This window comes from Lutimonas vermicola, from assembly GCF_038433205.1.
GTDB lineage: Bacteria > Bacteroidota > Bacteroidia > Flavobacteriales > Flavobacteriaceae > Lutimonas > Lutimonas vermicola.
Map to the genome: position 1 here is coordinate 409,605 of NZ_JBCDNA010000002.1, position 57,671 is coordinate 467,275.

Annotated in this window: 50 protein-coding genes (2 of these 50 cut by a window edge); 32 read left to right on the plus strand and 18 right to left on the minus strand. The window is 38.4% G+C overall.

The genetic code is table 11. The features are described 5' to 3' along the window. The 3 genes from nrfD to AABB81_RS09245 all read right to left on the minus strand — a co-directional run. Positions 1–243 carry the start of an NrfD/PsrC family molybdoenzyme membrane anchor subunit gene (nrfD, locus tag AABB81_RS09235; protein ID WP_342160104.1) on the minus strand. The gene continues 1,146 nt to the left of window position 1, outside the view, so 243 of the gene's 1,389 nt are visible here — the first part of the coding sequence; it begins with the start codon at positions 241–243; its stop codon lies beyond the left edge, outside the window. 53 nt (positions 244–296) lie between these two features. Next, on the minus strand, positions 297–3,335 hold the full coding sequence (locus tag AABB81_RS09240; RefSeq protein ID WP_342160106.1) for a TAT-variant-translocated molybdopterin oxidoreductase: 3,039 nt from the start codon (positions 3,333–3,335) through the stop codon (positions 297–299). A 61-nt stretch (positions 3,336–3,396) separates the two neighbouring features. Continuing rightward, positions 3,397–4,899 (minus strand): c-type cytochrome, encoded by a 1,503-nt coding sequence (locus AABB81_RS09245; RefSeq protein WP_342160107.1) that lies wholly within the window; start codon positions 4,897–4,899, stop codon positions 3,397–3,399. 228 nt (positions 4,900–5,127) lie between these two features. Between AABB81_RS09245 and AABB81_RS09250 the strand changes: the two genes are divergently transcribed. From AABB81_RS09250 to AABB81_RS09325, 16 genes are all read left to right on the plus strand, one after another. Further along, on the plus strand, positions 5,128–5,532 hold the full coding sequence (locus AABB81_RS09250; RefSeq protein ID WP_342160108.1) for an SPOR domain-containing protein: 405 nt from the start codon (positions 5,128–5,130) through the stop codon (positions 5,530–5,532). A gap of 29 nt (positions 5,533–5,561) precedes the next feature. Beyond that, positions 5,562–6,584, plus strand: a complete 1,023-nt coding sequence (gene ruvB / locus AABB81_RS09255) for a Holliday junction branch migration DNA helicase RuvB (protein ID WP_342160110.1) — start codon at positions 5,562–5,564, stop codon at positions 6,582–6,584. A gap of 136 nt (positions 6,585–6,720) precedes the next feature. Then, on the plus strand, positions 6,721–7,812 hold the full coding sequence (locus tag AABB81_RS09260) for a nickel-binding protein (protein ID WP_342160111.1): 1,092 nt from the start codon (positions 6,721–6,723) through the stop codon (positions 7,810–7,812). A gap of 260 nt (positions 7,813–8,072) precedes the next feature. After that, the gene (gene queG / locus AABB81_RS09265; RefSeq protein ID WP_342160112.1) at positions 8,073–8,999 is read left to right on the plus strand and encodes a tRNA epoxyqueuosine(34) reductase QueG; all 927 of its coding nucleotides are present in this window, start codon (positions 8,073–8,075) and stop codon (positions 8,997–8,999) included. A gap of 63 nt (positions 9,000–9,062) precedes the next feature. Beyond that, a complete protein-coding gene (locus tag AABB81_RS09270; protein ID WP_342160113.1) occupies positions 9,063–11,333 on the plus strand; it encodes an NADP-dependent malic enzyme in 2,271 nt (756 codons plus the stop codon). A 159-nt stretch (positions 11,334–11,492) separates the two neighbouring features. Continuing rightward, complete coding sequence (ruvA, locus tag AABB81_RS09275; protein WP_342160114.1) at positions 11,493–12,074, plus strand: Holliday junction branch migration protein RuvA; 582 nt, start codon at positions 11,493–11,495, stop codon at positions 12,072–12,074. Between the two features lie 3 nt (positions 12,075–12,077). Next, entirely contained in the window at positions 12,078–19,145 is a 7,068-nt protein-coding gene (gene sov / locus AABB81_RS09280; RefSeq protein ID WP_342160115.1) for a T9SS outer membrane translocon Sov/SprA, read from the plus strand. A 15-nt stretch (positions 19,146–19,160) separates the two neighbouring features. After that, a complete protein-coding gene (gene gcvH, locus AABB81_RS09285) occupies positions 19,161–19,541 on the plus strand; it encodes a glycine cleavage system protein GcvH (protein WP_342160116.1) in 381 nt (126 codons plus the stop codon). Then, a complete protein-coding gene (locus AABB81_RS09290) occupies positions 19,507–19,899 on the plus strand; it encodes a VanZ family protein (protein WP_342160117.1) in 393 nt (130 codons plus the stop codon). Before gcvH ends, AABB81_RS09290 begins: the two co-directional genes overlap by 35 nt. Before the next feature lie 65 nt (positions 19,900–19,964). Next, positions 19,965–20,684: an energy transducer TonB gene (locus AABB81_RS09295; protein WP_342160119.1), complete on the plus strand. Its 720-nt coding sequence runs from the start codon at positions 19,965–19,967 to the stop codon at positions 20,682–20,684. Positions 20,685–20,878: 194 nt separating this feature from the next. Continuing rightward, positions 20,879–21,610, plus strand: coding sequence for an energy transducer TonB (locus AABB81_RS09300; RefSeq protein ID WP_342160120.1), 732 nt, complete (start codon positions 20,879–20,881; stop codon positions 21,608–21,610). Between the two features lie 208 nt (positions 21,611–21,818). Then, positions 21,819–22,715: a deoxyribose-phosphate aldolase gene (gene deoC, locus AABB81_RS09305; RefSeq protein WP_342160121.1), complete on the plus strand. Its 897-nt coding sequence runs from the start codon at positions 21,819–21,821 to the stop codon at positions 22,713–22,715. A 2-nt stretch (positions 22,716–22,717) separates the two neighbouring features. After that, positions 22,718–24,184, plus strand: coding sequence for an aldehyde dehydrogenase family protein (locus AABB81_RS09310; protein ID WP_342160122.1), 1,467 nt, complete (start codon positions 22,718–22,720; stop codon positions 24,182–24,184). 2 nt (positions 24,185–24,186) lie between these two features. Further along, positions 24,187–25,047 (plus strand): aldehyde dehydrogenase family protein, encoded by an 861-nt coding sequence (locus AABB81_RS09315; protein ID WP_342160123.1) that lies wholly within the window; start codon positions 24,187–24,189, stop codon positions 25,045–25,047. Positions 25,048–25,085: 38 nt separating this feature from the next. Beyond that, positions 25,086–25,667 carry an acyltransferase gene (locus AABB81_RS09320; RefSeq protein ID WP_342160125.1) on the plus strand — a complete coding sequence of 194 codons (582 nt, stop codon included), beginning with the start codon at positions 25,086–25,088 and terminating at the stop codon, positions 25,665–25,667. A gap of 59 nt (positions 25,668–25,726) precedes the next feature. Then, the gene (locus tag AABB81_RS09325; protein WP_342160126.1) at positions 25,727–27,781 is read left to right on the plus strand and encodes a gliding motility protein RemB; all 2,055 of its coding nucleotides are present in this window, start codon (positions 25,727–25,729) and stop codon (positions 27,779–27,781) included. Here AABB81_RS09325 and AABB81_RS09330 read toward each other — a convergent pair. From AABB81_RS09330 to AABB81_RS09340, 3 genes are all read right to left on the minus strand, one after another. Then, positions 27,778–30,258 (minus strand): DUF5686 family protein, encoded by a 2,481-nt coding sequence (locus tag AABB81_RS09330; RefSeq protein WP_342160128.1) that lies wholly within the window; start codon positions 30,256–30,258, stop codon positions 27,778–27,780. The two genes, AABB81_RS09325 and AABB81_RS09330, sit on opposite strands and share 4 nt — an antisense overlap. A 113-nt stretch (positions 30,259–30,371) precedes the next feature. After that, on the minus strand, positions 30,372–31,256 hold the full coding sequence (locus AABB81_RS09335; protein WP_342160129.1) for a helix-turn-helix transcriptional regulator: 885 nt from the start codon (positions 31,254–31,256) through the stop codon (positions 30,372–30,374). Between the two features lie 181 nt (positions 31,257–31,437). Next, positions 31,438–32,415, minus strand: coding sequence for a pyruvate dehydrogenase complex E1 component subunit beta (locus tag AABB81_RS09340; protein ID WP_342160131.1), 978 nt, complete (start codon positions 32,413–32,415; stop codon positions 31,438–31,440). A 212-nt stretch (positions 32,416–32,627) separates the two neighbouring features. Between AABB81_RS09340 and AABB81_RS09345 the strand changes: the two genes are divergently transcribed. The 8 genes from AABB81_RS09345 to AABB81_RS09380 all read left to right on the plus strand — a co-directional run bounded on the left by AABB81_RS09345 (position 32,628) and on the right by AABB81_RS09380 (position 38,663). Continuing rightward, on the plus strand, positions 32,628–33,374 hold the full coding sequence (locus AABB81_RS09345; RefSeq protein ID WP_342160132.1) for an electron transfer flavoprotein subunit beta/FixA family protein: 747 nt from the start codon (positions 32,628–32,630) through the stop codon (positions 33,372–33,374). A 63-nt stretch (positions 33,375–33,437) separates the two neighbouring features. Beyond that, complete coding sequence (locus tag AABB81_RS09350; RefSeq protein ID WP_342160133.1) at positions 33,438–34,403, plus strand: electron transfer flavoprotein subunit alpha/FixB family protein; 966 nt, start codon at positions 33,438–33,440, stop codon at positions 34,401–34,403. 166 nt (positions 34,404–34,569) lie between these two features. After that, on the plus strand, positions 34,570–35,178 hold the full coding sequence (locus AABB81_RS09355; protein ID WP_342160134.1) for a bifunctional nuclease family protein: 609 nt from the start codon (positions 34,570–34,572) through the stop codon (positions 35,176–35,178). Between the two features lie 6 nt (positions 35,179–35,184). Next, entirely contained in the window at positions 35,185–36,576 is a 1,392-nt protein-coding gene (locus AABB81_RS09360) for a NupC/NupG family nucleoside CNT transporter (protein ID WP_342160135.1), read from the plus strand. A 154-nt stretch (positions 36,577–36,730) separates the two neighbouring features. Next, a complete protein-coding gene (locus tag AABB81_RS09365; RefSeq protein WP_342160137.1) occupies positions 36,731–37,555 on the plus strand; it encodes a thymidylate synthase in 825 nt (274 codons plus the stop codon). Positions 37,556–37,576: 21 nt separating this feature from the next. Continuing rightward, the gene (locus tag AABB81_RS09370; protein ID WP_342160139.1) at positions 37,577–37,795 is read left to right on the plus strand and encodes a hypothetical protein; all 219 of its coding nucleotides are present in this window, start codon (positions 37,577–37,579) and stop codon (positions 37,793–37,795) included. 13 nt (positions 37,796–37,808) lie between these two features. After that, positions 37,809–38,165, plus strand: a complete 357-nt coding sequence (locus AABB81_RS09375; protein ID WP_342160141.1) for a 2TM domain-containing protein — start codon at positions 37,809–37,811, stop codon at positions 38,163–38,165. A gap of 12 nt (positions 38,166–38,177) precedes the next feature. Continuing rightward, positions 38,178–38,663, plus strand: coding sequence for a dihydrofolate reductase (locus AABB81_RS09380; RefSeq protein ID WP_342160143.1), 486 nt, complete (start codon positions 38,178–38,180; stop codon positions 38,661–38,663). 58 nt (positions 38,664–38,721) lie between these two features. Here the strand turns inward: AABB81_RS09380 and AABB81_RS09385 are convergent, their stop codons facing one another. Both AABB81_RS09385 and AABB81_RS09390 read right to left on the minus strand, forming a co-directional pair. Then, positions 38,722–39,312, minus strand: a complete 591-nt coding sequence (locus AABB81_RS09385) for a hypothetical protein (protein ID WP_342160145.1) — start codon at positions 39,310–39,312, stop codon at positions 38,722–38,724. A gap of 292 nt (positions 39,313–39,604) precedes the next feature. After that, on the minus strand, positions 39,605–40,195 hold the full coding sequence (locus AABB81_RS09390; protein WP_342160146.1) for a hypothetical protein: 591 nt from the start codon (positions 40,193–40,195) through the stop codon (positions 39,605–39,607). A gap of 206 nt (positions 40,196–40,401) precedes the next feature. Between AABB81_RS09390 and AABB81_RS09395 the strand changes: the two genes are divergently transcribed. After that, the gene (locus AABB81_RS09395; RefSeq protein ID WP_342160147.1) at positions 40,402–41,274 is read left to right on the plus strand and encodes an AraC family transcriptional regulator; all 873 of its coding nucleotides are present in this window, start codon (positions 40,402–40,404) and stop codon (positions 41,272–41,274) included. Positions 41,275–41,276: 2 nt separating this feature from the next. Here the strand turns inward: AABB81_RS09395 and sppA are convergent, their stop codons facing one another. Beyond that, entirely contained in the window at positions 41,277–43,043 is a 1,767-nt protein-coding gene (gene sppA / locus AABB81_RS09400) for a signal peptide peptidase SppA (RefSeq protein WP_342160149.1), read from the minus strand. Positions 43,044–43,231: 188 nt separating this feature from the next. Between sppA and folK the strand changes: the two genes are divergently transcribed. Continuing rightward, positions 43,232–44,371, plus strand: a complete 1,140-nt coding sequence (gene folK, locus AABB81_RS09405; protein ID WP_342160151.1) for a 2-amino-4-hydroxy-6-hydroxymethyldihydropteridine diphosphokinase — start codon at positions 43,232–43,234, stop codon at positions 44,369–44,371. 31 nt (positions 44,372–44,402) lie between these two features. Here the strand turns inward: folK and gldC are convergent, their stop codons facing one another. Both gldC and gldB read right to left on the minus strand, forming a co-directional pair. After that, positions 44,403–44,741, minus strand: a complete 339-nt coding sequence (gene gldC, locus AABB81_RS09410) for a gliding motility protein GldC (protein WP_342160153.1) — start codon at positions 44,739–44,741, stop codon at positions 44,403–44,405. 74 nt (positions 44,742–44,815) lie between these two features. Then, the gene (gene gldB / locus AABB81_RS09415) at positions 44,816–45,784 is read right to left on the minus strand and encodes a gliding motility lipoprotein GldB (RefSeq protein ID WP_342160155.1); all 969 of its coding nucleotides are present in this window, start codon (positions 45,782–45,784) and stop codon (positions 44,816–44,818) included. A gap of 66 nt (positions 45,785–45,850) precedes the next feature. Between gldB and nadE the strand changes: the two genes are divergently transcribed. Then, complete coding sequence (nadE, locus tag AABB81_RS09420) at positions 45,851–46,648, plus strand: NAD(+) synthase (protein WP_342160156.1); 798 nt, start codon at positions 45,851–45,853, stop codon at positions 46,646–46,648. Here the strand turns inward: nadE and dnaG are convergent. The 7 genes from dnaG to AABB81_RS09455 form a co-directional block, all read right to left on the minus strand. Then, positions 46,645–48,618 carry a DNA primase gene (gene dnaG / locus AABB81_RS09425; protein ID WP_342160157.1) on the minus strand — a complete coding sequence of 658 codons (1,974 nt, stop codon included), beginning with the start codon at positions 48,616–48,618 and terminating at the stop codon, positions 46,645–46,647. The genes nadE and dnaG overlap by 4 nt on opposite strands. A gap of 83 nt (positions 48,619–48,701) precedes the next feature. After that, a complete protein-coding gene (gene clpX / locus AABB81_RS09430; RefSeq protein WP_342160158.1) occupies positions 48,702–49,940 on the minus strand; it encodes an ATP-dependent Clp protease ATP-binding subunit ClpX in 1,239 nt (412 codons plus the stop codon). Between the two features lie 43 nt (positions 49,941–49,983). Next, positions 49,984–50,646, minus strand: a complete 663-nt coding sequence (clpP, locus tag AABB81_RS09435) for an ATP-dependent Clp endopeptidase proteolytic subunit ClpP (protein ID WP_342160159.1) — start codon at positions 50,644–50,646, stop codon at positions 49,984–49,986. 174 nt (positions 50,647–50,820) lie between these two features. Next, positions 50,821–52,143 (minus strand): trigger factor, encoded by a 1,323-nt coding sequence (gene tig, locus AABB81_RS09440; protein WP_342160160.1) that lies wholly within the window; start codon positions 52,141–52,143, stop codon positions 50,821–50,823. 153 nt (positions 52,144–52,296) lie between these two features. Next, entirely contained in the window at positions 52,297–52,635 is a 339-nt protein-coding gene (locus AABB81_RS09445; protein WP_342160162.1) for a phage holin family protein, read from the minus strand. Between the two features lie 29 nt (positions 52,636–52,664). Continuing rightward, complete coding sequence (locus tag AABB81_RS09450) at positions 52,665–53,435, minus strand: alpha/beta fold hydrolase (RefSeq protein WP_342160163.1); 771 nt, start codon at positions 53,433–53,435, stop codon at positions 52,665–52,667. After that, on the minus strand, positions 53,435–54,148 hold the full coding sequence (locus tag AABB81_RS09455; RefSeq protein ID WP_342160164.1) for a pyridoxine 5'-phosphate synthase: 714 nt from the start codon (positions 54,146–54,148) through the stop codon (positions 53,435–53,437). The genes AABB81_RS09450 and AABB81_RS09455 overlap by 1 nt, the downstream gene beginning before the upstream one ends. A gap of 109 nt (positions 54,149–54,257) precedes the next feature. Here AABB81_RS09455 and AABB81_RS09460 point away from each other — a divergent pair, with 109 nt between their 5' ends. From AABB81_RS09460 to bamA, 5 genes are all read left to right on the plus strand, one after another. After that, positions 54,258–54,917 carry a CBS domain-containing protein gene (locus AABB81_RS09460; protein ID WP_342160165.1) on the plus strand — a complete coding sequence of 220 codons (660 nt, stop codon included), beginning with the start codon at positions 54,258–54,260 and terminating at the stop codon, positions 54,915–54,917. A 13-nt stretch (positions 54,918–54,930) separates the two neighbouring features. Further along, positions 54,931–55,812 (plus strand): NAD kinase, encoded by an 882-nt coding sequence (locus AABB81_RS09465; protein WP_342160166.1) that lies wholly within the window; start codon positions 54,931–54,933, stop codon positions 55,810–55,812. Between the two features lie 107 nt (positions 55,813–55,919). Next, a complete protein-coding gene (gene porG, locus AABB81_RS09470) occupies positions 55,920–56,579 on the plus strand; it encodes a type IX secretion system protein PorG (protein ID WP_342160167.1) in 660 nt (219 codons plus the stop codon). 7 nt (positions 56,580–56,586) lie between these two features. Next, entirely contained in the window at positions 56,587–57,339 is a 753-nt protein-coding gene (locus AABB81_RS09475; protein ID WP_342160168.1) for an undecaprenyl pyrophosphate synthase, read from the plus strand. Further along, positions 57,320–57,671, plus strand: the 5' portion of a protein-coding gene (gene bamA / locus AABB81_RS09480) for an outer membrane protein assembly factor BamA (protein WP_342160170.1). 2,342 nt of this gene lie beyond the right edge of the window; 352 of the gene's 2,694 nt are visible here — the first part of the coding sequence; its start codon is at positions 57,320–57,322; its stop codon lies beyond the right edge, outside the window. Before AABB81_RS09475 ends, bamA begins: the two co-directional genes overlap by 20 nt.

Sequence of the window (57,671 nt, forward strand, 5' to 3'; positions counted from 1 at the left end):
GTTTGTAATGTCCCAGGCCCAGTTGATTTTATTGTTAAGACCCCAAACACCAATACCTGTACCAATGGTATAAGCTATGGCTCCAATACCCCATAAAAAGGCGATCAAAGCCAAACTGAATACTGCCCACCACCACTTGTTGGCCTTGCCCTCAATGGGTGCTGCAATATCATTAGAAATGTCGTGATAACTCTTATCTCCTATGATTAATGGTTCTCTAATAGGTGCTTCGTAATGAGACATAGTATATTGTAATATTAATTTATTTCTCTTTTTTTATTCTGTATCCAACCGGCTTAAGCCTCTGTGGTATTTCTAACCTTCAATTGATAAAAGACGTTAGGTTTTGTGCCAACAAAATCAAGCAGCTTAAAGCTTCTGTCATCTTCGCTCAAGTGAGCCACTTCACTCACTGAATCATTCACATCCCCAAACACCAAAGAATCATTAGGACAAGCGCTGGAACAAGCAGTTGAAAACTCCCCGTCAGCAACGACCCTGCCTTCTTTTTTGGCATTTAAAATCGTCAACTGAGTCTTTTGGATACAGAAAGAACATTTTTCCATAACCCCTCTTGACCTCACCGTAACATCCGGATTCAATACCATTCTTCCAAGTTCGTTGTTCATGTTGAAGTCGAACTCGTTATTATTGGCATACTTGAACCAGTTAAATCTTCTCACCCTGTAAGGACAGTTGTTAGCACAATAACGGGTTCCGATACAACGGTTATAAGCCATTTGATTCTGACCCTGGCGTCCGTGTGAAGTTGCCGCTACCGGGCATACCGTTTCACAAGGTGCATGGTTACAATGCTGACACATGACAGGCTGGAAAGACACTTCTGGAGCATCCGAAGGCTCACCCTGAGCCTTAAAGAAGTCACCTGATCCGAAAGATCCGTCTTCTTTACCCTGAGCAACCGTCATATCACTTGAATAATATCTGTCAATCCTCAGCCAGTGCATATCTCTACTCACCCTGATTTCATGTTTACCCACAACGGGAACATTGTTTTCAGCGTGACAGGCAACTACACAGGCAGCACATCCTGTACACGTGGCAAGATCAATGGAAAGGTTAAATCTGGTTCCCAAACTGTCATCAAATTTTTCCCATAAATCCACTTTATCCTGAGTCACTTCCTGATGATCAAGAGAAAACACCGGTGCATGGTTCCAGTCTTCTTTAGGCTTCGAGACAAAATCAGCCAGGGTTGTTTCCTTGGTGATTTCTTCTTCTCTGCCCATGATCGTATGGTGTAGCTGTACACAGGCAAACTTGTGCTCTCCTTCAATTTTTTCTATGCTTACACTTTGAAAAGCACCCTCTGAAAGCGGATAGGCATTTACTCCGACTTTCATGTCTTTTTTGAGGTCGGTTCTACCGTATCCCACTGCAATGGCCACTGATCCGGGAGCCTGACCCGGCTGTATATACACCGGAACGTTACTCAAGGTTACTCCATTGGCAGTTATATTGACCAGGTCTCCATTCAAAGCTCCGTTGTCAACAGTTCTATTGGTTAAATCAAACTTTTCGGCATCTATTCTGGAGATCAATAAATAATTGTCCCAGGATGTTCTGGTAATCGGATCCGGAAGTTCCTGCAACCAAGGGTTGTTCGCCTGCTGACCATCACCCAGGCCTGTTTTTGAATAAACAGTGAGTTCCATATCAGCGCTTGCTGCTTTTGACAACGAAGCACTGGCCGCAGCCATGTCTAATTCATTAGCGACAACAAGATCTTCACTAACAACTGAAAAAGTCCCTTCCTGAAGCGTTTTATTCCATGATTTTCCGGCAAGCAAATTGGTCTGCCAGTTATCCTTTACATAATCGTAGTAAGCACTTTCACTACCCATCCATTGCAAAAGACTGTCTTCTAATTGACGTGTATTGAACAAGGGCTTAATGGTAGGCTGAATTAAACTGTAACTTCCTTTTACAATCTCAACGTCACCCCAGGATTCAAGATAATGTGGGCTGGCAACTACGTATTGGGATACTTCGGCAGTTTGATCAGCCGACATACTGAAAGAAACAGAAAGCGATACCTTCTGTAAGGCCTCAGCAAACGCTGCGCCATTTGCCAATGAATAAACCGGGTTGCTGTTTGCAATCAATACCGCACCAACACTTCCTGATGCCATTTCTTTTATCAGCTGGTTTACTTTTTTCGTATCCCCCTGACGCACATTTTTAGTCATGACAACATCAATGACCTCACTTTTCAATGCATTATTGATAGCCAGGGCCAGCAATTGAGCATTTTCGTCCTGGATACCCGTTACCACAACAGCCTTTTTTCCGGCCTTTCTGATTTGAGCAACGGCCTTATTGACAGCATCGTCTACAGGAGTTGAGCCTCCGGTTTCCTTACCATTAACAATTGCCTCATATAGCTTACTCATCACCTGAAGTTGTTCAGATGGTCTAACGATAACTCTTTTATCTGCATTACCTCCGGTTAGGGTCATGTTTGACTCAAACTGGATATGACGAGACATTTTTCCATTTTTAGGCTTTCTTCCTTTAGCATAATCAGGTCCGAAATTGCCTCCCTGCCAATCGCCAAGAAAATCGGCTCCAACTGAAACGATTACCTCTGCCTTACCAAAATTATAATCAGGTAAAGACCTTGTTCCATACATTTTTTCAAAGGCATTCAAGGCAGCATCTTCTGAAACAGCATCGTAAATAACGTGCTCTACATTGCCATAAGCTTCATTGAATTGAGCCACCAGTTTGTGAAGAGAAGGGCTTGCCGTGGTAGCAGTTAGCAATACTATCTTCTCACCCTTTTCCTTGATTTCATTTAACTTGGACTGCACTTCCTTATCGAGTGTTGCATAATCAGTTTCAGTGCCTTTGGCCAATGGTCCGTTAAGCCTGTTATTATCATAAAGGGATAAAACAGAGGCCTGAACCCTGGCGTTGGTACTTCCATTTTTAGAATCCTTGTTAGGTTCTATCTTAATGGGCCTGCCCTCTCTCACTTTAACCAATATATTCGCAAAATCGAAGCCATCGGCCATAGTGGATGCGTAATAGTCGGCAATGCCCGGAATCAGGTCATCAGGTTTTACTACATAAGGAATGGAATTTACCACAGGTCCTTCACAGGCAGCTAAAGATGCAACCGCAGTGGAAAATCCTACATATTTTAAAAAGTCTCTTCTTGAAGTATCACTTGCTTCCAGGGTTTCCTTATCACCCAAGAATTCACTAGTAGGGAGATCTTCAACAAATTCACTTTTCTGCAGCTTTTCAACAATAGAACTATTTTCTTTTAGTTCTTCAACACTTTTCCAGTATTTCTTGTTAGATGCCATATTTAATCTTGTTGTTTATTTTTTAAACTGAACAGGGCTCAGCCATTATAATTTCTTTACTCTAGTAGTGGCACTTGCCACATTCTTTACCACCTAACTGAGCGATTGTAACACTCTCCACACCATACTTATCTGCAAGTTCTTCATGGATTTTGGCGTAATAATCATTTCCTTTAAGGTCAACTGCTGTTTGTTTGTGACAATCAAGACACCAACCCATAGTCAAAGGAGAGAACTGATACATCTCTTCCATTTCTTCGACAGGTCCGTGACATTTTTGACAGGCCACGCCTCCTGCAGTGACATGCTGCGCATGATTGAAGTAAGCAAAATCAGGAAGGCTGTGAATCCTTACCCATTTGATGGGTTTTTGCTCATAGTTTTCTTTGTATTGCAATGTTTCAGGATCCCAACCTATTGCATCATAAATCTTTTGGATTTCTGCATCATAAAAGGCTTTATCTTTTTCAGAAGTTGTTGGTCCCGTATACTCAGATATACTCTTATGACAGTTCATACATACGTTGACCGAAGGGATTCCCGACATTTTACTGTGCTTCGCAGAAGAGTGACAGTACTGACAATCTACCTTGTTGTCACCTGCGTGGATTTTATGAGAAAAAGCGATGGGCTGTATGGGCTGGTAATCCTGATCGATACCGATATCCATAAGCGAATCAAAGAGAATATACCCTGTGAGAATCAACACAAAGATTGTTGCCGCGATTTTAAGGAATCCATTATTACTGGCTACAAAAATCCAAACAATCAACCCCAGAAGCACAAGCACAACAATATAGCTCATCCATGCAGTTGAAGATTTTGGTGTTGCGAGCACTTCTTCACCCGTCGCCACTGCAACCTGCTGCACGTCCCCAGCGGTTGTATAGGCAATGATCGCTTCAATATCTTCGTCTGACAACTGCGGAAATGCTGTCATTGGCATTCCATTATACTCATTAAAAATATCGATGGCATCCTGATCACCACTAGCCCTTAAGGCATTATTGTCTTTGATCCAGGCTTTCAACCATTCCATACTTCTTCTGTCTGCCACTCCACCAAGAGCAGGACCAATAAGTTTTTTATCAAGCTTATGACATGATGCACAATTTGTCTGGTATAATTTTTTTCCTGTAGCCACCTTTGGGTCAACCTCCTGGGTTGCTGCCACAGCTGTCTTAGCCTCTTCGGGCTCCCCATCTGTGTAAGCCAATATATCGTTGATGTCTTGTTCAGACAATTGCGGATAAGGCGTCATTGGCATACCGTTATATTCGTTGAAAATATCAATAGCATCCTGATCTCCTGTTGCTCTAAAAGCATTGTTGTCTTTGATCCATGCCTGTAACCATTCATTTGTCCTTCTCTCGGTAACTCCTCCAAGGGCAGGCCCGATGAGTTTTTTATCCATTTTATGACATGCTGCACAATTGGCATTGAATAATTTCTTCCCGTTTGCGGGATCACCTTGTTGTGCAGTAAGACTTAATGTGAGTAAAAAAAGGAAAGAAAGGCTGGCTAAGATTTTCTTAAATGTACTGCTGGGCATTACAATTTTCATTTGCATTGTATACGTTATATTAAATATCACTTTTTAGAGCGCAAAATATTCCAAAATTAATATATTTATGATTTTTATCATGAAATATAAAAACATTGTGCAAAAATACATTTTCTTACGTATAGACAAAGTATTAATAATCTGATCATATTAATTTATAATCATTCTAAATAACTAAAAAAAGACCTTTCTAAAAATATTCTTTTAGATTTGCAAAAAATTAAATTTATGCGGTATTTATCCAAATACAAATTGTTGATTTCACTTGCCTTTTTTGCTTTTTGGCAGTTTCATACCGAAGCTCAAAGTAAGCAAGGAACAGTTCGCATTGAAACAAGTGCACACATAGATCAAATGGTAGCTCAGAAAAAAGCATATAATAAGACGCTGGAAACGACACCCGGATATAAAGTACAAATCTATTACGGAAGCGAAAAAAGGTGTTATGAAGTAAAGGATGAGTTTAATGCTTTGTTCCCTGATATCACCACTTCTATTATATTCAGTACCCCACAGTGGAAACTTCAGGTAGGGAATTTCCGCACCCGTCTGGAAGCAGATCATGCAATGGTGCAAATAAAGAAGGAATATCCTGCGGCCATAGTTCTTGCCACCGATATAGAAATACAATAAACTGATCATTTTAATTTACAAATCTCAATATGAACGAATATTTAGATGCATCCAATAAGAATTTGCCTCCGGAGGAATTCGACCTGGAAAAAAAACTTCGCCCCTTATCCTTTGATGATTTTGCGGGTCAGGACCAGGTATTGGAGAATTTAAAAATATTTGTGGAAGCAGCCAATCAAAGGGAGGAAGCTTTGGATCATACACTTTTTCATGGCCCACCAGGACTTGGTAAGACGACCTTGGCGCATATTATTGCAAACGAATTAAAAACCAATATAAAGGTTACATCAGGGCCTGTACTTGATAAACCAGGCGATCTTGCCGGCCTGCTAACAAACCTGGGTGAAAGAGATGTGTTGTTTATTGATGAAATTCATCGACTTAGTCCTGTTATTGAGGAATATCTCTATTCTGCCATGGAAGATTATAAAATTGATATTATGATCGAATCGGGTCCAAATGCGAGAAGTGTTCAAATCAATCTGGAACCTTTTACACTTATCGGCGCCACCACCCGTTCAGGGCTTTTGACCGCTCCTATGAGGGCACGATTTGGCATCAGTAGCCGGCTAAACTATTACAGTACAGAATTGCTTACCCATATTGTTCAAAGAAGTTCAGGTATCCTCAGTGTACAAAATTCTATGGAGGCTGCCATAGAAATTGCGGGGAGAAGCAGAGGTACGCCAAGAATAGCGAATGCTTTGCTCCGACGCGTACGAGATTTTGCCCAAATCAAGGGAGATGGCAATATTGATATCGCCATAGCCAAATATGCTTTGAAGGCATTGAATGTTGACCAGCATGGGCTGGATGAAATGGACAATAAGATCCTGACAACCATTATTGATAAATTTAAGGGAGGTCCGGTAGGTATAAGTACTTTAGCAACTGCAGTAGGAGAAAATGCTGAAACAATCGAAGAGGTATATGAACCGTTTTTAATTCAGGAAGGTTTTATAATGAGAACACCTCGAGGCCGGGAAGTCACTGAATTGGCATTCAAGCATCTTGGCAGGATCAAAGGGCCTTCACAAGAAGAACTGTTTTAGATTGAGCTCATATTTTGATATCACATAATTTTAATACCAATACATCTTAAAGTATACTGATAAACATTTCTTTGTGGTTTTTTTAATCTCGAAAAATTAAGTTTTTTGTATATTTAGTTCACCAAACCGGATCAGCATGCCAATTTACATGGACTTTCACGACCTGCCTGAAATCAATATCAAAGATTCCAAAAAGGCTCATTTAAATGATCTATCCGTTCAGGAAAAGTACAGTGTAAAATATCTTCAATACTGGATTAATGAGCAGGAGGGAAAAGCCTATTGCCTTGTTGAAGGGCCCAGCAAAGAAGCATGTGAAGCCACTCATAGAGAGGCAAATGGCATTACGGCCTGTAATCTTGTTGAAGTAAAAGACGGGATGTATGACCTGTTCCTTGGAGATAATCAAAAGCTTGATCACGGCCTTGTAAGGCATTTTAACGGTGAAATTGATAATGGTTATCGGTTCATTCTATCCCTGGAACTTAAAAACTCACAGCTCCTTTCGCGCCAAAAAGGGAAAAAACACCCTCCTTATGACCAGTTAAAACTTGAATGTATTGCCCTGGTTGAAAAATACCATGGGAGAGATTTGATTCCGACAGGTCAAAAAGAGATTCTGGGTATATTTCGCACTGCGGAAGCTGCACTTAAATGCAGTCTTGAGCTTCGATCACTAATCCTTAAGAGAATAGGGACAAGAATGTTTAAGTCTTATCGATTTAAAATGGGCCTATGTGTTGGCCAACCCGTCACAGCTCAGTCGGGATTTTTTGAAGAAGCCATGAATTTTGCCCTGATCCTGTCTAACATATCTAAAGATTCCCAGATCACAACTTCACGGTTCTTTTGCCAATTATCAGGCCTAAGGGAGGACTCATCAGAAAAAAACGGAATCAGAATCATTGATGGTCCTGACGGAGAATTCCTGATTGCCCTTAATGGAATCATTCAAAAAAACCTGGAAGAAGAACAACTCAACGTAGATTTTCTGGGAAGGGAACTTGGCGTTTCAAGGGCCCAATTATACAGAAAGATCAAATTGTTGACAGGGCTTTCCCCAAATCACTATATAAGAGATCAAAGGCTTTCAAAATCCTTGAACCTTTTGTCGAAAAGAATGATGACTATTTCTGAAATAGCCCTGGAATCAGGTTTTAACAATCCTTCATATTTTTCCAAATGCTTTCAAAAACGTTATGGCGTCAGTCCTTCAAAAATCAAATAGCCTATTCCTTCTCATAAATCATTTAGTGTATGTACAACATCAAATTAAGTTGATATAAACCGATGTGTTAGGCTGGCTTTATCTCAACAACTGTTAGTGATAAAAAGTACATACTAAAACAATTAGTACAATTTTAAATCAAACATGACCCGCCATTTTATCAAAGTTTGTTTTTTATCGAGTTATGACAAACTGTTGAGCCGGGCTGTGAAAAGCAAGTTTCAAAGTTGTAATTTAGTCACGAGAATCATAAAAAAATATTGACGAAAAAAGAATCACATACAATTTGGATCAAAAGGGAAGCGCAAAGACTTGGTTTTGACGCTTGTGGCGTATCAAAAGCAGTTTTTCTTGAAGAGGAAGCACCTCGTTTGGAGCAATGGTTACAGTCTGGTTTTCAAGGAGAGATGCACTATATGGAAAATCATTTTGACAAGCGTCTTGATCCTGCTTTACTTGTACCGGGGGCTAAAAGTGTTATTTCACTTCTTTACAACTATTTTCCTTCTGACATTCAAAATCAGGATAGTTTTCATATTTCCAAATACGCTTATGGTGAAGATTATCATCATGTGATCAAAAAAAAGCTGCATGAATTGGTCGGCTCCATGCAGGAAGTTTTGGGAAGTTTTCATGCAAGGGTATTCACCGACTCCGCACCTGTCATGGAAAGAGCCTGGGCTCAAAAGAGTGGATTGGGATGGCGTGGCAAACATTCATTGCTCATCAGCAAGCAACGGGGATCCTTTTTTTTTCTTGCGGAGATCATCCTTGATGTTGAACTCAACTACGATCTCCCGTTTGCAACTGACCACTGCGGGTCCTGCACCCGTTGTGTCGATGCATGCCCAACAAAGGCTATTTTACCAAACAATACAGTTGATGGAAGTAAATGTATTTCCTATTTTACAATAGAACTAAAAGACGAAATCCCTGCCCATTTTAAAGATCATTTTGAAGACTGGGTTTTTGGCTGTGATATATGCCAGGATGTCTGCCCATGGAATCGATTCTCCACACCTCATAAGGAGCCTAAATTTGATCCTGATAATCGATTACTTAACTTCAAAAAAAATGAATGGGAAGAAATCACGGAAGAAATTTTTAAAGATATCTTTAAAAAATCGGCTGTAAAGAGAACGAAATTCGCAGGATTTGAACGTAACATCAGTTTCTTAAAAAAATAGAATTCACCCCTCTTCTTCTGGTAAAAAAATTAACTTTGTGTCCTTAGTCCAAAAATTCAAATAATGGGATCCAAAATCAAAAAATCAGACGCCTTAGCCTATCATCAGTTTCCAAAGCCCGGAAAGATCCAGGTAGTTCCCACGAAAAAGCATTCAAGCCAAAGAGATCTTTCTCTGGCCTACTCTCCCGGAGTGGCTGAACCTTGTCTGGAAATTGAAAAAGACGAACTTCAGGTGTATAATTACACTTCAAAGGGCAATCTTGTCGCTGTAATCTCAAATGGAACAGCAGTTTTGGGCCTTGGAGACATCGGACCCCTGGCTTCAAAACCAGTTATGGAAGGAAAGGCTTTACTATTTAAGATCTTTGCAGATATTGATGTGTTTGACATTGAAGTTGATGCTAAAGATGTGGATAAATTTGTTGAGACCGTCAAAGCCATTGCCCCGACCTTTGGAGGTATAAATCTTGAAGACATCAAAGCTCCCGAAGCTTTTGAAATTGAAAAGAGGCTAAAAGAAGATTTGGATATTCCGGTCATGCATGATGACCAGCACGGAACTGCCATAATTTCTGCGGCAGCTCTTAAAAATGCCCTGGAAATTGCAGGTAAAAAAGCTTCAGAAGTCAATGTCTTAATCAATGGTGCAGGGGCCGCGGCTATATCATGCACGCTCTTGTATAAAAAATTGGGAATTCTGGCCGAAAATATTGTTATGTGCGACAGCAAAGGGGTATTGCGAACCGATCGTACAGACCTCAACGAACAAAAAAGGGAATTTGCTACTGACAAAGACCTCTATTCACTAGAAGACGCTATAAAAAACGCAGATGTTTTTATCGGGCTTTCCATTGGTAATATCGTAAGCCCGGAAATGCTGCTGTCTATGGCTGATAATCCTATCGTTTTCGCTTTGGCAAATCCTGATCCCGAAATATCATATGAGGTGGCTGTAGCTACAAGAGATGACATCATTATGGCTACTGGAAGGTCTGATCATCCGAATCAGGTCAACAATGTGCTTGGATTTCCTTTTATTTTCAGAGGAGCCCTGGATGTGCGAGCTACAAAAATTAATGAAGAGATGAAAATGGCTGCAGTTCATGCGCTGGCTGATCTGACCAAGGAAAGCGTACCCGAACAGGTCAATATCACGTATCACAAAAAGAACATCACATTTGGCAAGGACTATATCATACCTAAACCCTTCGATATGAGATTGATTAGTGAAATCCCTCCTGCGGTTGCTAAAGCAGCCATGGAATCTGGTGTGGCACAGCAACCCATAAAAGACTGGGACGCATACCGGGAAGACCTTATTGAACGATTGGGTACAGGTAATAAATTGATGAGGCTGATTACCAACCGTGCGAAATCTGAACCCAAAACAGTGATTTTTGCCGAAGCAGACCAGTTAAGTGTTTTAAAAGCGGCACAAATCATTTATGACGAAGGTATTGGTATCCCAATACTTCTTGGTGACCAATCAGCTATTGAAAGTTTGATGAAAGAAATACAGTTTGAAGCTGATATCACTATCATAGACCCAAAATCAAAAGCTGAAGAAAAACGGAGAAATACCTTCGCAGAGATCTATTGGAAAAAAAATCAACGGAAAGGTATGACCCTGCTTGAAGCCCAAAAATGGATGAGGGAACGCAATTATTTTGCTGCCATGATGGTAAACGAAAATCAGGCAGATGCCCTTGTTACAGGGTATACGCGAAGTTATCCGACAGTTGCCAAACCAATGATTGAGCTTATTGGCAAGATAAAAGGGATTAGAAAGATTGCGGCAACCAATCTAATGCTCACCGAAAAAGGACCCTTGTTTTTGTCTGATACGGCTATGAACATCAATCCAAATGCCAAGGAACTAAGTGAAATTGCCCGAATGACGCATAAAACAATGAAAATGTTTGGATTGGTTCCAAATCTGGCAATGGTCTCTTTTTCTAATTTTGGCTCATCAAAATCTGAATCTGCAAAAAAAATGTCGGAAGCAGTCAGCTACTTGCATAAATATTTTCCTAAAATCAATATCGATGGTGAGCTTCAGGCTGACTTTGCCTTAAATGGAGAAATGAGAAAAGAAAAATTTCCTTTTTCCAAACTCAACGGAAAAAAAGTCAACGGACTGATCTATCCCAATCTTGAATCGGCTAATATCAGTTATAAATTATTAAAAGAAATCCATTCGGCAGATTCAATAGGGCCTATCATCATGGGGCTGCAAAAACCTGTTCATTTGATACAACTGGGTGCCAGTGTTGACGAGATCGTGAATATAGTTTGTATCGCAGTGGTAGACGCACAGAGCAGGATAAAATAAATTGCCTTTATTCAAGGCGTTGACGAGGTATTTGGTCTCATTTAACTGTTCGGTAATTTATACTTAAAAGCATGTTGGGAATGTTATTAAAATAAGTATAACAATTTTATTTAAAGCCCATAAAATTATTACATTTGAATCCATCACCATTCAAAATTTATGATTGCACATATCAAAGGAAAATTGGTCGAGAAAAATCCTGACCATGTAGTTGTTGAATGCAACGGTTTAGGCTACCATATCCATATTTCACTTCAAACATTTTCAAATATTCCGGATCAGGAAAATTTAAAATTATTCACCCATATGGTGATCAGGGAAGATGCCCATATTCTTTATGGTTTTTACAGCAAAACGGAAAGAGAGGTTTTTAAAATGCTGCTTTCTGTTTCAGGGGTTGGTCCGAGCATAGCAATTACCATGTTATCTTCTATGGATACTGAAGAAATTCAACGCGCCATAGGCTCTGAGGACGTCTCAAAAATACAATCTGTAAAAGGAATTGGATTAAAAACAGCACAAAGGGTAATCGTGGATCTCAAAGACAAAATCCTAAAATCTTATGAAATTTCAGAAGATTTATCCGTTTCAAACAATACTATCAAAATTGAAGCGTTATCAGCTTTAGAAGTCTTAGGATTTTCACGAAAAAAAGTTGAAAAAGTTATACAAGTTATTTTACAAAATTCTCCTGACATAAGTCTGGAGGAACTGATTAAACAAGCGCTTAAAAACTTGTAACGATTGATCCAAATAAAACGGTTTAAATATAATCTCCCTATTATATTAATCGTACTTTTATTTAGTACGGCCTTTGTCTCGGCTCAAATAAATTCAGGAGATAATTCGGTAACTTCCAATCAATCAACAACTTCTGCTCAGAACGACACCATACCACAACTTCCATATTCGTTCAACAACAATCAAACCGGAAGACTATTTCTAAACGACAACAAAGAACTTGAAATTATCTATGATCCCCAGTCAGGGAATTATATTTTGATGGAAAAAATAGGCGACTATTACATCAAAAACCCCACTCAGATGACGCCTGAGGAATACAAAGACTATCGCTTGCAAAGAGACATGCTGGAGTATTCAAAAGATAAGATCAATGCCATAAGCGGCAAAACAAAGGACGCTTCGGAGGTACAGAAAAATTTATTGCCCACCTATTATGTAAATTCCAATTTCTTTGAAAGCGTTTTTGGCGGAAATCAAATCGATGTCAATGTGCAGGGTTCTATTTTGATAAAAATGGGATTGATTTATCAGCGGGTTGAGAATCCCCAGCTTTCTGAAAACAACAGGCAAAGCACCACATTTGATTTTGATCAGGAAATCAATGCCAGTTTGAATGCAAGAATCGGAACCCGCCTGAGGGTCCTTGCCAATTTTGACACCCAATCAACTTTTAATTTCCAGAATATGGTGAAACTGGAATATACACCTACCGAGGATGATATCATCAGGAAGATTGAAGTGGGAAACGTCTCTATGCCGATACGTAATTCTCTTGTAACCGGGGCTCAGAACCTGTTTGGTGCCAAAATGGAACTTCAATTCGGCAAAACAACTGTTACCGGTATATTTTCTCAGCAAAGATCTCAAACCCGATCCGTTTCAGCACAGGGAGGTTCAATTTTGAATGAATTTGATTTCAAGGCGAGTAATTACGACAACAACCGGCACTTTTTTATTGCTCATGAGTTTCGTGACTCATACGATGCCGCTTTGTCCAATTTTCCGCTGATCAACAGCTCCAAGAACATAACCAGAATTGAAATTTGGGTAACCAACAGGAATGCAACAACCACAGGAACAAGAAATATCATTGCCCTTGCGGATCTGGGAGAAAATAATCCAGCTAATATTGGGCCGGCCAGTGTAAACCCCGTCCCGGGAGCGAAAAACCCTTCCAATGAGGCAAATGACCTCCAAAACTTGCTGACTCTTAACGGCCCGATTAGAAAAATTTCAACAGTGGGGCAGGCACTTGCGCCTTACAATATGTCTCAGGGTAGGGATTATACCATTCTTGAAAATGCCATTAAACTGGTCCAGGGTGTTGATTTTACCATGAATGCCCAATTGGGTTTTATCACCTTAAACAGGCGATTGGTTGACAGCGATGTTTTAGCGGTAGCCTATGAATACTCGGATGGAACAGAAGTTCACAGGGTAGGTGAATTTACAGATGCAGGTGTGATTGCCCCTGATAACCTTGTTGTAAAAATGCTCAGAAGCGAGATCATCAACGACAATATACCCATGTTTGATCTTTTGATGAAGAATGTGTATGAAATCCCCGGCGCCTTTCAATTACAAAAAGAAGGGTTTAGGTTAGAGCTGCTGTATTATGATGACAGTACCGGCGAACCGGTGAATATTTTACAAAATGCACAAACAACCGGAGTCAATGACAGAACGATTCTCAACCTGTTAAGACTTGATCGTCTCGATCAAAACAACAACATAAAACCAGAAGGGGACGGCTTTTTCGATTATGTAGAAGGAATCACCATTGATTCCCCTAATGGCTATTTTATTTTCCCAACAGTAGAGCCTTTTGGAGCATTCCTTGACGATCAGTTATTACCGGAAGATGATGTATTCGTTTTTAGAGAACTATACGACAGGACTCAGGCAGAAGCTCAAAATGATTTTCAGCAAAAAGACAAATACTCTTTTAAGGGATATTTCAAATCAGACGGGAAAAACGGTATTCCTTTAGGAGCCTTTAATGTACCCAGAGGATCGGTAAGGGTGACATCCGGAGGCAGGGAATTGATTGAAGGTGTTGATTATGTAGTCGATTACAATATAGGAAACGTACAAATTATCAATCCTGCCCTGGTTGCCTCAGATGCACCGATTCAGGTAAATGTTGAAAACAATATTGGATTTAACCAGCAGAGAAGAAGGTACATGGGAGTAGATGTGCTTCATGTGTTCAATGAAAAACTGGCTATAGGAGGTAATATCATCAACCTCAATGAAAGACCCCTTACTCAAAAAGCACAGTTTGGATCAGAACCTGTTAACAATACCATTATCGGAGCTTATCTTACCTATCGTACAGAAGTACCAAAATTAACCAAATGGGCCAATGCACTTCCCAATATTGATACAGATGTCCCTTCCTATATTTCAGTGAGGTCAGAACTGGCTTACCTGTTGCCCGGTACCCCAAAAGGTATAGACCTGGAGGGAGCCGCAACCTCGTATATAGATGATTTCGAAGGCGCCCAGATTCCTTTGGATATCAAATCCCCTAAACAATGGTTTACGGCGAGTACACCCCTGGGCCAAACCGGAGATCTTGATTTTACAAATGGGAATGTTGCTGCAGGTTTACCTCCCGAATTAAGTGTCGGGGCCAAAAGGTCAAAACTATCGTGGTACAATATCGACCAAATATTCTATGGGTCCAGCCTCAGGCCTTCAAATATAGATAGTGAGGAACTGTCAAGAGCAGAAGTCAGACAAGTGAATTTTAGTGAGTTGTTTCCTCAGGTTGATCTCGACGTGACCCAGTCAAGTATTATCAGGACTTTTGACATGGCCTACTTTCCGGCTGAAAGAGGAACAAACAATTACGATGACAGCTTCGGTCCGGATGGTAAATATATCAACCCTGAAGACCGATGGGCAGGAGTTACCCGAGCCCTCACAACTACAAACTTCCAGCAGGCCAATATAGAATACATTCAATTCTGGTTAATGGATCCCTATGAAAATTACTCTATTAAACCCGAGGAAGGTGGCCCGGCAACCCCTCCAAGTCTGCAGGACATGCAGGGAGAATTGTATTTCAATTTCGGAAGCATTTCAGAAGATATCCTAAAAGATGACCGCAAAATGTATGAGAATGGTTTGCCAACTGACGGGGTTCAGATTCCCGGAACGAACATCGAATCTACTCCCTGGTCATCAATCCCAACCGACCAGTCTTTATTGTATGCCTTTCCCGAAAGTGATGAGGCCAGGGTGAATCAGGATCTTGGGCTTGACGGGGTAAACGATACTGATGAAGCGGTTAAGTACGGAACCGTTTTTGGAGATGACCCGTCAGCAGATAATTTTCACTTTTTCAGAGGATCCGATTTTGACGCAGAAGATGCTTCCATCATCACACGGTACAAGGATTTTAGTTTGACAGAAGGCAATTCGCCCACGATCAACAATTCTGTCGAAAACTATCCAACCTCATCAACTACCTATCCGGATGTTGAGGATATTAACAAGGATCAAACGATGAGCGCCATTGAGAGTTACTATCAGTATAAAGTCTCACTGAACAAAACCGACCTTGTGGTAGGTCAAAATTATATCGTGGATACCCGAGTGACTACTGTAAACCTTCCAAACAATACAACTCAGACAACAACCTGGTATCAATTCAGAATTCCTATCACCACCCCTGAGGACCCTAATAATATTATCAACGATATGTCTGGTTTTACTTCCATCCGCTTTATGCGAATGTTCCTGACCAAATTTAAGGTACCGATCGTTCTGCGGTTTGGAGAGTTGCAACTGGTTAGGGGAGATTGGAGACGTTATACAAAAACTCTGGATGAAGCCGTCAATCCGCCTCAGGAAATTTCGCCGGATGAAAATCAAAAATTCGAGGTTGGTGTTGTCAATATTGAAGAAAACGAAGACAGGCAGCCTATTCCCTATGCCTTACCCCCTGGTATCCGAAGGGAAAGACTTCAGGGAACCACAACGATTCAACAGCAAAACGAACAATCCGTTTCAGTTAAGGTCGAAGACCTGCAACCCGGTGATACAAGAGCTATTTTTAAAAACACAACCTTTGACTTAAGAATGTATAAGCAATTGAAAATGTTTATACATGCTGAAGGAAAAATTGGTCAGATTGAAGTAAAAGATGATGAACTGGTGGGAATCATCAGGCTGGGCAGTGATACTGACGATAATTACTACCAGGTTGAAATACCATTAAAAATAACGGGCTTTAATGCCGTTACTCCGGAGGAAATATGGCCCGAAGAGAATAATATCAATGCAGATATAGAATCCTTTGGGAACCTTAAACTTGAACGATTGGAGGTCGGGGCTCCGGTAAATGAACTCTATCCTCAACCACAGATTGGGGAAACGCCTGAATACAGGATCAGGGTAAAAGGTAATCCGAATTTATCGAATATCAGGACCGTCATGCTCGGAGTCAAAAATACATCTATATCTCCCAAAAGTATGGAGTTATGGTTCAATGAATTACGCGTATCTGATTTTGACAATAAATCGAGTTGGGCAGCTATTGTGAATGCTGATGCGAATCTGGCCGATTTTGCCGATGTTTCGTTAACTGGTAGTATCCATACTATAGGTTTTGGCAGCCTTGATCAAATGGTCAATGAAAGAAGTCAGGATGAAATGAAGCAGTACGGAGTGGTTTCCAATATCAATATAGGGCAACTGCTTCCTAAAAGAGTAAGTGTCAGCATCCCGGTCAACTTCAGTTTTGGAGAAGAGTTCAGAGATCCAAAATACGATCCCAGATTTCAGGATGTACTTTTTAAAAACGGAACTACAGACAGCGATCAGGCCAGGGATTATACCCTTAGGAAAAGCCTTAATTTTATCAACGTCAGAAAAAATAGAACCTCGCAAAGTGGCAAATCTCATTTTTACGATGTCGAAAACCTTTCTGTTTCATATTTGTATAACGAAACCTATCACAGAGATTACAATATTCAAAGATTCATCGATCAAAAGCTCAGGGCTTCGGCGAATTACACCTATAGTTTCCAGCCAAAAATAATCGAACCGTTTAAATCATGGGGACTGGTAAGTGACAAGGCCTATTTGCAGTTTATAAAAGACTTTAACATCAATCTTTTACCTACATCGTTTGCTATCAATTCAAATATCATCAGAACCTATAACGAACAACTGTCGCGATCTTTGGTTGCCGGTTTGCCGGATCTGCCTGTATTGAAACAACGAAATTTTATGTTTGACTGGGACTATTTGGTAGCCTATAACCTGACCAAATCCCTTCAATTTTCACTAAGGGCTTTAAACAATTACGTGTATGACGAATTCGGACTGGACGAAGATCTTCAGATCTACGACAAATTTTTCAAGATTGGAAGGCCCGAGCACTATCACCAGACCTTTAACATGACCTATAAGATTCCCTTTGATAAATTTCCCATACTGAGTTTTATCAATGGAACCTATAACTATACGGCCGATTATGATTGGCAGGCTCCATCTTATACCACAATTGACAATGTGGGAAACACCATTCAAAATGCCAATACACATAATTTCACAGCCGAAATGAGCATGGACAGGTTCTATGATCAGATTGGGCTTTCAAAACTGTTTACAAAAAGAAAGACTGTCGATGTGAAACAGGATCCCCAAACAGGAGAGGCTCTTAAAGCTAAAAAATCACTTTCCACAGGACAAAAAATCGGAAGGGCTGCTGTTGATATCCTCACTTCGGTTAAGAATGTCAGACTTTCCTACACTGAGAACAATGGAACTTTTCTTCCCGGATATATTCCCGAATTTGGGTTCCTTGGTCAAAGCAGTTTTTCAGGCAAACTCTCTCCAACCTTTGGATTCGTGTTCGGAAGTCAGGCTGATATTTTAGACAGAGCCATTACAAATGGCTGGTTGCTTTCGAGAGACACCGGAGATAATTTTTATGCCAGAAACTACAGTAAATCCCATTTTGATAAGTTCGACTATTCGGCTAATGTAAAATTAACCAAAGATCTGGATATTGAACTTTTTGGCAACAGAACCTACACTGAAAGTTTTAACCAACAACTGGATGTGGTCAATGGAGTTCTCGATCCCACACCCAGAAACGGGGTAGGGAATTTTAGTATATCCCATATTATGCTGGGAGCTTCATTCAAGAATGCCGAAGATATATTTCAGGAATTTAAAGATAACCGGACAGTAATTTCACAGAGGTTAGCTGATAAAACCGGTGGAAATATTGACGGGTTTGGCGGCACGAATCAGAATGTTGTGCTTCCTGCTTTTCTTGCGGCATATTCGGGCAAGGATGCTTCCTCAGTACAACTGGATGCTTTTAGGAAAACACCAGTTCCAAACTGGAGGATTTCATACAAAGGGTTGATGTCGATTCCATGGATGAAGACGAATTTCAGGAGTTTTACCCTGGAACACAGTTACAGGTCGGTTTATTCAATTTTGTCATTTACCAATAACCTGAAATATGATGAAAACAACCCTTATGAAGATGTCAACAGAGATATTGCGGGCAATTTTAATCCAAATAAACTCTTTAATGGCATCAATTTGATAGAAGAATTTTCACCTTTAATCAGAGTGGATTTCAAGTTAAAAAACTCCCTTTCAGTAAGAGCGGCTTTTAATAAAGACAAAGCCCTGAACCTGAACTTTAATAACAATACGGTCACCGAGGTATCCGGTGAAGAAATTGTACTAGGGATGGGCTACCGAATCAGGAACGTGAAAATGAAATTCAAAAAAGGCAGTGGCGGAGGTTCAACCACTTTTCAAGGAGATATTAATTTAAAACTGGACATGGGTATCCGCGAGAACCTGACCATCATCAGACCATACGGTATTGAAGATGAAATTAACAATAACCAAATAACAGGGGGGCAAAATTTAGTTTCGTTCAAGTTTCTTGCAGATTATTCATTGAATAAAAATTTACTCGCGTCCTTTTTCTTTGATTATAATAATTCTAAATTTGCAATATCTACAACATATCCCCGAACTTCAATTAATGGAGGTATAAGTGTAAGGTATATTATAGGAAATTAACTTAAAGTCTAAAAAATGAACATACCGGAAGAATTAAAATACACCAAAGACCACGAATGGGTAAAAATTGAAGGAGACACAGCAACAGTTGGTATTACTGATTTTGCTCAGGGAGAATTGGGAGACATTGTTTATGTTGACATTGAAACTGTCGATGAGACCATTGCACAAAATGAAGTTTTTGGAAGTGTAGAGGCAGTTAAAACAGTCTCTGACCTTTTTATGCCGATAAGCGGCGAGATTATTGAATTCAATGAACTTCTTGAAGAAGCACCTGAAAAAGTGAATACTGATGCTTACGGTGACGGATGGATGATCAAAATAAAAATTTCAGAACCCTCAGAAATCGAAAACCTGTTAGATGCTTCAGGATATAAAGAAATTATTGGAGCGTAATGCTCTGTTCCTGGCTATTCTGGCTACATTGGTTTTAGCTTTTCTTAGCCTGAGTGCCATACCCAAAATAAATCTTGGACTCGGTATTAAATCGGGTGACAAATATTTACATTTTACGGCCTACTTCGGCCTTTCACTTTTATGGTATTTTGCCTTAAAAAAGAGAATCAACAAGAAGGTGTTCAATTTTTTTGTACCTTTAGCCTTGATCGTTTATGGCATCATTCTTGAAGGATTACAAAGTGGCTTAACCACATACAGAACAGGAGACATATATGATGCGATGGCCAACACAGCAGGTGTTATAGTAGCTTTGATAATATTCAACAGATTTATCAAATGGTGTGGGACAATTTAAAAATTACTTGTTTTTGTTCCAATTATTTCATTAAATTAGCGCAGTATAAAAAATTTTAACAGAACATGGAAGTAAAAAAGAACCCTAAAGCAAACCTAGAAAAACACAACAAGCAGTTTATGCTGTTAGGTTTAGCCCTTGCTTTAATTGTCATTTATATAGGGATAGAATGGAAAACTTTTGAAAGAAGCATCGCTGATCTGGGTATGGCTGACATTGCGGCTGAAGAGGAAATTGATATACCGATCACTGAAAGAATTCAGGAGATAAAACCACCGCCACCACCACCACCGGCTCCCGAAAAAATTGAAATCGTCGAGGATGAATCTGAAATTGAAGAAACAGTTCTTGAATCAACAGAGACCGATGAATCGGAAGCAGTTGAAGTTCTAGAAATTGAAGAAATTGTTGAAGAGGAAGAAGTTTTGGATGACGTGCCTTTTGCCATCATTGAAAATGTGCCAGTATATCCGGGATGCAAAGGATCAAATGACGAAAAGAAAAAATGCATGGTTGAGCAAATAACCAAACATGTAAACAGAAAATACAATACCGGCCTTGCCGGAGACCTTGGATTGAGCCCGGGTAAGAAAAGGGTTTATGTTCAGTTTAAAATTGACAAAACAGGTAAAATAACTGATGTTAGAGCTAGAGGGCCACATGCCAGACTTGAAAAGGAAGCGATAAGAGTGGTTGAATTATTACCTGATATGACGCCAGGAAAACAACGAGGAAGACCTGTTGGTGTAAAGTACACTTTGCCAATTACGCTTGTAGTTGAGTAAAAATTCATAAATGAAGCATAAAAACCACCTGTCATCCGGCAGGTGGTTTTTTTTATTCAATGAACTCAACATTTTTATATCTTCATTAATCAGGGACTATCCTTGCAGCTACCTGCTTATATTACATGACAAATGTCATGAAATTTCTTTGGACAAATTACTAACTTAGAGAGCATTGTCAATTTCGCCACGGTATGTTAGTCAAAAAAAGCAGCAAGGCAAGGTTATCCCCATATAGAAAGCTTTTCTTCCAATTGGGTTTGGTTTTAACTTTACTGCTTATATACATTGCTTTGGAATGGAAAACTGTTGACAGGTATATTAGTGATTTGGAGCAGATTACCATCGAAAATGAAGAATTTATTGAAATACCTATTACTCAAAGGATTTTAGAGATAAAACCACCGCCCCCTCCTCCACCTGCACCCGAAAAAATAGAAATTGTCACCAATGAAGAAGATATCATTGAAACAGTTTTAGAATCAACTGAAACAGACGAAACTGAATTCGTCGAAGTAACTGAATACGAAAAAATAGAAGAAATCATTGAAGAAGAGGAAATCGAAAAAGATGTTCCTTTTGCCATTATAGAAGAATCGCCTGTATACCCCGGATGTAAAGGAGACAAAAATGCTTTAAGACAATGCTTGCAGGATAAAATCAATAAACACGTCACAAAGCATTTTAGGGTCGATCTCGCCCAGGAATTGGGACTTGAAGAGGGTAAGAAAAAAGTTTATGTTCAATTTAAAATTGATAAAACCGGAGAAATAGTCGACATAAGAGCCCGGGGACCACATGTACGTCTGGAAAAAGAAGCGATAAGGGTTGTTCAGCTTCTGCCCAGAATGACTCCTGGTAAACAAAGGACGAAACCGGTAAGGGTTTCGTATACGCTTCCTATCACACTGGAAGTTCTCAAATAAATGATATTATATTAGCTGTAATTCCGATTTTAATTTCTAAAAACTTACTTGTCACGCGACCTGCTGTCATCAGTATTCCTCATGTAATACATTTTCAACTAGTCGGATAAACTCAATAAAATCAACGACTTTGGGAAGTTTAAATGTTTCCTTATAGCAACTTGCGTATCATTTTTAATTTGTAAATTTGAATCCCTAATTCATATAAATGATTACAAATTTAAATAATCTTCCTTCCTATGACACTGTAGGCGTCATGGAACGCGTTGACAGATTCTGCAAAAGAAGCATTAAAAAATCTTCTAAGGTGGAAGGGCTGAAGTTGGCACTAAGCATGATAGACCTGACAACCTTGGAAGGTAAAGATACCCCTGGAAAAGTGAGGCAATTATGCTATAAAGCCATGCATTTACATGAAGGGCTCGAGAATATTCCCACTGTTGCAGCTGTCTGTGTCTATCCTACATATGTAAAAATTGCAAAAAAGGCCTTACTGAATTCCAATATACAGGTAGCGTCGGTAGCCACAGCCTTTCCTAGCGGACAATCAAGCAGAAGTACGAAAGTCATGGATACAAAATTTGCAGTTGACCAAGGTGCGGATGAAATTGATATGGTCATCTCAAGGGGTGAATTTTTGGCGGGCGAATATAATTTCGTCTATGACGAGATTGCCACCATTAAGGAAGCCTGCGGTGAAGCCCACCTGAAGGTTATTCTTGAAACAGGAGAATTAGAGACTTTGGACCAGGTACGAAAGGCAAGTGAAATTGCCATGCATGCGGGAGCGGATTTTATCAAAACCTCAACAGGTAAAATTCAGCCTGCAGCGACAATGCCTGTAACCTATGTCATGCTTGATGCCATAAAAGATTATTACATAAAAACAGGTAAGATTATTGGAATGAAACCGGCTGGAGGAATTTCGACATCTAAAATTGCTTTGCAATATTTGGTGATGCTCAATGAAGTGTTGGGAGAAAAATGGATGAATAAAACCTATTTTAGATTTGGGGCAAGCAGCCTGGCCAATGACATTCTGATGCAATTGGTAAAATCAGAAACAGGATATTACCAATCAGCTAATTATTTTTCAAAGGATTAAGCATGAAAAAAGATTCAGATACACAAGTATTTAATGCTTCATGGAGTTATGAAGCAGCAACCGAGAGTAAAGATCACATTCAATTAAAAGAACAATATGAACTTTTTATCAATGGAGAATTCATACCTCCTGTGGATGGGAACTATTTTGAGACAATTAATCCGGCAGACAATCAGGTAATTTCGAAAATTGCGGAGGCATCTGACGAAGATGTTGACAAAGCTGTGGTTGCTGCAGAAAAAGCATTTAAAAAATGGTCAGAAATGCCCGGCAAGGAACGGGGAAAGTATATTTTCAGGATTGCCAGGTTGATTCAGGAAAGAGCCAGGGAATTTTCGGTTATAGAAAGCCTTGATGGTGGTAAACCCATTCGGGAATCCAGAGATATAGATATACCCCTGGCTGCCAATCACTTTTTTTATTATGCCGGCTGGGCGGATAAACTGTCTTACGCCTTTCCAAACCGAAAAGTAAAACCTTTAGGAGTAGCGGGTCAGATCATTCCATGGAACTTCCCTCTGCTGATGGCAGCCTGGAAGATTGCTCCGGCTTTGGCCACAGGAAACACAGTTGTTCTTAAACCCGCTGAAACCACTCCTTTAACGGCCCTGAAACTGGCCGAAATAATACAGGAAAGCGGATTGCCAAAAGGCGTGGTCAATATTGTAACCGGGGCGGGAATCACCGGGGCGGCCATTGTTGAACATCCCCGTATCCAAAAAATAGCATTTACCGGATCAACCGCTGTTGGGAAATACATTCAAAAAGCAATAGCAGGAACCGATAAAAAACTAACCCTTGAGCTGGGAGGAAAAGGGGCAAATATTATATTCGAGGATGCTGCAATTGACCAGGCCGTAGAAGGTATTATCAATGCAATCTTTTTTAACCAGGGACACGTATGTTGTGCAGGCTCCAGATTGTTTGTTCAGGAATCAGTGGCCAAATTGGTAATTGACAAGTTAAAAGACAGGATGAATTCTTTGATTCTGGGAGATCCCCTTGATAAAAACACCGATATAGGTGCCATCAATTCAAAGAAGCAACTTGAAACCATAGAAGGCTATATTAAGATTGGCCTTGACGAAGGCGGGGAAATTTATCAACCAGCCTGCATCATTCCTGAAATTGGAAACTGGTGCCCGCCTACCTTGTTCCTTAATGTCTCTCAGTCGCACAGAATTGTTCAGGAAGAAATTTTTGGGCCCGTTTTGGCAATTCAAACCTTCAGAACTGTTGATGAGGTTATTGAGAAAGCAAATAATACTCCCTTTGGATTATCTGCAGGGGTTTGGACCGAGAAAGGATCAAAGATTTTTTATATGACACAAAAATTAAGAGCCGGAGTGGTTTGGGCCAACACTTTTAACAAGTTTGATGCTACATCGCCTTTCGGAGGTTATAAAGAAAGTGGATTTGGAAGAGAAGGAGGTCTTCACGGCCTTAAACCATACCTAAAATTTGAATAAATATGAGCCGGTTAGACATACTTAAAACCTATAAATTATATATTGGCGGTAAATTCCCCAGAACCGAATCCGGGAGGTATTTTGCCTTAAAAGACAAAAAAGGCAAACTCATTGCCAATATGTGTTTGGCTTCGCGAAAAGATTTCCGAAATGCCGTTGTTATAGCCAGAAAAGCCCAAAGTTCATGGGCCGGGGTCACTGCGCTCAACAAAGGACAAATACTTTACAGGATTGCTGAAATGCTGGAAGGAAGAAAGGAGCAATTTATCAAGGAGCTTCAACTTCAGGGAATCGGCAAGAAAAAGGCTACCGACGAAGTAGAGGCATCAATTGACAGATTGGTTTATTATGCGGGTTGGAGTGATAAATATCAGCAAATTTTCAGTTCCGTAAATCCGGTGTCAAGTGCACATTTTAATTTTTCGGCACCTGAACCGATGGGTCTACTGTCAGTAATTGCTCCCGAATATCAGGGCCTGTTAGGCCTGGTTTCGGTAATTGCTCCTGCCCTGGTTGGTGGAAATTCTATTGTTGTATTGGGTAGCAATACATTACCTCTTAGCGCCATCTCCTTGGCTGAGGTACTTCATTCTTCTGATGTCCCTGCAGGGGTCGTCAATATACTTACCGGTGATAAGAATGAATTAATCCCTCATATGGCGTCCCATATGGATGTGGATGGCATCATTTATTGCGGGAATGACGAGGAAGAGATAAAGCTTATCTCCGAATTGGCAAGCAGCAATGTCAAACGCACTATTATTTACAAAAAAAATGACTGGCTCAAGGATATGAATCAATCTCCCTATTTTATCGAAAAAACGCTTGAAATAAAAACAACCTGGCATCCAACAAAAGTTTAAGGGCAGTTCTTTAATCTATCAGCAAAAATTCTATTTCTATGAATAAGCAAGCATATTTTGCACATGAAACAGCAGTTATCGACCAACCATGTATCATAGGTGAAGGCACTAAAATATGGCATTTTAGTCATATCATGGCCAACTGTAGCCTCGGGAAAAATTGTAATATCGGGCAAAATGTTGTTATTTCACCTGATGTCCATTTAGGAAATAATGTAAAGGTTCAAAACAATGTATCGATCTACACGGGGGTTATTTGTGAGGATGATGTATTTCTTGGTCCCTCTATGGTTTTTACCAATGTGATAAACCCCAGAAGTGCTGTAAACAGAAAAAACGAGTATATGAAAACTACTGTCAGGAAAGGAGCCAGTATTGGTGCCAATGCTACAATAGTTTGTGGTAATGACATCGGAGAATTTGCCTTTGTTGGGGCAGGAGCCGTGGTAGTCAAAGAAGTAAAGCCTTATGCGCTCGTAGTCGGCAACCCCTCAAAACAGATCGGATGGATCAGTGAATACGGGCAAAGGCTGTATTTTGATGAAGAGGGAATAGCCATTTGCTCTGAAAGCCATGAAAAATATGAATTAAAAAATAACCTTGTTCACAAAATAAATTAGATTTGCAGCGTTTACTTAGTTGCATTGAACCGTATTTTTCCCAACTGTATCCTATTCATATGAAAAAAATACTTTTATCCATTTCTCTTCTATTATGTGTCTCATTTTCACTAAGCGCCCAGGTATCAAAGCCCCCGGTTTACAGAGGTTGCGAAGAGACGTCTCTCAATGATCTTGAAGCTTGTTTTAATGATAAATTAAAAGCTGATATCCTAGAGGAGTTCAAGGTTCCTTCCATTGTGCAGGAAGCCGGATATAAAGGAAGAATCAAAATTGTATTTGTCGTTACCAAGGAAGGGAAATTTGAGGTACTCTATGTCAACGCTATGTATCCCGAACTTGAAGCAGAAGTGAATAGGGTATTTCAAACCTTACCCGATGTTCAGGGGCCAACATATAACGGACGTTCCATAGATGAACGCTACCAGCTCCCGCTTTCGATTCCATTGAGCGATAATAATAAGGAAATCGCAGTCGTGGAAGAAAAGAAAAATATTGAAGAAGAGATCCTGGATATTCAGACCACTTTGTTTCCTGAATTTCAAAGTGAACTAAATATACCCTTCGTACATCAGGAATACGATGACATCATCTATCATTTGAATATGGATGAGAATACACATACAGCTTCGAAACCCTATCTTTTCAATGAAGTAAAGCCCTATATCAATTTAGAAGCCAAAAGAACAAAAATTTTAAAAGACAAGGAATCATGGGGAGGCAGGAAATTGCACAATGAGCATCTGGCTTTGGTCAAAGGAAAAAATTTCTGGTTCACCCTCAACCCTGTTTTTGACCTGCAAATTGGTAAAGACAACTCAGATGTCGACTATACCTACAACAATACCCGAGGATTGCAAATACAAGGCTCTTTAGGGAAAAAATTTAGTTTTTCCACCTCTTTTTACGAGAGTCAGGGGAGGTTTGCCGAATATGTGAATGACTATGCAAAACTCAGGACTCCTCCTGAAAGTTACGGCGTGGTTCCCGGAAGAGGAAGGGCAAAACAATTCAAGGAAGATTCATTTGATTACCCTGTGGCAGAGGCCTATTTGAGTTATACCCCGAACAAATTCTTTAATTTTCAATTTGGAAATGGCAAAAATTTTATCGGGGATGGCTACCGCTCCTTCTTTTTGTCAGATGTGGCTTCCCCCTACCCTTTTTTAAAGATCAGCACCACTTTTTGGAAAATAAAGTACACCAATCTATGGATGTGGATGGAAGATGTAAGACCCGAAGCCGTAGCCAATGATTCTAATTTGCGAAAATATGTTGCCATGCATCATCTAAGCTGGAATGTGACCAAAAGGTTTAATATTGGCCTGTTTGAATCCGTTATAACGAGCGAAAACAGCAGCCCCAATGGCTTCGATGTATCCTTTTACAATCCAATCATTTTTTACAGGTCAGTTGAATTTTCAAGAGGATCCAGATCAGGAAATGCAACTATTGGTTTAAATATGAAATATCGCATCAAAGATAACCTGAGTGTTTACAATCAATTTTTGATCGATGAAATGACAACAAGCCGTGTATTTGACGGCAGCGGCTACCATGGTAATAAATTTGCCTTTCAACTCGGTGCCAAATACTACCGGGCTTTTAAGGTCGACGGTTTAATGCTTCAAGGAGAATTTAACTGGGTAAGGCCATATACGTTTTCCAGTGACGATGTTGAACTTAATGCGGGTCACAACAACCAGCCCATTGCACATTTATGGGGAGGGAATTTTTATGAAGTTATCGGTATCGCGAGGTATTCCAAGAATCGTTGGTTTGGGAATGCCAAATTGATCGCGGGTAAAAAGGGATTTGATTTTGAAGGTGAAGGATCTGAAATAAGTTACGGAGGGGATATCTGGCGGTCATATAATGAGCGATTATCCAATACGGGTAATGAAGTCGGCCAGGGAAATTCTACCAATATTTTTATCGCTGACTTTCAGGCAGGCTACGTAGTGAATCCTGTAACAAATCTGCAACTATTTGGTGGGGTGACTTTTCGGAATTTTTCGCCCGACCGGTCTGGCAACGTGATTTCAGAGAATAATACAAGCTGGTTTTCCATTGGATTAAAATCAAGCCTGTTCAACTGGTATACTGATTTCTAGAAATAAAAGCCAAAACCAACTTTCACGGCAAATTTTGTAGCATCCGGAAGGTCCCGGTAACTTCCCCTGTATTCAAAATCAACACGGAGTAGTTTAAAGATATTCCCAATACCAAAATGGTATTCCCAGTAGATGTTTTCTGGAGCCCTATAAATAATGTCAGAGGCATTGATATCGCGGTTTTCTTGTGATATACCACCAACTACTCCCCTGATTCCAATGATCTCTCTCCATTGAAGATCCCTGATCCAGGGAATTTTTGCAAAGATCTTTCCGTTAAAATTATGTTCCACATGCAATGAAACATACTCATCGGTGACAAATTCATAATAATCAAGAAGATCAAATAAAGTCCTTGAAGTGAAAAAAGTCTGGTTACCCGGTACTATATTTAAAAGTTGCAATGGAACCGGGTTAAATGTTTTTCCTATTTCAAAGGTTGATCTCAATTTTCCAAATAAACCGAGTTGATACGGCTGTTCATAATAAAACTGCAGTTTATGGTAATCAAAATTGCTATTGAATACACCCTTTAAACCCCTGGTATAACTAAAAAAGAATGTCGGATAACGGCCTTGATTACTCACTGATCTTTCCGCGCCAAAACCATAGGCCTTTCGATTAGGAGTATACTGTACAGCAAAACTAAGGTCAACCTGTTCTATTCTCGACTGTATTTCGCCATTCTCATCATAATAATCTACATTGAAAAGATCCGGGTTTGAAGACTCCAGAGTTTTATAGGTTGTCCCGATTCTAAGGTCAAGGTTCTTTACGGGTTCAACCGACACTTTTACGTTTGAAAGATTAATATTTGACAGCTTGGAATTATCTCCTCTTGTGAAGATCGATGTAGTTGCAAAACTTCTCTCCAGAACCTCATTGGAAGTTGTTAAACTTACACCCAATTGCTCAATGTCTTTACGGGTACCCACAGATAAGATCCACCTGTCCCGGCCTTTGAACAAATGCTTGGCCTCCACCCCGTACTTTAGCTTGGCATCCATAAAACCATAAGCTAAATAACCTTTAACACGCGATTTGTCATTTTGGCTGAAATAGGTCCTTCCACCGGCCTTTAACCTGAGTCCCTCAATGTCATTATAACCAACAGTTGAAAATACGGGTCCAAAATCCCAACCTTGCGCAAAATTCCAATATCCCGAAGCCAGAATTTCACCAATGGTGTTAATTTGTTGAAACCGCTTTACATTTTGCAGGGTATCCAGCATCTGATAAATCCCAATTTCATTTTTGCTCAATTCCTCCTGTCTGTTCTCCTCCCAGAATTCATCAGATTGATTGTACATCGCCTCATTGTCCTGAATCTGTTCCTTATAGTACTCATCAGGCCTGTTCACGTTAAAAATATGGTTATCATATAAAGTTGTGCGCTTTCCGTATACACCTTTTGACTTATCATTTTGATTTAAGGCAAAATCAGTCATGATATAATCCCGTGTCAGCAAGAATACTGAATCATTGAGCACCTCGTATTCCTGCTCAATATAGATATCCTTTACCCAGTTCACATTGGCATTCTTTGTAGCGTACATTTGTATTTCCTTGATCGCATAAGTGGTATCACTTACCCAGAAATCACCCTTAAAGGTCAACTCATTTTTTCTTCTGGGATAAAAGAGGATATTGTAGCACCATTTATTGTCTATAAAGCTGCTGTCTGTCAAAACATAATTATAGACCTCAGGGCCCAGTTTTGATAAAGGGCTCGAAAATTTCTTGTCAAAAAACAACAGGTAGTTATCATAAATATCAAAATCAACATATAACTGTTTCAAAAAGGATATCAGTGCCTGATTATCAGAGTAACCCGAATTCTTATTGGCTTTCATGATACTGTTTTTCTTTCTTGGATAAATATTTTTGCCATAGGTTTTATATACCGATTCATTGATAAATATGGGTAAAAACACTTTCCCGGTTATCTTCGAGGTGTCAATCTGGTCGAAAACCATTTCCATTCCTTCAAAGACCTTTCGCTCCATCAACTTTTCATCAATATTATTGAGGTCGAATTCTATTTTTTCATAGCGATCAAATTCATAACGATCGTACATGTTGAGCCCATTCCTTCTTTTCTGAGCCCATATTTTTTTTAAGATATCGATGGCAGGGTTATTCTTTTTCTTGATCCTTCCTGAATAGATCATCACTTCCCTGAGTTCATCCCTTCCCTCTTGTAAAACAATACGGAGATTGGCGTTTACTTTTTCCAATGGAATCAATTTGGTTTCAAACCCAACAAACGAAACTTCCAGTTCCTTATAAAAATTTGATGTTTCCAGATAGAATTTTCCATTCTCGTCAGAAATGGTCCCTTCTGTGGATCCTTTAAAGATGATGTTTGCAAAGGGAACCGGTTCATCAGATTCATCCACTACAAAACCACTGACCTTGATTTGTGCCGTAAGTCCTAAAGACAAAAAGAAGCATATGTACAGCAGTTTTTTTTGCATGTTCTTATCAAATAAAAAAATCCTTTCCAAGAGAAAAGGAGAATGGAATTACAAAAATATTATTTTCGGCTAAAATAACTTTTTAATTACAGATAAATTTGAGAAAAGTCAACTCATTGCAAACTGCTCATATAGCGCTTGGGAGTGGCCCCGAATTTCTTTTTAAAGGCAGCTATAAAATGGCTTGGTGTGCTGTATCCCACTTCAAAACTCACTTCTGAGATATTATACTTCCTTGTGGCCAGTAATTTTCTGGCAAACTCCATTTTATAATTTAAAAGATAGGCAAATACGGTTTCACCATAAATGTGTTTAAAACCATCTTTTAGATGCTGAAGCGGAAGATTGATCCGATGTGCCAGCTGAGTCAGCGTTGGTGGTTCTGTCATTGATTCAATTAAAATCTGTTTTGCTTTCTGAATCTTTTCAACATTGGCCTCATCTTCAAGGAAAGGGCAATTCTGAATGCCATCCTTGTCGGATTTGTGGAAATACAAACTTATCAATTCATAAACCTTTCCTCGGGAATAAAGCTTTTCAAGCGACGAATGTAATCCGTAATGAAAAATTTGATTCAGTACCATCATCTCATTCGGATTCAATTCCTTATCTCGGTAACATTTTTTGCTTTTGTTTTCACCGCTGAGGAAATGAATCAGTTCAGCCTCTTCGGTAAAAAAAGTGTGGAATTTTTCAATTCTTATCAAAAGACTGATCACTTTTGATCCAGGTTGCATCTCAAGCTGAATGGGAAGATCTTCCTGGGGGTTGTACAACAAAAACGACTTGTTTTCAAGTAGATCAAGTACATAATTACCTCCATTGAATTTTAAGCCTGCCACATTTTTTATGCAAAAATGCAATTGCAAAAATGATTTATCCACCTTTCGGCTCACTTCAACAGAATGTTTCTCTTCATTGTGAAATTTCAGCAAGTAAAAACCGTCTTCTATCTTGTTGTCTAGTAACATACTTTTGTCGATACTCTGATCCATCATTTCTTTTAAATTATATGTAAAAATAATATATCAATCCTTTATTTTAAAGGCTGAACAGGAAGTCAAATATACGTAAAATTATATCAATTTTTTTTAACTTTTATCGATATAATTTGATTAATTTTCAAAAAAAAAGCCATCTGATCATTCAAATGGCTCTTGGATTTTATCTGGGGAAATACTAGCGATACATAACTTTTTTCACTGCATTTATAACGTCTTGTTTATTTGGCATCCATTCTTCCAGTAAAACAGGTGAAAAAGGTGCCGGGGTATCTGCTGTTGTAATTCTTTGGATGGGAGCATCCAGAAAATCAAATGCATGTTCCTGTACCTGGTAAGTGATTTCTGAAGATACACTGGCAAAAGGCCAGGCTTCCTCTAAAATCACAAGACGGTTTGTTTTTTTCACTGAATTGATGATTGCCTCGTGATCCATTGGACGAATAGTTCTTAGGTCAATGATTTCAATCGAAATACCTTCTTTCTCCAAGTCTTCAGCTGCTTTATATGCTTCCTTGATGATTTTACCGAAACTTACAACGGTCACGTCAGTCCCTTCTCTTTTGATATCGGCAACTCCTATTGGAAGAATATATTCTCCTTCTGGTACTTCGCCTTTATCTCCATACATCTGTTCAGACTCCATAAATATAACGGGGTCGTCATCTCTGATGGCAGCTTTTAAAAGACCCTTTGCGTCATAAGGATTAGAAGGCACAATAACCTTTAAACCCGGGGTGTTTGCATACCAATTCTCAAATGATTGTGAATGGGTAGCTCCCAATTGACCTGCCGAACCTGTGGGGCCTCTAAAAACAATTGGTATGTTGAACTGCCCACCAGACATTTGTCTCATTTTAGCAGCATTATTAATAATCTGATCTATGCCTACAAGGGAAAAGTTAAAGGTCATGAATTCAACTATTGGCCTTGCCCCTCCCATGGCAGATCCAACAGCAATCCCTGAAAAGCCAAGTTCAGCGATAGGTGTGTCTATAACACGCTTTTCCCCAAACTCGTCAAGCATTCCTTTCGAAGCTTTATAAGCTCCATTATATTCTGCTACTTCCTCACCCATCAGGTAAACAGATTCATCTCTGCGCATCTCTTCACTCATTGCCTCGGCAATGGCTTCTCTAAATTGTAATACTTTCATATTTTAGTCATAAAGGATTGCAAAAATAACTAATTTTGATGAATATCATTAAGCTGTTCATCACAATTTTGCGTAAAAAATTATGCATCTTTGTTGACTAAACATGAATACCTTCTCAGCAATTGAATATTTTATTATGCATGCATAATATATTAAAAATATTTTTTAACTTCGTTGCTAAGAATATAGAACAGGCAAAACAATAAGAAAAAATGAAAATATTAGTTTGTATAAGTCACGTCCCGGATACAACTTCCAAAATTAATTTTACAGAAGACGGTACAAAATTTGACGCTAACGGAGTTCAGTTTGTCATCAATCCTTATGATGAATTTGCGTTGACCAGAGCCATGTGGTTCAAAGAAAAACAGGGCGCAACCGTTACTGTTGCCAGCGTTGGGAGTGCTTTAGTCGAACCCACCTTGAGAAAAGCGCTTGCCATAGGAGCTGATGATGCCGTCAGGGTTGATTCAGAACCATTTGATGGCTATTACGTAGCGAAACAACTTTCTGAAGTAATCAAAACAGAAGGATATGATCTGGTTTTAATGGGAAAAGAATCAATCGACTACAACGGAGGTATGGTACCTGGCATGTTAGCCGAACTATTGGGGTTCAATTTTGTCAATGCCTGTATTGGTTTAGACATAGACAATAACTCCGCATCGGCTATTCGTGAAATTGATGGAGGAAAAGAAGTCCTGAAATGCAGCCTGCCATTGATTGCCGCGGGACAAAAAGGAATGGTTGAAGAAAAGGACCTTAGGATACCTAATATGCGGGGTATTATGATGGCCCGTAAAAAACCCCTTAAAGTAGTAGCGCCCGTTGATTTTAGTGCAACCACCACTACAGTCCGGTATGAAAAACCGGAGGCAAAAGGAGCCTGTAAATTAGTTGATGCAACTAATATTGATGAGCTGATCCAGCTACTTCATAATGAGGCCAAGGTCATCTAAAAAAAGAATTAAAAATTACAGAAGGTATTATGGTATAATGCCCAAAGATTAAAAATTTAACATATGTCAGTTTTAGTATTTGCCGATCATTCGGAAGGAAAATTTAAGAAAACGGCCTTTGAAATCGTTTCATTTGGAAAACATGTGGCGAAGCAAGCCGAAACTTCTTTGGTTGTATTGACGATCAATGCAGAAAGCACAAGCGTTTTGTCTGACTTCGGAGCAGACAAAATTTTGACAGTTCAAGATGACAGACTGAAGACCTTTAACGCAAGGGCTTATGCCGATTGTATACAACAAGCTGTGTTAAAGGAAAATGCAAACATTATCGTGGTTGATTCAACAAATAATGGCCTTTATCTCGCCCCTATTCTGGCAGTGAAACTGGAAGCGGGTTATGCATCGAATGTGGTCGATTTTCCAGCTTCTGTTACCCCGTTTACAGTTAAGCGTAAAGTATTTTCGTCAAAAGGCTTTGGTCTTACAGAGATAGCAACTGAGCATAAATTAATCGGGCTTGCAAAAAACTCTGTAGGTATAATCGAGCATAAAGTAAACAGTGTGGAAGAAGCGTTTTCACCTTCATTGAATGATGAAGATTTTCAAATTACTTCTGATTCAATCGACAAGACTACGGGTAAAGTAACCATTGCTGATGCAGATATTGTTGTATCCGGAGGCAGAGGGTTAAAAGGACCTGAAAATTGGGGAATGATCGAAGAGCTTGCCGACGTTCTTGGTGCGGCTACTGCCTGTTCCAAACCGGTATCTGATCTTGGCTGGAGGCCCCACAGTGAACACGTTGGACAAACCGGTAAACCCGTGACCTCAAATTTGTACATCGCAATTGGTATTTCAGGAGCTATTCAGCATTTGGCAGGTGTTAATTCATCAAAAGTGAAAGTGGTGATCAACAGTGATCCGGAGGCTCCATTTTTTAAAGCCGCTGATTACGGAATTGTTGGGGATGCTTTTGAAGTAGTCCCGCAACTTATAGAGAAATTAAAAGAATTTAAAAGCAGCCTCTGAAACGATATTATTTTTTAGTAAATTGCCGCTTCAAAAAGGCTATCAGAATTTATGAAGATCATTAGTCATCAATTTTGATGGTCTTTTTCATTTTTATTTGTAAATTGATATGGCTTATACCTAATTTTATTACAAATTTGTATTTTTAATTTTTGTTTAAAAACCAGTGAGTCTAGTACGTTTAAATATTAAGGGGATATCCTATAGCCAAACACAAAGTGGTGCTTATGCTTTGGTTTTAAGTGAGGAAGATGGCGAAAGAACGCTGCCAATCATTATTGGTGCTTTTGAAGCACAGTCAATTGCAATAGCCCTTGAGAAAGAAATAAAACCACCAAGACCTTTAACGCACGACCTTTTTAAAAGTTTTGCTGACCGTTTTAACATCGTCGTTAAACAAGTGATTATCCATAAATTAGTGGATGGGGTTTTCTATTCCAGTCTGATTTGCGAATGTGATAAGATCGAGGAGATTATTGATGCGAGGACTTCAGATGCTATAGCCCTGGCAACTAGATTTAAGGCACCCATTTTCACATTTGAAAACATCCTTGATAAGGCTGGTATTATTCTCAAAATAAAAGATGAGTCAAAACTGGCTCAATCAAAGTTTAAAATGGAAGATTTGGTCGCCAATGTCGTTGAAGACACGTCAACATTCAAGGATGAGACTCTTGACGAACTTTATAAACAGCTGGACCAGGCGGTGAACAATGAAGACTATGAGTTGGCTGCTAAATTGAGAGACGAGATCTCCAAAAGAGAACAAAAATAAAAACCTATGTTAAAGAGACTACTATTTTTGTTCTTTATATTCTTCTTATCTATTCCAGTAAACGCACAACAAGTTAATGAGCTTGTACCAAATGCAGGAGTTTCATTTGAATCGATTTGGCGCGGGGTACTGGGAATGTTTGTTTTGATATTTCTCGCCTATCTGTTCAGTTCAAAACGAAAAGCAATTCAATGGAAAACAGTAGGCTTAGGCCTTCTTTTCCAATTACTTATCGCCATAGGGGTTTTGAGGATCAAATTCATACAGGCGGCATTTGAGGCTGTCGGAAAAATATTCGTCAGCGTTCTTGACTTCACAAGGGCGGGCAGTAAGTTTTTGTTTGAAGGATTGGTCGTTGATATGAATACTTTTGGTTATATTTTTGCTTTTCAGGTTTTACCTACAATTATATTTTTCTCTGCTTTAACGTCTCTGTTGTATTATTTAGGTATCATTCAAAAAGTGGTGAAAGGCCTGGCATGGCTTCTTTCAAAAACTTTAAAGATATCCGGGGCCGAAAGTTTAAGCGTTGCCGGAAATATTTTCCTGGGCCAAACTGAAGCTCCCTTATTAATCAAGGCTTATCTGGAGAAAATGAATCGCTCTGAAATACTCTTGGTCATGATTGGCGGAATGGCCACAGTGGCAGGAGCTGTTCTCGCTGCTTATATAGGGTTCCTGGGAGGTGATGACCCGGTGATGCGCTTAAAATTTGCGAAACACCTGCTTGCTGCTTCTGTAATGGCTGCTCCTGGGGCCATCGTAATTTCAAAAATACTTTATCCTCAGACCGAAGAAATAAGTACGGATGTTACGGTTTCGTCACAAAAAATTGGAAACAATATTCTCGATGCCATATCCAATGGTACCACAGAAGGTTTAAAACTAGCCGTGAATGTGGGCGCCATGCTTCTGGTGTTTGTTGCATTCATCGCTATGATCAATGGAATCTTAGGCTGGATTGGCGACCTCACTTCACTCAATGACTGGATGGCGCTCCATACACCATACCCAAAATTCACACTTGAATCAATTCTAGGAACAGTTTTCGCTCCCTTAATGTGGTTGATCGGGGTGGCAAAAAACGATATGATGATGATGGGCCAGTTATTGGGGATCAAACTTGTTGCAAGTGAATTTGTTGGCTATATACAACTAGCTGAATTGAAAGACGTTACGAATCAAATTCATTTAAATAACAGTAAATCTGTGATCATGGCCACTTATATGCTGTGTGGATTTGCTAATTTCGCCTCTATTGGTATACAGATAGGAGGAATCGGATCACTGGCCCCTGGACAAAGAAAAACCTTATCGGAATTTGGTATGAAGGCTTTGATTGGTGGCTCTCTTGCCTCTCTTCTTTCTGCGACCATAGCTGGTATGATCATGGGTTGATCTTAAAAATCATTCTTTATTTTTCCTTGGAATATTAACAAGAGATTAAGCAAAATTACATCAGAATATTTTATCTTTGAAGAGTCTTGGCTTGTACAAAAAAGCTCTTAAAAACAGCTTATCTTATAATTATTTTTCAAAATTAAGTAACAACATGAAGCAATATTTGGATTTGATCAAGCATGTGATCGATCATGGCATAACCAAAGAAGACAGGACTGGTACCGGAACTAAAAGTGTTTTTGGATACCAGATGAGATTTGACCTCAATGAAGGTTTTCCTATGGTAACCACTAAAAAATTGCATTTAAAATCAATTATTCATGAACTATTATGGTTCCTAAAAGGTGATACCAATACCGGCTATTTAAATGAGAACGGTGTTAAAATATGGGATGCCTGGGCCGATGAAAAAGGTGACCTAGGGCCCGTGTATGGATATCAGTGGAGAAATTGGAACGGAGATGGAATTGATCAGATCAAGGAAGTGGTTGAAACCATTAAGTATAATCCTGACAGCCGAAGAATGATAGTTTCTGCTTGGAATCCAAGCGTTTTACCAGATACCACTGCAAGTTTTGCAGAAAATGTAGCTAACAACAAAGCTGCTTTACCGCCTTGTCATGCTTTTTTTCAGTTCTATGTAAGTGACGGTAAACTCTCATGCCAGTTGTATCAAAGAAGCGCAGATATTTTTCTGGGTGTACCTTTTAATATTGCCTCTTACGCATTATTCACGATGATGCTCGCTCAGGTAACCGGATTGGGATATGGCGATTTTGTCCATACTTTTGGAGACGCTCATATATATAGTAACCACATGGAACAAATTGAACTTCAGTTGAGTCGCGATCCAAAACCACTGCCACGAATGATCATCAATCCCGAAATCAAAAATATCTTTGAATTTTCATTTAAAGACTTTAACTTAGTAGAATACGATCCACATCCTCATATTAGAGGAAGTGTATCAGTTTAACCCCCAAAAAATCAAAAAACCATGAATGCTTCAGAGTTAAAATTAAATCTAATCAAACATATTACTCAAATTGAAGATGTTAGTCTTTTGCAACGTATGCAGGCATTTTTAAATACATCCGGAAGCTTGTATAGCGACAAACTCAATGAAATTCCTTCTTTGCGAAATAACAAGAATAAGGAGTTTAACGATAAGGAAGATTTTACCGACTATATCAAAGAATGGGTAAAAGACATGTAATCAATTCTTTATTTTGAAGCCTGAATTAGATCACGCATACTACGAAAAAGCAAGAAAACGCACTAAACAAAAGAAGCGTTTGTATTTTCATTTTGTTTTGTTTCTTATTGGTTCGGTATTTTTTGTCTTACTGAACAAAGTCATTAAGTTCCATCCAGAGTTAGATTGGTATGTCTGGGCCACTTTTGCCTGGCTGTTCCTTTTGATCCTTCATTTTGTAAATGTTTTTGTGATGAATCGGTTCTTTGATAAAGACTGGGAACGAATTCAAACAGAAAAATTGCTTCAAAAACACAAAGAAAAAACAGAAAAACTTGAGAAAAAACTTGAGAAATCAGGTGCTTTAGAAAGTTTGGAAGACAATTCCTAAAACTAAAATCCTATGCTTACGATAATTGCTGCCGTGGCGAAAAACAAAGCCCTTGGAAAAAACAATGACCTTATCTGGCGATTACCTGCTGATTTAAAAAGATTTAAGAAAATAACCCTCGGACATCATGTAATCATGGGCAGAAAAACTTTTGAATCACTTGGCAGGCCCTTGCCCAACCGGACTACGATTATCATATCAAGAAATGTAAGCTATAAGGTAGAAGGATGTATTGTAGTTCATACGCTGGAAGCAGCTATTCTGGCTGCCAAAGAAGATAAAAACCCTTTTATTTTAGGAGGAGGAGAAATATACAAACAGGCTTTGTTACGTGCCGATATTCTTGATCTTACCTTAGTTCATCATTCCTTTGATGACGCTGATACATTTTTTCCGGATATAGATTACAACCAGTGGATTGAGATCAATAGAGAAGATTTCAACGCTGATGAACAACATGCTTATGATTACAGCTTTGTGAGATATAAAAAAAAGTGAGCCTTATGGGATAGGCTCACTTTTCAAATCACTGACAATAACTAATTAATAATGAGTTTTAAATTTTAACTGTTTTGGTAAATTTTCGTCCGTTAGATTTAAAAACGAAAACGTAATTACCTTTTTCAGACGTTGAAAAATCATAGATCCTTTTTAAATGTTTTTGATCAATAAATTTTTCACTAAGAACCAGATCATTATTATCTTCATAATAGATACTGTATTCTATAGGGCTTTCTTCAAAAGAAACTCTTGAAACAAAAACCTTGTCACCCTTTACCCTTACAAAAGGTTTAAAGATGGTGGATTTTAATTCCTTCTTAAAATCTACCTGATTAGACACTACATTAAATGGTATGATCACAACTTTAAACTCAGTATCGAGTTCAAAAAAATAATCTCCATTAGGCAGACTTGTAAGATCAAATCCTTTTGAGTAATCACCTTTTTTAATGATTGCCTCTTTGTAAAGTACAATTCCATTCATATCCTTGATGGATATCTTCGAACCCTGTTTTAACTTCTTAAAACTGATATTCGTAACATTCGGTTCCTTCTCTTTGATCGTTTCGATTTCACTATTTGCATAAGTCAGCATGGATACAAACAGTCCCAGGACGAACAAACTTTTCTTTGTTAATTTTTTCATGATATATATTTATTAAAATTAGACATGACAAATGTAGGTTAGATCAAAAGCTTATAAAACAACATTTTTGGCTTATTTATATGCTTATTTACCATTTTTAACCATATCGATAATACGTATTGTTAATTTAGTATACTTTTAGGTTAAGTCTCAACATGCCTGCAAATGCAATTATGCTACTCAATTAAACAAAAACTAATCCGATCATCATAGGCCACAAAAAAAGTGAGCTCCTAAGGGGAAGAGCTCACTTCTACACATCACTAGACAATAACTAATTAATATAGTCCTTTTATATTTTTACGATTTTCGTGTATTTTCTTCCTTTCGATTCAAAGACGAAAACGTAGTTTCCTTTTTTAGCCGTTGAAAAATCATAAGCCTTACTCACTTCTTCCATTTCTTCGAATCTTTCTGAAAGAACAAAGTCATAATTGTCGGCGTAGTAAATCTTATACGATAATGAAGACTGGTCAGATTCAGCTTTCCACACATAAACCATTTGATTTTTCTTAATCAATACGGGCTTGTAAATAGACTCTTCACTTTCTTTATTGAAAACTACTTCACTCGAGTTAACTTTAAAAGGAACAACAACAATTTTCAATTCTGAATCCAATTCAAACAAGTAGTCTCCATTAGGTAAGCTGGTAAGATCGAATCCTTTAGAGTAGTCACCGGTTTTCTCAATTACCTCCTTATAGAGTACAATACCTTCCAAATCCTTAATGATTAAGGTAGAACCTTTTCTTACATTTTCAAAACGCAGGTTGGTTATGTTTTTATCATTATCCTTTAGATTAAAATCGGTACTACCCGCGAAAGTTGATAATGACATCATTAATCCTACTGCAACTAAACTTTTTCTTACTAAATTTTTCATTTTATATATGTATTAAAATTAGACATGACAAATGTAAGCTCACTTTTTCTTAGCGAAAACAACTCAATTGGCTAATTTATATGCATAATTAACAGTTTATAATAACTTAACATATATATTGGTTAATATAACATACAATAAAGGTAAGTCCGTATAGAATACAAAATCAAAATAGATTATTTTTGCATTGTAAATCTTTTGAACATATGAACAATAAGAAACCTAGTTTTGAAAAAATAAGTCCAAGTTTTGGAAGCAGCCTTTCTGTGAAACAACACAGCAAGGAGGTTATCAATAATTTTGCATACTGGCATTTCCATCCTGAGGTAGAACTTGTGTACGTTAATCAGGGACAGGGAAAAAGACATATTGGAAACCATCTGTCCTATTTCAATAACAGTATGCTTATTCTTATTGGAGCAAATCTTCCTCATCACGGGTTTGTGGACAGGCTTACCACAAATGGAAAAGAAACCATCGTTCAGTTCAAATTGGACTTTCTGGGGAATACTTTTTACAACATTCCTGAAATGAGCAATATCAACGCGCTTTTTGAGAGAGCTAAAAAAGGAATCATATTCAAGCCTGAAACAAAAAAACTTGTGGGACCTAAGATTGAAGGCCTTTTAGAGCACCAGGGTATGTCAAGGGTAATAAAATTACTTGAAATCCTCAACGACCTTTCTCTTGCCAATGATTACTCTTTATTAAATGTGGATGGTTTTGCATTTGAAACTGAACCTCAGGACAGTGAAAAAATAGATATTATCTTTAAGCATGTTAACAATAATTTTAAGAGGCATATCAGTCTTGATGAGATCGCTAACAAAGTAAGCATGACGATTCCTGCATTCTGCCGGTATTTTAAAAAAGCTACCGGAAAAACATTTACAAAACTCGTCAATGAATACAGGGTTGTTCATGCTACCAAACTTTTACAGGAAAATCAAACAAGTATTACTGATATTTGCTTTGAGTGCGGGTTCAACAATTTCTCGCATTTTAACAGGCTATTTAAAGAATTTACCGGTAAAAGCGCTTCCAAATACAGAAGTGAAATGAAGCGTATGATTCACTAAGATTATTTGATCTCCAGCAAAAAAGGCAATCTGGCCTGAATACCAGTCCAATTGTCAAAATTTTGCGCGTGCTTGATCAACTTTAAATTCTCCTCTCCTATTTCATCAAGTAACAATTGCTCTTTGATACTTCCGAACGGGCCCGAAAACAGGTCTTTAAATTCCTTTTTATAATCAGGGTAACTTCGAATTCTGTATTCATCAAGTTCAACTATGGATGCTGCTAATTTGATCGCATCTTCCAGTCCTCCCAATGCATCAACCAAACCATTGTCTAGTGCCTGTTTTCCGGTCCAGACCCTACCCTGAGCAATCTGATCAACTTCCTCATAGGTCAAATTTCTTCCCTCAGCTACTTTGGTCACAAACGTAACATATACGCGTTCGATTCCCTCCTTTGTCACCTTGTAGAAATCATCGTTCATTGGTTCGAACAAACTATAGTTCACAGAGCGTTTATTGGTCCCCACCTGTTCAGCATTAATTCCTATTCTATCGGCAAATTCACTGATATTTGGCACCATGCCAAATACACCTATACTGCCCGTAATCGTAGTCGGATCTGCCACGATTTTGTCAGCATTACAAGAGATATAATAGCCCCCTGATGTGGCCAGGTTTCCCATAGAAACCACAACAGGTTTCTCCTTTTTGGTAATCTCTATCTCTCTCCATATAATATCAGATGCAAGCGCACTGCCCCCAGGGGAGTTCACGCGAAGTACGATTGCCTTTACATCTTTTGACTTTCTTGCTTTTTTGAGTGCTTCTATGATCAGATCGGGGCCAATATAATTTTCATCTCCTTTACCATAAATGATTTCGCCCTGAGCGTAGATCACGGCAATTTTATCTGAAGCAGCGGTGATGATCCTGCCTTTTCCTGAATTGATATAATTTTTGACACTAATTGAATTCAACTGCCTGTCTTCAGGTATCCCACCCAGTTGCTTTAATATTTTTACGTATTCATCCTTGTACAATTTACCGGTCAGCATGCTGTTTTCAATAGCCAAATCGGGTGTTCTTGCCATTAATTCATCTGCGATATAATTAATTCTCGTAGTTTCCAAATTTCTGCTTTCTTCTATATCTTCAACCATTTGAGACCAAATAGACTTTAAAAATGCCTCTGTTTGTTCCCTGTTGGCTTCGCTCATTTCATTTGCCAGGAAAGGTTCCACGGCACTTTTGTATTTGCCATGGCGAATTACTTCCATTTTTACACCGTATTTTTCCTGGAAATCTTTAAAAAACAATACTTCGCCTGATAATCCTCTGAAATCAATAAAACCTTCAGGATTCACATAAACAGAATCTGCTACCGAACTTAGATAAAGGTTTTTCTGAACATATACATCCGAAAATGCTAAAATAAATTTTCCCGACTCCTTGAATTCGTATAATTTATCCCTGATTTCGTGAATCTGAGATATGCCACCCCTGATCATTAAAGACTCAATGCTGATTCCCAGAATATTATCATCGTATTTTGCGTTGTCAATGGCATTTAATATGTTATTCAAGCCCATTTTATCTTCCTCCAACCCTAACAGTTGTTCTATAGGGTCATTGCTTTTAGGCGCATAGTCTTTTATAACATCTTCCAGTTTCAACACCAAAACAGTGTTTTTCTTAACGACTACCTTCTCGTCTTCACCAAAACCTGAGCCAATCACCGAAACTATGGCCACGAAGACAAAAAACATGATCATAAAGGAGATGAATACACCTAAAATTACCGCCAATAATTCTCTTAAAAAAGTCATTTAATTTATTTTATTATATGTCGTTTATTGCTACATTATGTTACAAATGTTAAAAACTAAGGCTAAAACAACCGAGAATTATGCCTTGGTTTTGTTTTCTTTGTATGAGCCTTCTTCAACAAGAACTCTCAGACTAATATATGATGTTATTGTTAATTATGGTATTGAATTAAAATAAAAAAATCAGCTTGAAAATAGTTCGTACAACATATCTTTCTTTAGGGACTAATCTTGGAAACAAACTGGAGAACCTGCAGCTTGCAATTGACGAGATTAATTCATTCATAGGACATGTACGCAAAATTTCTTCTGTATACAAAACAAAGTCCTGGGGTTTTGAAGGCGACGATTTTTACAATATTTGTGTTGAAATATCAAGTAGTCTGAGTCCCGAAAAAATGATCGGGATGGTGCTTGATTTAGAAAATAAACTGGGGCGTTCCAGAATGAGCGAAAAAGGTTATAAGAACCGTATCATAGATATCGATATTCTGCTCTTTGATGAAGAGATTATATTTTACAATGATCTGAAAGTTCCACATCCTGAAATGCTCAAAAGGAAATTTGTTTTGGTTCCTCTCACTGAGATTGCTCCAAACCTTATCCACCCCATTACAAAGAAAACAATTTTGATATGCTTACAGAATTGTGAAGACAACCAATCTATTGAAAAAATAGATGCAACCCTTATACGGCCAATTTCGCTGGTTGAAAAATACAATTATATAGCCATCGAAGGCAATATTGGCTCAGGTAAAACAAGCTTGTCAAAACGTATTGGCGATGATTACAATGCAAAACTGGTCTTGGAGAGGTTTGCAGACAACCCTTTTCTTCCCAAGTTTTATGAAGACAAAGAACGGTTCGCCTTTCCGCTTGAAATGAGTTTTCTGGCCGACAGGTATCATCAGCTCACCGAAGACCTTGCCCAATTTGATCTTTTCAAGAACTTTATCGTTTCTGATTATTTTATTTTTAAGTCACTCATTTTTGCTCAGATAACTTTACCCAAAGAGGAATACAGCCTTTACAGAAAAATGTTTGATATCATGTACAAGGAAATTGCAAAGCCTGATGTTTACGTATTTCTCTATCAAAACACCGAAAGACTTATAGAAAATATAAAAATAAGAGGTAGAGACTACGAACAAAACATTCAGCCAGAGTATCTGGAGAAAATTCACAAGGGTTATTTGTCTTTCATCAAGTCTAAAGAAAAATTGAACCCATTGATCATTGATGTCTCAGAACTGGACTTTGTGAATAATGACGATGATTACCGAAATATTCTTAAGCAAATACTGGAATTCAAGCCTGAAATTAGCTGATATTTAATTCAAGGTCCTTTACACCAGGGTTTTATTGTTTTTTAATCCCCATTTTTTCAGCGTAATAATCGCAAAAATCACGCATGGTGGCACTCATTTTCTCATCACTTGTAGCGGTTTCAAAAGTATCCGCCATAGCGGTTAAGGTTTGATGAAAAAACTGTATCATTTCATTGACAGGCATCTCCTTGGTCCAAAGGTTTATTTTATAGGTATCTTTTTCACTGGAGTCCCAAACCGAAAGCAACAATGCCTTGGCATCCATATTATCTATCGCTCCGTCGTCTGCAGACCAGGTCAGTTTTTCTGGAACCCTGTTCTCATCCAATCCAACTCTTATGTTTATTTCTGAACTATGTTTTATCGCCATGATGCTGTTTCATTATTTGTATACATCAAGGTGTTGAACAAACTATTTTGTTGCTGACCTCCTTGATTGTTATTTTATTTTTTTTTCGGTTTGTACCTCGATCTTTTAAAAATCTCTTCATTATCGGTAATAATCATTTCCTGCAGGCTTGGGTCATTGTTCTTAACATATGCATTTACAATTTGCCATCCGAACCATACCCCTATCCTGCCCGGGGAATCTCTGTCTACTTCCAAATAAAATTTTGAAAAAGGCGCCTCGGTTATAAACCTATCACTAAGCACGGGGTCATTGGAATATAGCATTTCATTTTGAATAAAATACTTCCAAATATCACTTTCACTAATAACTGCCCATTGGTATTGCTCGTCGCTGTATCCCATGATTTCAGCTTTTGGTGTTTCAGGCAGAAAAGCCTCAATCAAATGCATTTTTTTACCCTCCTGGATTATTCGTGAAATATACGAGTTGGTTTCTGAAGGTCTTAATATAGGCAAAGCAATCTGTTCTGCCACATCGACCAAAAGATGTTCCCTGGTGAAATTTTGCTTGATGTAATTCGGATAATCCTGATATACTTCATGCTCCTTTCCCAGATACACATCCAGGGAGATAAATAATAAACTATCGGCATAGACCACTTTATGATTATAATCTACCAAAGTCAATATAGTGATAACCTTAGGTTCTTTAAATTTCGGATAATAATATTTCACATGCTTGAACAAATCTGTAAGCGCTTCTTTTTCTTCACGGAAATCTCCAAAGACCTCCTGAACCGATTTATACAGAAACAGCTCATCCTCATCTTTCATTTTGGCAATCCAGACAGAATCAGGATTCGATTCGGGAAAGAGATACTTAAATTCAGATTTCAATTGATCCAGGTCTTCAGGAGCAGAAGTATAAAATTTCTGATCAAACCTGATCAATTCGGTATTTGACTCTATTTTTGCCACATCAACCTTTTTGTCTGCATTCTTATCGCAAGCTGAAAGAAAAGTGAGGATCAAAACAAGGAAAAAGTATTTAATAACGTTCATTTAAAATATTTGCGAATAAAAATTAATATTTTTGTGCCTCGCAAAACTAATAAATACTTAGCAATAATGAACACAGAAAAAGTTACAAATCATATCGTAAATTGGTTAAAAGACTATGCCGCCCAAGCTGGTGCAAAAGGATTCGTCGTCGGTGTTTCTGGTGGGATCGATTCAGCTGTAACTTCTGCCCTTTGTGCCAGAACAGGATTGCAGGTATTATGTCTGGAAATGCCTATACATCAGGCTCCTTCTCAGGTAAACAGGGCCCTTAACCACATAGATTGGCTTAAGAAAATTTATTCAGGCGTGGGTATGACACAGGTAAATCTTACCCCTGTGTTCGATAGCCTTATCAAAGCCCTTCCGGAAGTGGAAGACGAAGAAGAACGATTTATGTCTCTCGCCAATACAAGGGCCAGGCTGAGAATGACCTCCTTGTATTACTTTGCCGCCTTAAATGGCTTACTTGTGGCCGGCACCGGCAACAAAGTTGAAGACTTCGGAGTTGGTTTCTATACCAAATATGGAGATGGAGGAGTCGACCTAAGCCCGATAGCAGATCTAATGAAAAGTGAGGTCTATGCACTTGCTGAATACATGGGTATTAACAAAGAAATAATCGTTGCCGCACCTACTGACGGGCTTTGGGGAGATGACCGTACAGATGAAGACCAGATAGGGGCCAGTTACGACGAACTTGAATGGGCCATGGCCGCTATTGAACAAGGTATGGATGAAGGTAATCTCAACAAAAGGCAAAAACAAGTGTTAGATATTTATAACAGACTGCACAAGGCAAATATGCATAAAATGGTTCCTATCCCGGTATGTGAAATTCCCGAAGACATAAAATCAGATTCCTAAATAACCCGGTTGAGTTTTTCAAAAAGCAGTTGTTTTAATGCGGTATAGTCTCTTATAGATTCCAGGGTGTCACGGTTATTCTGAGGTGCAACATCTTCTTCTTCAGATGACTGGAGTTTTGTTTTTAAGGCGTGAATCTTTTGGGCAATGAGCAGTCTCCTCAGGTTATACAATACATCCATGACCAGTTTTGGAAGATAACTTTCTTTATCCTTTACAAAAATATCGTGTTTTTCCCAACTGCTGAGCACGTACCTCTCTTCATCCATAAGGATATCCGTAACGGTAGCTGCTATATCCTGATCCTCGTGGTTTGTAAAAAGATCCGCATTGATACCCTGTTCCTGATTCAAAAGGTGGATCATCTCATAGTAGATCTTCAAAAATACAGGATCCGTAAATTCAATCTCATCTTCCTGAAGGTGCATATAGATCTCCTTACAAACTTCATTTGTATAGTTCGTCTTTACTATTCTTTTTTTACCGTCATCGTCAATTTCGGAGGTGAAATCTATAAAATCAACCTGTTCATTTCCATACAGAAGCAGGATCTCTATGATTTTCTTCTCCATTTGAAACAACTGATCTATCTTTTCTGCCTTCTTGCTTTCTTTGACTATTCCGGTAAAAGGTGTTTTTTGAACTGGTTGTGCCCTGCTATCGCGATTTTCTCTTTTCAGGATTTGGGATAGCTCGTTAAAAAGAACACTTTCAGAAATATTCATGATACGGGCGCATTCTTGCAGATAGATCTCTTTTTGAATATTGTTGGGTATCTTTGAAATACTAGCCACAATATCTCTGATCAATTCAGCCCTCTTTATCGGATCGTTTTTGGTTCCCTCAAGTAAAAGAGATGTTTTAAACTGTATAAAATCCTGTGAATGGCTTGTTAGGTATTCTGTGATTTCCTCAGACGACCTCGATTTGGCGAAGCTATCCGGGTCATCGCCTTCAGGGAACGCCACAACTTTCACATTTAGACCCTGCTCCAGTATAAGGTCTATCCCCCTGAAAGAAGCCCTGATTCCCGCTGCATCTCCGTCAAATAAAACAGTAATATTATTGGTCAACCTGTTAATCAGTCTAATCTGATCAGAAGAGAGCGCAGTTCCTGAAGATGCAACTACATTTTCCACTCCCGATTGAAACATGGAGATCACGTCAGTATATCCCTCTACCAAAAAGCAATTGTCTTCTCTGGCAATGCTCTGCTTGGCCTGATAAATTCCATATAGGATCTTACTCTTATGGTATATGATGCTTTCGGGTGAATTGAGATATTTCGCCGCTTTCTTGTCTGTTGAAAGCGTTCTTCCTCCAAATCCAAGGATCCTTCCACTCATACTGTGAATCGGAAACATCACACGTCCTTTAAAGCGATCAAATTTTCTGTTGTCTTTAACGATACTGAGACCAGTTTTTTCTAGAAATTCGATTTCGTATTTTTTGTTTTCTGCCGCATCGGTAAAAGCCGACCATTCATCAAGCGAATAACCCAGCTCAAATTTTCTGATGGTTTCATCGGTAAATCCGCGCTCCTTGAAATAAGACAATCCAATGGCTTTACCCTTTTCATTATTCCAAAGTATATCCGAAAAATAGTTTTTAGCGTATTCCGATACAAGAAACATGCTTTCCTTTTCATTAGATCGCTTCTTGTCTTCATCATTCTGAACCGTCTCTTCTATTTCAATCTGATATTTTTTGGCAAGATAACGTATGGCCTCAGGATAAGAATAGTGCTCGTGCTCCATAAGAAAGGTAATCGCATTACCTCCTTTTCCAGTACTGAAATCCTTCCAAATCTGCTTGACAGGAGATACCATGAAGGAAGGTGTTTTTTCATCTGTAAAAGGGCTTAAACCCTTAAAGTTCGCACCAGCCTTTTTCAAATTCACAAAATCACCGATGACCTCCTCCACCCGGGCAGTTTCGAATACCTTGTCAATGGTTTCTCTTGCAATCATTTTTTCAATAAAGAATTTAGCTATAAAGATAAAAAAACTGCCAGATGCTGGCAGTTTTTTTTAGATTAGATATTTTCAACGGCCTATGATACGGCTTTCAACTTTTTAATCGTTGATTTGGTTAATTTTTCCTCAGCATATTTTCTGGTTACCTTTAAACTTGTTTCTTCGCCACCAGGCATATCAAACATGGCATCGGTAAGAATCTCCTCGCATAAAGATCTCAGCCCTCTGGCCCCAAGCTTGTATTCTACAGCTTTGTCGACAATAAAATCAAGTGCCTTTTCATCAATTTTAAACGAGATCCCATCCATATCAAATAATTTCTCATACTGTTTGATAATGGCATTCTTGGGTTCAGTCAATATAGACCTCAAGGTTTTTTTATCCAAAGGCCTCATAAAAGTAAGCGCCGGAAGTCTTCCTATAATTTCGGGAATCAATCCAAAGTTCTTCAGATCTGACGGGATGATATATTGCAAAAGATTTTCTTCATCAATCTTATCATCAGATATTGAAGCACTGTAACCGACGGCCTGCATGTTCAATCTTTTACTGATTACGCGATCAATGCCGCTAAATGCTCCTCCAGCAATAAAAAGAATATTAGTGGTGTCTACCTCTACAAATTTCTGATCCGGATGCTTTCTTCCACCCTTTGGCGGAACATTTACCACAGTGCCTTCCAGTAATTTCAGCAAGGCCTGCTGAACACCTTCTCCCGAAACGTCTCTTGTAATTGACGGGTTATCGCTCTTTCTGGCAATCTTGTCAATCTCATCAATAAAAACGATTCCTTTTTCAGCCTTATCAACTTTGTAATCTGCAGCCTGTAATAAACGGGTCAAAATAGTTTCCACATCTTCTCCCACATATCCGGCTTCGGTTAGAACGGTCGCATCTACTATTGCAAAAGGCACATCGAGCATTTTTGCTATTGTTCGTGCAATAAGGGTCTTTCCTGTTCCGGTTTCTCCTACCAAAACAATATTACTCTTTTCAATCTCAATATCGTCTTCCTTCGAAGTTGGCTTTTGAAGTAATCTTTTATAATGATTGTATACAGCAACTGACATCACTTTTTTGGCCTGGTTCTGGCCAATGATATACTGATCTAGAAAATCTTTGATCTCCCTGGGTTTCTTTACAAGAAAATCACCATTTGAATTCTTCTTTTCATTGATTGACTCTTCCAAGACAATACCATGAGCCTGTTCAATGCATTTGTCACAAATATGTGAATCGACTCCTGCAATCAACAGATTTGTTTCTTCTTTCTTCCTTTTACAAAACGAGCATTCTAATTCTTCTTTCTTCGCCATTTCCCTACTTTTAATACAGGATGGTCACATCCTGCCTGTCCTTTTATTTGTTCCTCGTAAGCACTTCGTCAATCATTCCATAGGTTTTTGCTTCCTCTGCCTTCATCCAGTAATCCCTATCGGAATCATCGTGTACTTTTTTTACTTTTTGCCCTGAATGCTTTGCGATAATCGCATAAAGCTCATCTTTTAATTTCAGGATCTCACGGGCAGTGATTTCGATATCAGAAGCTTGCCCTTGTGCACCGCCTAAAGGCTGGTGTATCATAATTCTTGAATGTGGCAGGGCTGATCTTTTACCTTTTTGTCCTGCGCACATTAATACTGCTCCCATTGAAGCTGCCATTCCGGTACATATTGTTGCTACATCGGGTTTGATGAACTGCATCGTATCATAAATTCCCAATCCGGCATATACGCCTCCGCCAGGAGAATTGATATAGATAGAAATGTCTTTCGACGAATCCACACTTTCAAGGAACAATAATTGTGCCTGAATTATATTGGCTACCTGGTCATTGATGCCAGTTCCTAAAAAAATGATCCTGTCCATCATTAAACGGGAGAACACATCCATTTGAGCGACATTCAATTGTCTTTCTTCAATTATATATGGAGTAACACTACTAACCAGTTGATCAACATGCAGACTGCTGATGCCTTGATCTTTAACAGCGAACTTTTTAAATTCAGTTCCAAAATTCATATCAATATTTTTTAAATCGTTTAGTGTGTAAATATACTAATTAATTAGGACGTATTTGTAATGAAATCATCTTCACCGACTTCAGTTAAAATGATTTTTTCATACGATTGGTTTTGCTCCATAAAAAAACTCCATAATGAAGTTTCATTATGGAGTTTTTTTTAACCAAATAATTTATTTATAGACTTCTTTGATGAAATCCTCGTAAGTCACTTCTTTTGTTTTTAGCTTGATATGCTCTTTAAAGAACTTCAAAAGTTTTTCATTTTTTAACTGATCAGATAATCTTCTCACTTCTTCCTGATTAGACATCACTCGATTCACAATATCATCGAGTTCTTTATCTTCTATTTTATTATCGCCAAATTGAGCCATTTGAGCTCTTACAAATCCTTTAGTATAGTCTTTAAGATCGTCATAGGTCACCTGCAAATTGTGTTCTGTCATCAATTTGCCTTCAATCAGTTGGTATCGCAATCCCTTTTCAGATCTCTCATATTCTTCACCAGCCTGTTCTTCAGTCATGGGTTTTTCTCCAGAAACGGCAAGCCATTTCTTTAGGAATTCAGCCGGTAAATCAAATTTAGTATTCTCTATTAAATTTTCAGTCACGGCATTGAGTAACTGTTGATCAGCTTGAGATCCAAACTGTTTTTCAGCATCCTCCTTTAACCTTTTTCTCAATTGCTCTTCACTTGTTACAAGACCTGCCCCAAAAAGTTTGTCAAAGAGATCCTGGTCTAATGTTGCCAATTCAGTTTGAGTAATTTCCTCAATTGAAAAAGTTAAAGGCGCTTCAAAATCGTGTGCCTCATCATGTGAAATACCCAATATGTTCATCAACATATGGTCATCAGTAAATAAATCTTTGGATTTTAAATCAATGGTATCACCTACCTTGGCTCCAACAAACTTTTTTACATTGGCCTTTCCTTTTATCTTGTCCAGTTTAAAAGTTGATTTCTTTTCTATCTCCTTTTCTTCGTTAATAAAAGTACCGGTTACATTAGAATTCTCCTCAACCTCTGCCTGAGTGATTAATTTTCCGTATTGTTCCCTGATATTTTCGATTTGATTGTTGATCATTTTATCATCTGCAACAATCTTATAGGAAATGATGGCCTTTTTTGGTTTGAGATTAACTTCAAACTCAGGAGCCAGACCCAATTCAAATTCAAAACAGAATTGATCGCCATCCCAAGAAAAATCTTCCTGCATCTTAGGAAGTGGATTTCCAAGTACATCCAATTTTTCCTCGACTAAAAATTTATTCAATGATTCCTGAAGAAGTTTGTTCACCTCATCTATCATTACCGATTTTCCATATTGCTTTTTCACCAGACTCATAGGAACATGTCCTTTTCTAAATCCAGGTATATTCGCTTTCCTTCTGTAATCGTCAAGCTGAGAATCAACTTTTTCCTGATAATCATTTGCTGTAATATCAATTTTAACAACTGAATTCAACGCATCAATGTCTTCTTTCGTAATCTTCATTCTAAATAAATTTATCTCCTGTTAAAAAATTCAGGAGGCAAAAATAATGATTTTAGAGCAATTTATGGCAATGATTATTCCATTTGAAAGTATAAATTGACTAATGTTTTGTTAAATTTTGATCTATTGGCAGGTATATCGCATTCGAAACGCTTACTTTTCGATTAGTTTGTACAGGATTGATTCAAAAAGTGAAAGCAAGATACTGAACAAAAGTGCTGTCCAAAATCCCGAAACACTAAATCCATCGATCCAATTGTTGGCCAGAAGAATGAGGGCTGCGTTGATCACAAATAAAAACAGTCCCAAGGTCAGGATGGTCACAGGCAGCGTCAGAATTACAAGAATTGGTTTTAAAATCGAAAATAAGATCCCGACAATAAAGGCCACCCAAATCGCAGTTACGTAATTATCAACCTCTACACCGGGCAATAAATAAGCGATTAATAATACGGCCAGTGCAGTGAGTAAGACTTTAAACAGATAATTCATTTCTAAAATTTAAAAAACAAGTAGACAATTTAGTCTTTTTTGAGAAAACTGGCAACATTATCGTAAAAATCGATCGGATTTTCGGCATGTAACCAGTGGCCGGCATTCGCAATGCTAACAACCCGGCTGTCTGGAAAATGCGCATGGATAAGATTCAAATCGGTATCGTTAATATAGCCTGACAAGGCTCCTTTCAAAAACAAAACCGGGCCTTCGAATAAGGTTCTCGGTGGCAATGACACGCCTATTTCATCATATCGCTTGTCAAGTACCTCCAGGTTAAACCTGAATGCGAGTTTGTCATTCTTTTCTCTATACACATTCTTCAAAAGAAATTGTCGTATCCCAGTTTCAGGAATTGTTTTTTTTAAGATTTCGTCGACCTCACTGCGGGATGCTATTTTTTCAAAATCAACATCATTGAGTGAATCGATAATAACCTGATGATGAGGAGGATAAAATTTTGGTCCTATATCGGCAACAATCAATTTTTCTATTTTCTCAGGATGTTCAACAGCAAACAACATCGCAGTTTTACCCCCCATGGAATGCCCGAGCAGGTTTACCCGCTTGAGCCTGTGATGATCAATATAATACAAGAGGTCCTCAACCATGTCTTCATAAGAAAACGCGTCATCGTGGAAACTTCTTCCATGGTTTCTCTGGTCAACCAGATGAACTTCATAATTTTCGGAAAACTTATTGGCAAGAGACTTCCAGTTGTCTCCCATTCCAAGAAAACCATGCAAAATAATCAATGGTTGCCCTTGACCCAAAATCAATGAATGTAACAATCTCATTATTTAAGTTTTTCAAGGTACATACTCACAACATTCTGAAGCCCGAAATACAGCGCCTCAGCTATTAAGGCATGTCCGATGGAAACCTCCAGTACCCCGGGGACTTCATTTACAAAATAATTGAGATTTTCAAGGTTCAGGTCATGACCTGCGTTGATGCCAAGACTGAGTTCTCCTGCCTTTTTAGCTGCCTTAACATAAGGTAAAACACCCCTTTTGTTTCCTTTTTCAAATTCAACGGCATAAGATTCTGTGTACAATTCTATCCTGTCAGTACCTGTTGCTGCTGCCCCTTCTATCAAAGAAACAACAGGGTCCATGAAAATGGAAGTACGAATTCCGTTTCTCTTAAATTCTTCAACAACTTCTTTTAAAAAACTCCCATGTGTTTTTGTATCCCATCCTGCATTGGAAGTAATTGCATCAACTGCATCAGGAACAAGGGTTACCTGTTCGGGTTTTATTCTTAAGACCAAATCAATGAATTCGGGAATAGGATTTCCCTCAATATTAAACTCAGTATTGACCACTGGTCTAAGCTGTATGGCATCAATATATCTAATGTGCCTTTGATCAGGTCTTGGATGAATTGTAATGCCCTGTGCACCGAAGTTCTGAATGTCGATAGCAGCCTTTAAAAGATCAGGAACATTGCCTCCTCTTGCGTTTCTCAAAGTGGCTATTTTATTGATATTTACGCTTAATTTTGTCATTAATCCTGTATTTATAATTTTAATGCAAAAGATGTTATATCTTTACAAAAACGTTCGTGTGAATCAGTGGGCAAAATTACAATTTTATCTTTAGTAACCATCTAATTTTATGCAAACCATCAATTACATATTAAAAGACATCAGACCTTTTAAACTCAATACAGATATTGCTCAATTGAAGAAAACTTTTGAGCAATACCCTTTTTCGCATTTACCCGTTGTCGATGACAAAATTTTCTATGGTGCCATCGCAAGGGAAGAAATTGAGATACTGAAAGATAATACACATAAGTTGAATGAACTCAAACAGCTTATTCAGCCCTTTTATGTCACTGATACCATGAATTGGTTTGAGGTATTGCAGTATTTCGCTTCTTACAACACAAATTTGATGCCTATACTAAATTCAGACAAAAAATATATTGGCTATTTTGAGCTTGATGATTTTCTGAATATGTTCAAATGCACGCCTTTTCTGCACGAAGAAGGGGTTATACTCGTGGTTTCAAAAAACATCAATGATTATTCCTTTAGTGAAATTTCACAAATAGTGGAATCAAACAATGCGACACTTTTCGGAGCCTTTGTCTCTAAAATTGAAAATGATATCGCTCAAATTACGCTCAAACTCAGCCTTCACGATATCAATAATACTTTACATTCCTTTAGGAGGTATAATTATGAGATATTAAATGAATTTGAAAAAGACAAATACCTGGAAGAATTGAATGACCGATCCAACTATTTGCAAAAATACTTAAATATTTAAGGCTCAATCATCGATGAAAGTAGGGATTTTCGGACAATCAAATAATGAGGTTACCATTAAGTACATTCAACAACTTGTTGAATTATGCGTGCAACACGAGGTATCCATTGTGTTTGAAAAAAACTTTTCCCAGAGTTTTGATCAGCTGATCAAAGGTAAAAAACCTGAAACTTTTTCAGGGTATAATGATCTTGACAAGGACCTTGATTTTTTTTTCTCGGTTGGAGGTGACGGAACTTTTTTAAGGACCATTACCTTTATCAGGGATCTTGAAATTCCTGTTATAGGAATTAACACAGGTAGATTGGGATTTCTTGCCAATATTCAAAAGGAAAATATTTCACAAGCCTTTGAGCAGATCATAAATGGCGAGTATACAATTCAGCAAAGGTCTGTACTTGGGGTCAAAACAGAAGAAATAACCCCTGAAATCGACAAGCTTAATTTTGCGCTTAATGAAATAACCATTACGAGAAAAAACACTGCATCGATGATCAAAGTTGACACCATGTTAGACAGTGAATTTCTCACAACCTACTGGAGTGACGGACTGATCATTTCCACCCCAACCGGATCAACCGGTTATTCCCTTAGTTGCGGCGGCCCCATCATTTCGCCTTCATCTAAAAATATTGTTCTCACACCTATTGCCCCTCATAGTTTAGCGGTTCGCCCCTTAGTAATTCCCGATCAAACAACCATTGAATTGCATATTGACAGTCGTGCAGATGAGGTATTACTCACACTAGACTCCAGGATGTATACCTTGAGCAATAAATCAAAAGTGATTATTGAGAAATGCGCCTATTTTATAAAAACTGTTCAACTTGATAATCAGTCCTTCATAAAAACACTGAGAGAAAAACTTCTTTGGGGTGAAGATAAACGCAATTAAAACACAGGATATAAAACAATTTTACGCTTAAAAATCTGTTAATCAAAAAAGAGCATTCATTTGAACCAATTGCAAATGTATTTTTTTATATTTGCACACTATTTTTTATGATGAAAAAAATTGTAATTATAATCCTGTTTTTCAGCCTTTCCGGGAGTGTTTTTTCTCAAATAAACGAAGCTGGAATTTTTCTTGGCGGAAGCAATTACATTGGAGATGTTGGAAGAACAAATTTCATCTATCCCAATAGTTTTGCCATCGGAGGAATTTATAAATGGAACATGCATCCGCACTATTCAATCAGGGCAACTTATATGTATTCTAAAATTTCAGGAAAGGATTCCGAATCAAGTAATTCATTTAGAAATTACAGAGATATTAGTTTTTCAAATGACATCCACGAACTTGCTCTGGGAATAGAATATCATTTCTTTAAGTACAGTTTAGGAAAAACAGGATATACCCATACACCTTATTTATTCGTGGAAGGCGGCGCCGTGAATTACGGCACCCTTGGCGATAACAGGAGTTTTAATTTTACCATGCCCTTTGGAGCAGGATTCAAAACCATCCTGGCACCCAGTGTAGGGCTTGCATTTGAGACAGGTTTCAGGTACACATTCAAAGATGATTTAGACGGTTATCCTTATGACCCTGATAACGCCAATATACAGATCAACCCTAATAATAACGACTGGTACGTTTTTACCGGAATTACAATAGTTTTTGCTTTCGGTAGGGAAGGTTGTTATACCGGAAGTTTTTAATTGACTTATGGATATAGTTTCACAAATAGATAAGGATTTTATTCCCAAACACGTCGCTGTAATCATGGACGGTAACGGGAGGTGGGCCAAAAGTCAGGGACTAAAGCGAGTGTTCGGCCATAAAAAAGGGGTTGAAGCCGTGAGACAAACCGTTGAGGCAGCCGTCGAACTCGGCATCGAAGCTTTAACACTTTATGCTTTTTCAACTGAGAATTGGAAACGACCTAAAATTGAAGTTGATACCTTAATGAGTATTTTAGTCAACTCATTAAAAAAAGAAATCAAAACTTTTCAAACCAATGACATTAAACTTCAGGCCATAGGAAATTTAGACAAATTGCCTTTAATTGCGAGAAATCAGCTTCGTGATGTCATGAAACTAACGGAGAAAAATGACCGTATGATCCTGACTCTAGCCCTTAACTACGGGGCAAAAGAAGAATTGATCAGGGCCACAAAATCCATTTCTAAAAAAATTGTTAATAATGAACTTAAAATAGAAGAAATTGATGAAAAAATTATAAATAGTCATTTATATACATTTACTTTGCCCGTCGTTGATTTTTTGATTCGAACTAGTGGGGAAATGCGCATTAGCAATTTTTTATTATGGCAAATTGCCTATGCCGAATTGTATTTTACTGATATATTGTGGCCCGATTTTAGGAAGAAGGACTTTTACGAAGCGATACTGAATTATCAAAGAAGAGAAAGACGATTTGGAAAAACAAGTGAACAAATTGAAAACAGTAACAAATAGCATAAGATATTCAGCGCTGCTGATGATTTTAATCTTAACTGGTGTTACTGTGAATGGGCAAAGCACTCCCCAAAATAACATATCTACCCAAGATTCAATCCCGGTAACCAAGCCGCTGGATACCTTGCCTGGTACAGAGAAAACGTCAGATTCCATCCCTGTAAATAAGGTGCTTGACACATTACCCGGTGTTGAACAAAGAGCCGATTCGGTTAAAACTCCTGTCAACATTAGTGCCACAGACACCATAAAAGAGCGTAAAAGCGAACCCATCGTTCTTGAAAAAAATAAAAAGTACCTGCTTGGAGGAATATCAGTTGTTGGAAATGAAA

Bases quoted from the DNA above. Each gene is read 5' to 3' on its own strand.
- AABB81_RS09325 (WP_342160126.1), top strand. From the start codon at position 25,727: ATGAAAAAAATACTTTTATCCATTTCTCTTCTATTATGTGTCTCATTT.
- AABB81_RS09395 (WP_342160147.1), top strand. From the start codon at position 40,402: ATGAACAATAAGAAACCTAGTTTTGAAAAAATAAGTCCAAGTTTTGGA.
- clpX (WP_342160158.1), bottom strand. From the start codon at position 49,940: ATGGCGAAGAAAGAAGAATTAGAATGCTCGTTTTGTAAAAGGAAGAAA.
- clpP (WP_342160159.1), bottom strand. From the start codon at position 50,646: ATGAATTTTGGAACTGAATTTAAAAAGTTCGCTGTTAAAGATCAAGGC.
- AABB81_RS09380 (WP_342160143.1), top strand. From the start codon at position 38,178: ATGCTTACGATAATTGCTGCCGTGGCGAAAAACAAAGCCCTTGGAAAA.
- sppA (WP_342160149.1), bottom strand. From the start codon at position 43,043: ATGACTTTTTTAAGAGAATTATTGGCGGTAATTTTAGGTGTATTCATC.
- AABB81_RS09335 (WP_342160129.1), bottom strand. From the start codon at position 31,256: ATGATGGATCAGAGTATCGACAAAAGTATGTTACTAGACAACAAGATA.
- tig (WP_342160160.1), bottom strand. From the start codon at position 52,143: ATGAAGATTACGAAAGAAGACATTGATGCGTTGAATTCAGTTGTTAAA.
- gldC (WP_342160153.1), bottom strand. From the start codon at position 44,741: ATGGCGATAAAACATAGTTCAGAAATAAACATAAGAGTTGGATTGGAT.
- AABB81_RS09300 (WP_342160120.1), top strand. From the start codon at position 20,879: ATGTTAGTCAAAAAAAGCAGCAAGGCAAGGTTATCCCCATATAGAAAG.
- ruvB (WP_342160110.1), top strand. From the start codon at position 5,562: ATGAACGAATATTTAGATGCATCCAATAAGAATTTGCCTCCGGAGGAA.
- AABB81_RS09385 (WP_342160145.1), bottom strand. From the start codon at position 39,312: ATGAAAAAATTAACAAAGAAAAGTTTGTTCGTCCTGGGACTGTTTGTA.
- AABB81_RS09455 (WP_342160164.1), bottom strand. From the start codon at position 54,148: ATGACAAAATTAAGCGTAAATATCAATAAAATAGCCACTTTGAGAAAC.
- AABB81_RS09310 (WP_342160122.1), top strand. From the start codon at position 22,718: ATGAAAAAAGATTCAGATACACAAGTATTTAATGCTTCATGGAGTTAT.
- AABB81_RS09450 (WP_342160163.1), bottom strand. From the start codon at position 53,435: ATGAGATTGTTACATTCATTGATTTTGGGTCAAGGGCAACCATTGATT.
- AABB81_RS09350 (WP_342160133.1), top strand. From the start codon at position 33,438: ATGTCAGTTTTAGTATTTGCCGATCATTCGGAAGGAAAATTTAAGAAA.
- AABB81_RS09360 (WP_342160135.1), top strand. From the start codon at position 35,185: ATGTTAAAGAGACTACTATTTTTGTTCTTTATATTCTTCTTATCTATT.
- AABB81_RS09330 (WP_342160128.1), bottom strand. From the start codon at position 30,258: ATGCAAAAAAAACTGCTGTACATATGCTTCTTTTTGTCTTTAGGACTT.
- AABB81_RS09465 (WP_342160166.1), top strand. From the start codon at position 54,931: ATGAAAGTAGGGATTTTCGGACAATCAAATAATGAGGTTACCATTAAG.
- AABB81_RS09290 (WP_342160117.1), top strand. From the start codon at position 19,507: ATGCTTCAGGATATAAAGAAATTATTGGAGCGTAATGCTCTGTTCCTG.
- AABB81_RS09475 (WP_342160168.1), top strand. From the start codon at position 56,587: ATGGATATAGTTTCACAAATAGATAAGGATTTTATTCCCAAACACGTC.
- AABB81_RS09245 (WP_342160107.1), bottom strand. From the start codon at position 4,899: ATGAAAATTGTAATGCCCAGCAGTACATTTAAGAAAATCTTAGCCAGC.
- porG (WP_342160167.1), top strand. From the start codon at position 55,920: ATGATGAAAAAAATTGTAATTATAATCCTGTTTTTCAGCCTTTCCGGG.
- AABB81_RS09460 (WP_342160165.1), top strand. From the start codon at position 54,258: ATGCAAACCATCAATTACATATTAAAAGACATCAGACCTTTTAAACTC.
- AABB81_RS09445 (WP_342160162.1), bottom strand. From the start codon at position 52,635: ATGAATTATCTGTTTAAAGTCTTACTCACTGCACTGGCCGTATTATTA.
- AABB81_RS09390 (WP_342160146.1), bottom strand. From the start codon at position 40,195: ATGAAAAATTTAGTAAGAAAAAGTTTAGTTGCAGTAGGATTAATGATG.
- nadE (WP_342160156.1), top strand. From the start codon at position 45,851: ATGAACACAGAAAAAGTTACAAATCATATCGTAAATTGGTTAAAAGAC.
- AABB81_RS09340 (WP_342160131.1), bottom strand. From the start codon at position 32,415: ATGAAAGTATTACAATTTAGAGAAGCCATTGCCGAGGCAATGAGTGAA.
- dnaG (WP_342160157.1), bottom strand. From the start codon at position 48,618: ATGATTGCAAGAGAAACCATTGACAAGGTATTCGAAACTGCCCGGGTG.
- AABB81_RS09260 (WP_342160111.1), top strand. From the start codon at position 6,721: ATGCCAATTTACATGGACTTTCACGACCTGCCTGAAATCAATATCAAA.
- ruvA (WP_342160114.1), top strand. From the start codon at position 11,493: ATGATTGCACATATCAAAGGAAAATTGGTCGAGAAAAATCCTGACCAT.
- gcvH (WP_342160116.1), top strand. From the start codon at position 19,161: ATGAACATACCGGAAGAATTAAAATACACCAAAGACCACGAATGGGTA.
- gldB (WP_342160155.1), bottom strand. From the start codon at position 45,784: ATGAACGTTATTAAATACTTTTTCCTTGTTTTGATCCTCACTTTTCTT.
- AABB81_RS09345 (WP_342160132.1), top strand. From the start codon at position 32,628: ATGAAAATATTAGTTTGTATAAGTCACGTCCCGGATACAACTTCCAAA.
- AABB81_RS09365 (WP_342160137.1), top strand. From the start codon at position 36,731: ATGAAGCAATATTTGGATTTGATCAAGCATGTGATCGATCATGGCATA.
- AABB81_RS09270 (WP_342160113.1), top strand. From the start codon at position 9,063: ATGGGATCCAAAATCAAAAAATCAGACGCCTTAGCCTATCATCAGTTT.
- deoC (WP_342160121.1), top strand. From the start codon at position 21,819: ATGATTACAAATTTAAATAATCTTCCTTCCTATGACACTGTAGGCGTC.
- AABB81_RS09295 (WP_342160119.1), top strand. From the start codon at position 19,965: ATGGAAGTAAAAAAGAACCCTAAAGCAAACCTAGAAAAACACAACAAG.
- AABB81_RS09240 (WP_342160106.1), bottom strand. From the start codon at position 3,335: ATGGCATCTAACAAGAAATACTGGAAAAGTGTTGAAGAACTAAAAGAA.
- AABB81_RS09315 (WP_342160123.1), top strand. From the start codon at position 24,187: ATGAGCCGGTTAGACATACTTAAAACCTATAAATTATATATTGGCGGT.
- AABB81_RS09250 (WP_342160108.1), top strand. From the start codon at position 5,128: ATGCGGTATTTATCCAAATACAAATTGTTGATTTCACTTGCCTTTTTT.
- AABB81_RS09320 (WP_342160125.1), top strand. From the start codon at position 25,086: ATGAATAAGCAAGCATATTTTGCACATGAAACAGCAGTTATCGACCAA.
- AABB81_RS09370 (WP_342160139.1), top strand. From the start codon at position 37,577: ATGAATGCTTCAGAGTTAAAATTAAATCTAATCAAACATATTACTCAA.